This window comes from Prolixibacteraceae bacterium (assembly GCA_019856515.1).
GTDB classification, from domain to species: Bacteria; Bacteroidota; Bacteroidia; order Bacteroidales; family Prolixibacteraceae; genus Halosquirtibacter; species Halosquirtibacter xylanolyticus.
Genome location: CP082230.1, coordinates 346,029 through 403,699, shown reverse-complemented (window position 1 = coordinate 403,699; position 57,671 = coordinate 346,029). Strand labels below are relative to the sequence as shown.

Annotated in this window: 49 protein-coding genes (2 of these 49 cut by a window edge); 23 read left to right on the top strand and 26 right to left on the bottom strand. The window is 34.0% G+C overall.

What is annotated here, in order from left to right; translation table 11 throughout:
* The 4 genes from K5X82_01400 to K5X82_01385 form a co-directional block, all read right to left on the bottom strand.
* On the bottom strand, positions 1 to 293 hold the start of the coding sequence (locus K5X82_01400) for a sulfatase (protein QZT37559.1). 1,336 nt of this gene lie to the left of the window's left edge; 293 of the gene's 1,629 nt are visible here — the first part of the coding sequence; its start codon is at positions 291 to 293; the stop codon falls past the left edge of the window.
* A gap of 741 nt (positions 294 to 1,034) precedes the next feature.
* Positions 1,035 to 4,937: a helix-turn-helix domain-containing protein gene (locus K5X82_01395; GenBank protein ID QZT37558.1), complete on the bottom strand. Its 3,903-nt coding sequence runs from the start codon at positions 4,935 to 4,937 to the stop codon at positions 1,035 to 1,037.
* Positions 4,938 to 5,054: 117 nt separating this feature from the next.
* Positions 5,055 to 6,575: an alpha-L-fucosidase gene (locus K5X82_01390; GenBank protein QZT37557.1), complete on the bottom strand. Its 1,521-nt coding sequence runs from the start codon at positions 6,573 to 6,575 to the stop codon at positions 5,055 to 5,057.
* A 123-nt stretch (positions 6,576 to 6,698) separates the two neighbouring features.
* The gene (locus K5X82_01385; protein QZT37556.1) at positions 6,699 to 8,711 is read right to left on the bottom strand and encodes a glycoside hydrolase family 127 protein; all 2,013 of its coding nucleotides are present in this window, start codon (positions 8,709 to 8,711) and stop codon (positions 6,699 to 6,701) included.
* Positions 8,712 to 8,892: 181 nt separating this feature from the next.
* On the opposite strand from K5X82_01385, the gene K5X82_01380 reads away from it, so the two are divergent.
* Together K5X82_01380 and K5X82_01375 are read left to right on the top strand one after the other, a co-directional pair.
* Complete coding sequence (locus tag K5X82_01380; protein QZT37555.1) at positions 8,893 to 10,098, top strand: hypothetical protein; 1,206 nt, start codon at positions 8,893 to 8,895, stop codon at positions 10,096 to 10,098.
* Positions 10,099 to 10,160: 62 nt separating this feature from the next.
* On the top strand, positions 10,161 to 11,378 hold the full coding sequence (locus K5X82_01375) for a hypothetical protein (protein ID QZT37554.1): 1,218 nt from the start codon (positions 10,161 to 10,163) through the stop codon (positions 11,376 to 11,378).
* Between the two features lie 82 nt (positions 11,379 to 11,460).
* Here K5X82_01375 and K5X82_01370 read toward each other — a convergent pair whose 3' ends face one another.
* Positions 11,461 to 12,102: a class I SAM-dependent methyltransferase gene (locus K5X82_01370; protein QZT37553.1), complete on the bottom strand. Its 642-nt coding sequence runs from the start codon at positions 12,100 to 12,102 to the stop codon at positions 11,461 to 11,463.
* Between the two features lie 187 nt (positions 12,103 to 12,289).
* On the opposite strand from K5X82_01370, the gene K5X82_01365 reads away from it, so the two are divergent.
* Positions 12,290 to 15,415, top strand: a complete 3,126-nt coding sequence (locus K5X82_01365; GenBank protein ID QZT37552.1) for a DUF4981 domain-containing protein — start codon at positions 12,290 to 12,292, stop codon at positions 15,413 to 15,415.
* A gap of 621 nt (positions 15,416 to 16,036) precedes the next feature.
* Here K5X82_01365 and K5X82_01360 read toward each other — a convergent pair.
* The 4 genes from K5X82_01360 to K5X82_01345 form a co-directional block, all read right to left on the bottom strand.
* Positions 16,037 to 16,864 (bottom strand): nitroreductase family protein, encoded by an 828-nt coding sequence (locus K5X82_01360; GenBank protein ID QZT37551.1) that lies wholly within the window; start codon positions 16,862 to 16,864, stop codon positions 16,037 to 16,039.
* A 71-nt stretch (positions 16,865 to 16,935) separates the two neighbouring features.
* Positions 16,936 to 17,217: a cysteine-rich small domain-containing protein gene (locus K5X82_01355; protein QZT37550.1), complete on the bottom strand. Its 282-nt coding sequence runs from the start codon at positions 17,215 to 17,217 to the stop codon at positions 16,936 to 16,938.
* An 81-nt stretch (positions 17,218 to 17,298) separates the two neighbouring features.
* On the bottom strand, positions 17,299 to 17,745 hold the full coding sequence (locus K5X82_01350; GenBank protein QZT37549.1) for a hypothetical protein: 447 nt from the start codon (positions 17,743 to 17,745) through the stop codon (positions 17,299 to 17,301).
* 29 nt (positions 17,746 to 17,774) lie between these two features.
* The gene (locus K5X82_01345; GenBank protein ID QZT37548.1) at positions 17,775 to 18,410 is read right to left on the bottom strand and encodes an NAD(P)H-binding protein; all 636 of its coding nucleotides are present in this window, start codon (positions 18,408 to 18,410) and stop codon (positions 17,775 to 17,777) included.
* A 175-nt stretch (positions 18,411 to 18,585) separates the two neighbouring features.
* Here K5X82_01345 and K5X82_01340 point away from each other — a divergent pair, with 175 nt between their 5' ends.
* Positions 18,586 to 19,242, top strand: coding sequence for a hypothetical protein (locus K5X82_01340; GenBank protein QZT37547.1), 657 nt, complete (start codon positions 18,586 to 18,588; stop codon positions 19,240 to 19,242).
* Between the two features lie 100 nt (positions 19,243 to 19,342).
* Here the strand turns inward: K5X82_01340 and K5X82_01335 are convergent, their stop codons facing one another.
* From K5X82_01335 to K5X82_01325, 3 genes are all read right to left on the bottom strand, one after another.
* On the bottom strand, positions 19,343 to 19,984 hold the full coding sequence (locus K5X82_01335; GenBank protein ID QZT37546.1) for an isochorismatase family protein: 642 nt from the start codon (positions 19,982 to 19,984) through the stop codon (positions 19,343 to 19,345).
* A 195-nt stretch (positions 19,985 to 20,179) separates the two neighbouring features.
* Positions 20,180 to 20,698 (bottom strand): TlpA family protein disulfide reductase, encoded by a 519-nt coding sequence (locus K5X82_01330; protein ID QZT37545.1) that lies wholly within the window; start codon positions 20,696 to 20,698, stop codon positions 20,180 to 20,182.
* Between the two features lie 366 nt (positions 20,699 to 21,064).
* Positions 21,065 to 21,256, bottom strand: coding sequence for a cold shock domain-containing protein (locus K5X82_01325; GenBank protein ID QZT37544.1), 192 nt, complete (start codon positions 21,254 to 21,256; stop codon positions 21,065 to 21,067).
* A 1,106-nt stretch (positions 21,257 to 22,362) separates the two neighbouring features.
* Here K5X82_01325 and K5X82_01320 point away from each other — a divergent pair.
* The 14 genes from K5X82_01320 to K5X82_01255 all read left to right on the top strand — a co-directional run bounded on the left by K5X82_01320 (position 22,363) and on the right by K5X82_01255 (position 40,616).
* Entirely contained in the window at positions 22,363 to 23,253 is an 891-nt protein-coding gene (locus K5X82_01320) for a hypothetical protein (GenBank protein QZT37543.1), read from the top strand.
* Positions 23,254 to 23,727: 474 nt separating this feature from the next.
* Positions 23,728 to 24,723 (top strand): AAA family ATPase, encoded by a 996-nt coding sequence (locus K5X82_01315; GenBank protein QZT37542.1) that lies wholly within the window; start codon positions 23,728 to 23,730, stop codon positions 24,721 to 24,723.
* Positions 24,724 to 24,830: 107 nt separating this feature from the next.
* Positions 24,831 to 25,703: a DUF58 domain-containing protein gene (locus K5X82_01310; GenBank protein QZT37541.1), complete on the top strand. Its 873-nt coding sequence runs from the start codon at positions 24,831 to 24,833 to the stop codon at positions 25,701 to 25,703.
* A 61-nt stretch (positions 25,704 to 25,764) separates the two neighbouring features.
* A complete protein-coding gene (locus K5X82_01305; GenBank protein ID QZT37540.1) occupies positions 25,765 to 26,838 on the top strand; it encodes a hypothetical protein in 1,074 nt (357 codons plus the stop codon).
* A gap of 3 nt (positions 26,839 to 26,841) precedes the next feature.
* Complete coding sequence (locus K5X82_01300) at positions 26,842 to 27,834, top strand: VWA domain-containing protein (GenBank protein ID QZT39071.1); 993 nt, start codon at positions 26,842 to 26,844, stop codon at positions 27,832 to 27,834.
* Positions 27,835 to 27,858: 24 nt separating this feature from the next.
* Positions 27,859 to 28,908 (top strand): VWA domain-containing protein, encoded by a 1,050-nt coding sequence (locus K5X82_01295; GenBank protein QZT37539.1) that lies wholly within the window; start codon positions 27,859 to 27,861, stop codon positions 28,906 to 28,908.
* Positions 28,909 to 28,921: 13 nt separating this feature from the next.
* Positions 28,922 to 29,749 carry a tetratricopeptide repeat protein gene (locus K5X82_01290; GenBank protein ID QZT37538.1) on the top strand — a complete coding sequence of 276 codons (828 nt, stop codon included), beginning with the start codon at positions 28,922 to 28,924 and terminating at the stop codon, positions 29,747 to 29,749.
* 55 nt (positions 29,750 to 29,804) lie between these two features.
* A complete protein-coding gene (locus K5X82_01285; GenBank protein QZT37537.1) occupies positions 29,805 to 31,592 on the top strand; it encodes a BatD family protein in 1,788 nt (595 codons plus the stop codon).
* Positions 31,593 to 31,596: 4 nt separating this feature from the next.
* Positions 31,597 to 32,358 (top strand): tetratricopeptide repeat protein, encoded by a 762-nt coding sequence (locus K5X82_01280; GenBank protein QZT37536.1) that lies wholly within the window; start codon positions 31,597 to 31,599, stop codon positions 32,356 to 32,358.
* A 211-nt stretch (positions 32,359 to 32,569) separates the two neighbouring features.
* Positions 32,570 to 34,582, top strand: coding sequence for a S9 family peptidase (locus tag K5X82_01275; GenBank protein ID QZT37535.1), 2,013 nt, complete (start codon positions 32,570 to 32,572; stop codon positions 34,580 to 34,582).
* Between the two features lie 218 nt (positions 34,583 to 34,800).
* On the top strand, positions 34,801 to 35,862 hold the full coding sequence (locus tag K5X82_01270) for a histidine kinase (protein QZT37534.1): 1,062 nt from the start codon (positions 34,801 to 34,803) through the stop codon (positions 35,860 to 35,862).
* A 10-nt stretch (positions 35,863 to 35,872) separates the two neighbouring features.
* Positions 35,873 to 36,628, top strand: a complete 756-nt coding sequence (locus K5X82_01265; protein ID QZT37533.1) for a LytTR family DNA-binding domain-containing protein — start codon at positions 35,873 to 35,875, stop codon at positions 36,626 to 36,628.
* Positions 36,629 to 36,764: 136 nt separating this feature from the next.
* The gene (locus K5X82_01260; protein QZT37532.1) at positions 36,765 to 37,865 is read left to right on the top strand and encodes an efflux RND transporter periplasmic adaptor subunit; all 1,101 of its coding nucleotides are present in this window, start codon (positions 36,765 to 36,767) and stop codon (positions 37,863 to 37,865) included.
* 3 nt (positions 37,866 to 37,868) lie between these two features.
* Positions 37,869 to 40,616 (top strand): efflux RND transporter permease subunit, encoded by a 2,748-nt coding sequence (locus tag K5X82_01255; protein QZT37531.1) that lies wholly within the window; start codon positions 37,869 to 37,871, stop codon positions 40,614 to 40,616.
* Between the two features lie 7 nt (positions 40,617 to 40,623).
* Here the strand turns inward: K5X82_01255 and K5X82_01250 are convergent, their stop codons facing one another.
* Positions 40,624 to 41,658: an IS630 family transposase gene (locus K5X82_01250; GenBank protein ID QZT37530.1), complete on the bottom strand. Its 1,035-nt coding sequence runs from the start codon at positions 41,656 to 41,658 to the stop codon at positions 40,624 to 40,626.
* Positions 41,659 to 41,752: 94 nt separating this feature from the next.
* On the opposite strand from K5X82_01250, the gene K5X82_01245 reads away from it, so the two are divergent.
* Together K5X82_01245 and K5X82_01240 are read left to right on the top strand one after the other, a co-directional pair.
* A complete protein-coding gene (locus K5X82_01245; GenBank protein QZT39070.1) occupies positions 41,753 to 42,118 on the top strand; it encodes an efflux RND transporter permease subunit in 366 nt (121 codons plus the stop codon).
* A 12-nt stretch (positions 42,119 to 42,130) separates the two neighbouring features.
* Positions 42,131 to 43,483, top strand: coding sequence for an efflux transporter outer membrane subunit (locus K5X82_01240; protein ID QZT37529.1), 1,353 nt, complete (start codon positions 42,131 to 42,133; stop codon positions 43,481 to 43,483).
* Positions 43,484 to 43,602: 119 nt separating this feature from the next.
* Here the strand turns inward: K5X82_01240 and K5X82_01235 are convergent, their stop codons facing one another.
* From K5X82_01235 to K5X82_01225, 3 genes are all read right to left on the bottom strand, one after another.
* Complete coding sequence (locus tag K5X82_01235; protein ID QZT37528.1) at positions 43,603 to 43,845, bottom strand: hypothetical protein; 243 nt, start codon at positions 43,843 to 43,845, stop codon at positions 43,603 to 43,605.
* Positions 43,803 to 44,015: a hypothetical protein gene (locus K5X82_01230; protein ID QZT37527.1), complete on the bottom strand. Its 213-nt coding sequence runs from the start codon at positions 44,013 to 44,015 to the stop codon at positions 43,803 to 43,805. Before K5X82_01230 ends, K5X82_01235 begins: the two co-directional genes overlap by 43 nt.
* A 775-nt stretch (positions 44,016 to 44,790) precedes the next feature.
* The gene (locus K5X82_01225) at positions 44,791 to 45,123 is read right to left on the bottom strand and encodes a GntR family transcriptional regulator (GenBank protein QZT37526.1); all 333 of its coding nucleotides are present in this window, start codon (positions 45,121 to 45,123) and stop codon (positions 44,791 to 44,793) included.
* Between the two features lie 285 nt (positions 45,124 to 45,408).
* Here K5X82_01225 and K5X82_01220 point away from each other — a divergent pair, with 285 nt between their 5' ends.
* Entirely contained in the window at positions 45,409 to 46,611 is a 1,203-nt protein-coding gene (locus tag K5X82_01220) for an undecaprenyl/decaprenyl-phosphate alpha-N-acetylglucosaminyl 1-phosphate transferase (protein QZT37525.1), read from the top strand.
* A 442-nt stretch (positions 46,612 to 47,053) separates the two neighbouring features.
* On the opposite strand, the gene K5X82_01215 is transcribed toward K5X82_01220, so the two are convergent.
* The 8 genes from K5X82_01215 to K5X82_01180 form a co-directional block, all read right to left on the bottom strand.
* Positions 47,054 to 47,440, bottom strand: coding sequence for a transposase (locus tag K5X82_01215; protein ID QZT39069.1), 387 nt, complete (start codon positions 47,438 to 47,440; stop codon positions 47,054 to 47,056).
* Between the two features lie 53 nt (positions 47,441 to 47,493).
* Positions 47,494 to 47,622, bottom strand: a complete 129-nt coding sequence (locus K5X82_01210; GenBank protein QZT37524.1) for a transposase — start codon at positions 47,620 to 47,622, stop codon at positions 47,494 to 47,496.
* A 264-nt stretch (positions 47,623 to 47,886) separates the two neighbouring features.
* On the bottom strand, positions 47,887 to 49,059 hold the full coding sequence (locus tag K5X82_01205; GenBank protein ID QZT37523.1) for an ABC transporter permease: 1,173 nt from the start codon (positions 49,057 to 49,059) through the stop codon (positions 47,887 to 47,889).
* 12 nt (positions 49,060 to 49,071) lie between these two features.
* Complete coding sequence (locus tag K5X82_01200) at positions 49,072 to 50,259, bottom strand: ABC transporter permease (protein QZT37522.1); 1,188 nt, start codon at positions 50,257 to 50,259, stop codon at positions 49,072 to 49,074.
* 2 nt (positions 50,260 to 50,261) lie between these two features.
* On the bottom strand, positions 50,262 to 51,245 hold the full coding sequence (locus K5X82_01195; protein ID QZT37521.1) for an efflux RND transporter periplasmic adaptor subunit: 984 nt from the start codon (positions 51,243 to 51,245) through the stop codon (positions 50,262 to 50,264).
* Positions 51,246 to 51,271: 26 nt separating this feature from the next.
* Positions 51,272 to 52,762, bottom strand: coding sequence for a TolC family protein (locus K5X82_01190; GenBank protein QZT37520.1), 1,491 nt, complete (start codon positions 52,760 to 52,762; stop codon positions 51,272 to 51,274).
* 569 nt (positions 52,763 to 53,331) lie between these two features.
* On the bottom strand, positions 53,332 to 53,487 hold the full coding sequence (locus K5X82_01185; GenBank protein QZT37519.1) for a hypothetical protein: 156 nt from the start codon (positions 53,485 to 53,487) through the stop codon (positions 53,332 to 53,334).
* Positions 53,474 to 54,091 (bottom strand): IS3 family transposase, encoded by a 618-nt coding sequence (locus K5X82_01180; GenBank protein QZT39068.1) that lies wholly within the window; start codon positions 54,089 to 54,091, stop codon positions 53,474 to 53,476. The genes K5X82_01185 and K5X82_01180 overlap by 14 nt, the downstream gene beginning before the upstream one ends.
* Positions 54,092 to 54,416: 325 nt before the next feature.
* On the opposite strand from K5X82_01180, the gene K5X82_01175 reads away from it, so the two are divergent.
* The gene (locus tag K5X82_01175) at positions 54,417 to 54,566 is read left to right on the top strand and encodes a hypothetical protein (GenBank protein QZT37518.1); all 150 of its coding nucleotides are present in this window, start codon (positions 54,417 to 54,419) and stop codon (positions 54,564 to 54,566) included.
* Positions 54,567 to 54,718: 152 nt separating this feature from the next.
* On the top strand, positions 54,719 to 54,820 hold the full coding sequence (locus K5X82_01170; protein ID QZT39067.1) for a hypothetical protein: 102 nt from the start codon (positions 54,719 to 54,721) through the stop codon (positions 54,818 to 54,820).
* Positions 54,821 to 54,992: 172 nt separating this feature from the next.
* On the opposite strand, the gene K5X82_01165 is transcribed toward K5X82_01170, so the two are convergent.
* Complete coding sequence (locus K5X82_01165) at positions 54,993 to 56,639, bottom strand: SusD/RagB family nutrient-binding outer membrane lipoprotein (GenBank protein ID QZT37517.1); 1,647 nt, start codon at positions 56,637 to 56,639, stop codon at positions 54,993 to 54,995.
* A 49-nt stretch (positions 56,640 to 56,688) separates the two neighbouring features.
* Positions 56,689 to 57,671 carry the final stretch of a SusC/RagA family TonB-linked outer membrane protein gene (locus tag K5X82_01160; GenBank protein ID QZT37516.1) on the bottom strand. 2,245 nt of this gene lie beyond the right edge of the window, so the window shows 983 of its 3,228 coding nt (coding positions 2,246-3,228); the start codon falls outside the window, past its right edge — the gene reads right to left on this strand; its stop codon occupies positions 56,689 to 56,691.

The following is a 57,671-nucleotide window of genomic DNA, read 5'->3' as shown; positions in this document are numbered from 1 at the left end:
ACTCCATTTGTTTGACTATACTGCCCCGTCATTATAGAAGCTCTTGAAGGTGAGCAAATAGAATTAGTACAAAAAGCATTTTCAAAAACAATCCCTTCCTCTCCAATCCGATCAATATTTGGCGTTGGGTTTAACGAAGCAAGTCTACCTCCATAAATACCGATCGCTTGACTGGTATGGTCATCTGACATGATAAAAAGAATATTCGGTTTTCGCTCTTTCTTCTTTGCATTAACTGTAAAAAAGCTTCCTAACAATACTGACGAAATAAACAGTAAACTTTTCTTGTCCATAGTTAGTTGTTTTAGTTTTTCATATTCTTGAAAATAGACGATAACCCTAAGGTAACACAGAGTCTAACACCTTAATAACATTAATAACGATATAATTAACACTAATAAGAATTAGGACATTTCTTTGTACTGAATCGTAGAAAGTTTAAATCCATCTAATTATAACACATTAATTTCAACGACCTGAGACAATTTGAACTCCAAGATCTGATCATTATTAGTTTATATTTCCAATGGATCAAACTCGACTTATCTTCTATCAATTTCAATCATCATAAAACTACAAGGATCGGAATAGCTTTCTGTTATTAGTAATTCTGCAATTGTTCTATAATGTCCAATTTTACCAGATATGTATAATTTAGTCTCAATGTCAATAATCATCCAAAACACTACTAACTAGCATTATACTAGCAGAAGTACGTTATTTGGTCTCAAATACATCTATTGTATGATATATTGACTTCAAATTCAATGATGTAATTATCATCTATATAATATGCATATAAACATATTCGGTCATGACTCGAATTGTATTATAAACAATCAATAAGTTGTAACAAATACTTGTTGTTGTAAAAAAGCTATGAAGGGAAGAGTATACTTTTATCATGATCATTAATCATGCTATAAAATGACATAGGGATATCAAGATCTAATTTTCGTTACTAAAACAGGTAAATTCTCAGAATATGAAAACATTATAGGTAATACAGACGATACGAATCTTTAAAGGTAATTTTAGGATTTTAGTAATCTATATTTACTCGGAGTACATCCTACTTGCTCTTTAAAAACGGTACTAAAATATCTTTGGTTTTCAAACCCTACTTTCGATGATATTTCCCTAACAGTTTGATCTGTATACCTTAAGAGAGATGATGCTTGTGTAATTCTTTGATTACGAATAAACTCACTCACCCCTTTACCTGTAACAGACTTAAACTTAACGTAAAGAGAGGATCGACTCATTTTAAGTTCTGACTGAATAAAAGATGCATCTAAATATGGGTTGTGTAAATTGTTTTGAATGATCATTGTAATCTTTTCTTGAAATTCAACATCATTCGATTTATTATAATCTAAACTTTCACTTGTTTCATTTACTATACCTAAATCCTTTTTCATATAATTACGATTTCTCAACAACGACTGAACCATTGCTTTGATTTCTCTACCATCAAATGGTTTTGAAAGATATAAATCTGCACCATTTTCGAACCCTAGGACCTTACTCTGATAATCTACCTTTGCGGATAAGATTAAAACAGGGATATGGCTATATCTAGAATTTGATTTTATTTTAAGACATAAATCTGAATCATTCATCAATGACATTTCAATATCTGTAATCACTAAATCGACATAATTATTTACGATATGATGCCATCCTTCATTTCCATTTGATACTATAATTAACTTGTAAGTATTCCCAAGAATATTCTGAATATATTCAATCATATTACGGTCCTCCTCAACCAATAAGATTATAGATGATCCGAGAACATCTTCAGCATCTTGGTTCTTACTCACAACAACACAATCTTTTTCCTCTTCGACCTCAACGTAAGGGACAGCTACTTCAAATTTTGCACCAATTGGACTCGTATTCAGAACACTTATCGTTCCATTCATCAATCCAATTAATCGTTTTGCATACGAAAGACCTACACCATAACCAGATTGTGAATTCTCACCTTGATAGAAAGGTTTAAAAATATGCACAAGATGATTTGGATCTATTCCAGGACCATTATCTTTCACATAAAAATATATTTTTTGATCTTTAAATAAAACAGCAAGATCAATAGTATCTCTCTCTGGCGAATACTTTATTGCATTAACAATCAGATTACTTATAACGACCTCTAGCTTATCAAAATCTAGTTCAATTTTTTTATTTTCAGGAAAATCAACATGAAAAGACAAATTCTTTGTTTTTATAAGATCCTCGAATTGATCTAGTAAACACTCTAACCAAAAATGAATATGAAGCGTAGAGAATGATAAAACTTCTCCTTTCGAATCTAGCCGTTGAAATTCAATCACATTGTCTACCATATTCTTCATTTTTGTAGCCTGATAATCCATTTTTTTTAAATGTTCAACAAAATTCACAGGTGTGACCTCTACTTCTCTCAACATTCTTCTTATAGGTCCATAAATTAATGTCAACGGGGTTCTTAATTCATGAGAAACATTGGTTAAAAAAGCATCCTTCTGCTTAATCATTTTTGTTACATCTTCTTTTCTCTTTTTCTCAAGATCTAGCTCCATCAAGAGTCTATTCTTCTCTTTATTACGACGAATAATTATAGTCACAACGAAACAGACACTACAGCCGAGTATCAAAATAAAAAGCCAATGATTCCACCAAGGTTTATTCACATTTAATTTTATCTTGAGAGCAGATTCCCGCCAGCTTCCATCAGGCAAATCACACCATATTGACAATATATACTTTCCTGGAGGTAAATGACCAAGCATTAAGTTTGTTTGATCAAATGGGATTTTATCATCGGTATAACCATCAATCGAATACATAAATCTACGCCGTCTAAAGAAACTTCTTTCATTAACGGAAAAACTTAACTTCACACTTTTATTATCCCATGGTAGTTCAACGAGATTACTATCAAAGGATTTAAACTTCACACCATCGACAACTATACGATTTACGAAAGGTGTTGCATTTGCTCTTTCTTTACACCAAGAATGGTCTTGCTTTTTAATTATAACTAGCCCATTACCTGCCCCCATATAAATATTTCCATCTCTACTGCAACATGTACCTCTAAGGGAGTAACTATAACAAGAAGCTCCTTCTGATGCTCCACAATAACGAACATTTTTTGTTTTCAAATCGACGTGATATAAAACAGTTGAAGTTCCAACCCATAATGTATTATTATCACCTTTTTCAACTGATCGAATAGACTCCCAATCAACACCATTTATATCAAAACGGCTTAAGGTATTGTTTTCATAAAATAATAATCCATAATTTGATGACATCCAAAATCTTTCCCCTTGCTTTATCACACGACTAATGTTTATACTCTTGCCTTTATACAAAGCAATATTTTTAAGTACAGGTGAAATTCGCTTATTCTTGAAATTTATATGGTAAGCCCCTCCGAAACCAACACCAAGGTATAGATAATCATTGACTCTCATTACGTTGTATAATCTCACATCAACTCGACCTTTCCATCCATTAGCTCGAGATAAAGATGAAACATGACCATTTTTATCTAAGACATCGACACCTCTACCTAACTTCCAGACACGTTGCTTGTTGTCTCTAATATAAACAATCGTTGATGTAGGATTACCTCTCATCTTCCTCAACCAAGGGTAGAGATTATTATTATCGAATTTCATTTCCTTAATATCAAACACCCTTGAACTTTTTCGATACATTCGAACGAGTAACTTCCCTGGCTTTAACTCACAAATCGAACCAATCTTTTCATCTTTGAGTTCTGGAACATGAATAAACTTATTTTCGGTAGGATTGAAGACATTCAAGCCTCCACCATCCGTACCGATCCAAATATTACGATAACGACTATCTTCAATAACCGCAAGGATTGCACTATTAGATAGTCCAGCATTATCACCATTCACAACCTCTTTATAACTAACTAAATTACTTTTATTTACAACAGAAATCCCTGACTTAACACTCCCCACAAATAGATTATCATATCGATCTACAAAAAGATCTTGTATTGAGTTTGAAACCAAACTTTGGCTATTTCCAGGGGTATGCTTTAGAGATGATAGTTTTTTACTATATAGATCATAGACTAAAATTCCATCACCATCAGTAGCAATCCAAACCTTTTTTTTACTTCTTGTCATATCCAATACTAATGGGTAATGTGAAGTTGTAAAACTAGAACACTCGATAGGTAACAAGCGTCCATCATTATGAAGTTGAAACAACCCTTTAGATCTTGTAGAAATTAGATACTCGTTGTTAGGCAAAGATACTATTCGATTTGGCACATACCTTTTAAACTTTTTCTGACCTATTAGAGATCGAATACTTTTTCTTTTAAAATCTAACTGTTGAACTCCTTTTCTTGAAGCAATTACAATATTCGAACTCTGAGTAAAGCTCATACCATACATAGAGTGTAATACTTGCTTATTTGGAAAAGGAACAAATCGAGGTTTTCGATTAACACTTTTATTATATACAAAAACCCCATTAGTACACCCGAAGCAAATAAGGCTATCATTCACACAAAATGATTTCAACACCCCATGTTGATTCGTTAGAGATATCACTTTAAATGAGTTATCTCCTTTATTTAAAAATAATAAATGTTTCTTTAAACCGACCCACAAAGTACTATCTCTCGATTCTGAGACAAACTTAACAGATGATAATTTTGGGAAAATATCATCCAACTCTTTCAAACGGACATAGTTAATTTGATCTCCATTATAGCAACATAAACCATTATCCGTACCTATCCATAAAAGTCCTTTATAATCTCTTAAGAGGGAAGTTACCTTATTACTTGGCAATCCATCTTTGACTGTTATTGGCACATAATTATAGGTGGAATTAGCAACACAATTAAGTACAAAAAATAAATTTATTATTAAAAAAGAGAATGTTATTTTCATAGAAAGATTAGGTGCAAATTTAAAGCAATCGAATTAGAATATAAAAACCAAGAACAGAAACATCTCAGTACATTAAACCTCTACTTATCATATACTGAGATTAATCACACTACATCACTACTCTTGTATATTTTCAATCTTTATAACGTAAGCATATTCAACTAAATTCCCATTAGGATTATATGGAGGTAAAGAAACAATGACTCCTCCATTAGATTCTTTAAAAGCTAAAGGCCCTTCATGTCCTAACAAAGTAATGATAGAATTATTTGAAACCTTAACATTACGAACAATCAACTTATCTCCAGGCCATATAGGAGAAATTGCATATAAATCATCTCCTTTTTTTGTAAAAAACAACTCTTTGACGGCCTTTCCTTTTGAAGACCGAACTGTTTGTTTTAATATATAATCACCTCCAACATAAGAGACTTTCTTCTTAGATGTATAATCTCGATCACCTTCTGACCATTGGAAAGAACGATGCCATTTTCTCGTTCCATAAATAGCTTCACCATTTACATCCAACCACTTACCTATTTGCAATAGTCGTTCTTGCATAATAACAGGAATAGTTCCATCTGCTCTAGGTCCAACATTTAACAAAAGATTTCCTCCCATACTAACTAGGTCACATAGCATTAGCACTAGAGCCTTCGCTGAAGTATAATTCTCTATATTTTCTGCCCTATTATATCCAAACGAAAAACCCATACCACGATTTTCTTCCCATGGTTTGTCTCCTTCCATTCCCTTCACCTCATACTCCGTTGTTCTGTATCCTCCGTGTTTATGCCTACAACCCTTGAACCAGCGATCATTTATCACCACATACTCCTTACAAGGAGACTCTTCATATAACCAAGTTAATAATTCACCACTACGCCAATAACGATCATCATGATCCCATGCCCCATCTGCAAAAATCAAATCTGGTACATATCGATTCACTAAATCTTTAAATTGAGGATGATAATGTTTGGTAACAAAACGTGGATCAGAATCAACATACCAAGGGTGATACCATTCATATAAACTATAATAAAGGCCAGCTTTTAATCCTTCTTCTCTCATCGCAGACATATATGGAGCAATAAGATCCTTTTTTGCTCCGACTTCGCCTGAATTCCATTTAAACTGCCTCATATCCTGAGCCTCTCGGTTCGGCCATAATGTAAACCCATCATGATGCTTAGATGTTAAAACAACATACTTAGCCCCCGAACGTCGAAAGAGTTTTGCCCACAAGTTAGGATTATACAATTCTGCTTTGAACATCTTACCAAAGTCATAATATGATGAGGACTCTCCGTATACACGATCTTGAAAATTAGGAATCGCTTTAGGGTCTGGATTATTATTACCAAAAATATTTCGACTCACAAGCCATTTCTGATACCATTCGGTATAAGTCCCTACAGGCGACCACGAAGGTACGGAATAAGGTCCCCAATGGATGAAAATTCCGAATTTTGCATCTTGATACCAAGATGGTATCATTCTTTGATCAATCTTTTTCCACAATTGCGCTGAGATTTTCTTCGAATATGGAGGTAGATTAGCATTACCTTCCTGTGCTATAGCAATAGTGTTTCTAAGAAAAAACACTATCAATATTATGGATATAGTTAGTTTCATAATAGTGTGGGGTTATTCTAGTTAGCTCCACTAATTTACATCTTTTTAAAATATAATCCAATCATTTACTACCTGTTTTAAAATCAAAGTCAGAAGCTATTAAAACAACCTTATTTATGGGAATCAGTTCTTTTTATTCACATAAGGAATCATAGATATCCGAAAAGTAGCTGAACCATATGGTATAAGTTCATATTCAAAAACACGACTCTTATCATAATCAATCGGCATCGCAGGTAATTTAGGATGAAATTCATCTAAATTCCAATCACTTATTTGGAAAAGAGCCTTAATTGAAACCATTGGTTTGTCCCAAGATACTCCACAACAATTTTCATTAACAATTGCACTCAACTTATTAGGAACCACCAAAGACATATTATAGTTCGTAGAATCTTTTAAAGGAAGCGCAAATAACAGTGGACCTCTAGTAACAGTTGCATAAGATGCTCCATGATCAAAAGATGACAACTTCTTATTACTACCAATTGATTTGGGGGCAATATAAAGTTCTTTTCCATCAATATTCATAATCTTCTCCTCGGAACGATTAACAACCACATCCATCGGCAAATGAAGATCAACATCATCACCTTTCATCCAATTTCTTTTGATAGAGATATAACCAGAAACTTTTTGCACAACCTTTACTTGCCTACCATTAACCTCAATATTAGGCGATTTACACCAAGACGGGATTCTAAAATAAATCGTCTGAGACCTTTTTGCCACTTCATTTATATGTATATTAATGTTTTCAGTCATTGGATAATTTGATTTAATATCCATAGAAATATTTGGACTATTGATCTTACAAGGACCATAAAGAAGTAGTGCTAAAGAACCACTTTTAGTTCTCATAGCCATATGCATAATATAATTTGGTAAAATACGGCACAAATTAGCAGTACAACAGACAGGTTTATGAAATGCTTTAAATTCAGTTCCTTTATCTCGATGTTCGATATGTACTCCTTTTATTCTGTTGGGAGTTTGAACATATACATGTTTGGAATAATCGTGTGAGATCGCCTGATGTCCAGCATTGAAAAAAACCTTCTCTATTCGATCTGCATACTTCACATCCCCGGTCAATTTCAACAGCCATAGATTGGACCACATATAGTCAGACACATTACATGTTTCAGATGCTTCAAATCCACCTATTCCTCGCAAATATTCATTTGAACTATTTACCCCATTAGGTAAAACGTGATATTTCTCAAGGTGTTCAAAGGCATTTACGGAAGCTCTTAGATACTGTTTATTACCACTCACTGCATAGCCAACACCATAGAGTTTTGCCATCTCATTGTATGTAACTCCATGACATAAATCAGTGTAACTCCAGTGCTGGAAATCATCAATAGATGTATTACGGCTCCCCCATGATTTTAACATCCCAGATTCATTTGCTTTTAAAATCGAAATAATCTTTTGTTTTAATGACTTCTCTTTCGTAATTAGGTACAGTGAGATCATCACTTCTAAATTTACAAGCCTTCGATTCCAGTGCATTTCCATTCCGCTCATAGGCATATGATTATCATCTCGCTTCCAAATCTGAAAAGATTTATAATTTTCTTGGAGCATATCAAGTATTCGATCGTCTTTTGTTCCATCATAATATGCTAATGCACCTCTTGAAAATGCAGCCATTCCCCATAAAAATGCATCAATCTTCTTATTCCATAAAACTTCATCTTTTGTACCATTCTCAACAGTAGCCCAAGAATTCTTATCCGACTTCATCCCTGAAATAAAAAAGCCATCGTTATCTTGTCTCTTCAAACATGCATTGTAGTAACGAGATACTTTCTTTTTTAATTTCTGGTTATTCGTAATATAAGCAAGTCGTGTTACACCATCCAAGTAATACCCCATTTGTTCATACCCAAAAGCACCACTTTTATGATTCTCCATTAGAAATGGGTGTAATGAAAAAGGTTTGATTGTTGACAAGTCTAAATTCCCAGGAATTCCAGTTATTGCAAATTCAGCTTCTTTATTTAGCCAGCTTCTTGGAGTTATTGTGCCAATAGTCAATGGGGACAATTCTAAATAATTCTTCTTTTTTGACCACCCATACAAAACAGTAAATTGAAATAATAAAAACAATATAAATATCCGCATCATATCTTTTTTGTGTTCAATTTACAACACAACGGGATAATACCATGACACATAATTCACATTTACTAACAATTATAATGACATAAAGTAATGGGGACATATCTCATAATTTATCCTAAAATAAAAAAAATCGAAAACAAACATAAATAACTAATGTTTCTTCTAACAACGACTCCTTAACAACATGAAAATAAAAATCTACTATATATTATTTTTTGTATTCACTTTAGGGTGTACCACAAGTTCTGAGCACACCTCTATAAGAGAAGAAGTTTCTGTTGTCATGAATTTCAGACCCAACAATTCATTATCCTTAGTATTAAAATCAAATAATACGATTCAATACGATTATGAATACACCGGATATACAATTAGGGTATATGGTGATTTAATTGAAAATGACATCATTTATGAAGATGTAGATCTACTCACAGATGAAATTCAGATTGATGTTATTCAAAACAGTACACAGACTTTCTATATTGACGTTTACAATCCCAAGGTAGCATTTAATCCTACTGACGCAACCTTAAAGGCCCATTATGGATTAACAGGATATCGGTGCTTATACGGAGACAAAAAAAACTCAATCACGATACCTCTAGAACTTATCCAAGGAGCATTTACAGTAACCGATCAAGGAGAGGCCAATAAATTGACTCAAAAGATTTTTCTTTACAATCAAGAAATAGAATATAATCAAACTCTTTACATTAAAGAATCAATATATAATGAATATAATATTGTCCCTGCTGTTGTACAATCGATTCATGGAAATAATATCGCAATGGTAGCAGAAGTAATTGCTGGCAAAAGCATTTTATATATAGTTCAATCCTATGACACCAAAATTCAATTTAACTTACCGTCATATAATCAAGAACAACCGGGATATCCTATTCCTCCGGCAACATCATCTATAATTGGGAAAGGCACATATAACGTGAATATAATAGATATCATTGGGGGTAGTGCTATTTTAACTAAACATTCAACCAATAATGAATCAAATGTTTTTGTTTTAAAAGAAGATATCCCTAAAAATAAAAAATTGAGAGATTTTGAAATTGACATTCTAGCAGAATCATTACAAGGGGATAAGATCATTTACGTAAAAATTTATCTTCAACATAAAGGTCATATAAATAATTCAAATGATCTTCTATTATATTACATTATGGGACCGAATGCAGGAAAATATGCAATTGAATCGAGCCCATTAAGTTTCTACAACTTTAATGATTTACCGAAGCATATTAAAGATGCGAAAGTTGAATACTATAAGCAAGATATTAAAACAGGTAATTTCTTCTTGACTTTTGCAAGTGATGAAACCGACCCCCAAACCATAGTTGCGATAAAAAAATTCTCAATCTCAACGAACAAATAATACTCCAAAACATTTATGTACCGAAGCATGTTTTATATTAATATTAACAAAAATAAAATACCATGAAAAAAATACTAGTCATCTATCTAACTATTTTTGCCATGATCTCTTGTAATGATGATGATAATGGCGAAAATGAAATTGGCACACCTGTCAATGTTAATCTTAGTTTTAGAACAGATCAATCTTTAGGATTGAGTCTTAAATCAACTAAAGCCACAGAAAGTGAGTCCACTATAACTTACGAATATGAAACCTCTGGATATACGTTAAGAGTGTATGGTGATATGATCGCTGAAGATATTTTTATCGAAGATATAGATCTTACTGAAGAGGAAATTACATTCCAAGTCATCCAAAATAGCACCTTGACATTTTATGTTGACATCTATCATCCTGACGTTAATACAACACCAACAGAAGCAACAGATAAAGCACATTATGGTCTTACTAGTTACAGATGTGATTATACGCTGCAAAATCCTTCTATCTTAATTCCAATGGAGTTGATTCAAGGTGCCAACACAGTAACTCATCAAGGTGATGTTTCAAACTTGACTGATAAAGTTTATCTCTATGATCAAGAAGTAGAGTACAATCAAACTTTGTATATTAAAGATACAAAATATCAAAACTATGACGTTATTGCAGCTGCCATCACCACGACATATGGTGAAACAGTAGCAATGGCCTCAGATGTATTACCTGGGCAAAGCGTTGTGTTTATCGTTAGAACCTCAGATGGAAAACTTCAGTTCCAACTACCTGAATATGGAGAGACAATTGAAGGATCACCAATACCTCCAGGCTCTTCAACAATTACAGGAAAAGGAACATTTAACTTACAAATATTAGATATTGTAGCAGGAAACTCTGTCGTATCAAACCATAATGAAAATGGTTATTTTTCTGTATTTGTAAAAGAAGAGGATATCCCAGAAAGCAAGAGTATTAGCCAAATAGACATGGATATTAATGCTGAAACGCTATATGGACAAGATGAATTATATGTGGAAATATATCTAAAAAATGAAGGTGGGATTAACTCCTTAAATGATCAACTTACATACTATATCTCGGGAGCGAATGCGGGAAAATATGAGAGCGAAGCTTACCCCAAAACATATTACACGATGTCAACCCTTCCTGTTACATTCAAGAATGCAAAACCTACTGTTTTTGAAAAAGATGGTTTCAATGGAAACTTCTTTATGATTTCAGGAAACAGCAACTCTAATGATAAACGTGTAGTTGCCATTCAAACATTCAATATTGAATAAATATAAAATGGAATGAAACTCATTGATTAAGACAATCATTCCAGATTAGACAACTCAACTATGGCGAATGAGGATTTATACCTTATTCGCTTTTTCGTGCCACCATTCGAAGAACTTTTGCAATCCCTTGATGAAACGTTCCTTCCTCTAAAACAATCTCCTTTTCTTTCAGCTCTAGAATATCTAACTCATTAAATTCACCTCTCAGAAAACCTTCACTATACAATAATTCTATATTATTGGGGCCACCTACTGATGGATTCTTATCTCGATATGAAAGATGTTCTTCACTAAAACATTCAAATATAACATATCCATTATTCTTTAAAAGGGAAATCATCTTTTGGAAATATGAAGTTCTTATTTCAGGTGGAAAGTGTGAATAAATCAAAACAATCGCATCAAAACCATCATGATTCCACTCTAGTTCCCTAAAATCGCCTACTTTATAATCAATAGTAACATCCATCTTCTCTGTTAATCTTAAAGCCTTAACTTTTGCCTGTGCACTAATATCAAATGCATAAACATTAAGACCCTTTTTTGCAACATAGACACCATTCCGCCCCTCACCTTCAGCAACCATCAGTATGTTTCCCTTAACACTATAGCGTTCTAAAGAATCTTTTAAAAAATTATTGGGAGATATCCCATAAATATATTCATCTTCAGAATAACGTTTATCCCACTCATTAACGGCTCGACTCATATTATTTAATTTCATAATTTAACTACTAAAAATAATATAATTATATCAATAAAGTAACTCTTTTAATGTATCAACATATCTAATTCCGAATAAATTAACTATTTTCACAAGATCTGTAACTAATAACATGCACAGACTGTTGCATCCATCCTAACATTAGAATCAGACACCTTGATTAACTAACATAATTAAACTGACTTTCATGAAACCACAACTATGGTCTGTTTTAGTCTTACTTACATTCATATGTAATATCACTATCGCACAAAACTATTGGGAAGACCCATCTTTTTTCCAGAAAAACAAAGAGAAGCCACATGCAACATTAAAACATGTCGAAAAGCCAGAAGACCTTTTCAATACTTCATTAAAAGAGCTTAAAAATTACCAATCTCTTAATGGAAAATGGTTCTTTCATCTTGCTAAAAACCCCAAAGATGCCCCCAAAGACTTTCACAAAAATGATTACAATACGGATAAATGGAACAAAATAACCGTACCATCTAATTGGGAACTTGAGGGATATTCTTTTCCTATTTACACCAATATTATCTACCCATTTAAAAAGAATCCTCCTCTTGTACCTCAAGAAAAAAATCCCACAGCATCATATAAAAGATCATTTACAGTCCCTAATTCATGGAGTGGACAGCAGATATATATACATTTTGGAGCTGTAAAATCCAATCTCAAACTTTGGATTAATGGAATGGAAGTTGGCTACAGTCAAGGATCCAAAACTCCAGCAGAATTTGATATAACTTCGTACATTAAAAAAGGCAAGAATACAGTAAGTGCGCGTATTATGAGATGGTGCGATGGGTCATATCTAGAAGATCAAGACTTTTGGAGATTAAGTGGCATTGAAAGAGACATCTATATCTATGCTGTAAACCCAGTTTATATCAGAGATATTTTTGTTACAAGTAATCTCGATAGAAACTACAAAGACGGACTACTTACAATTGAAGCCAACATTTCGGATCATCGACAAACTTATGATACTCCGTTTGAACTTACCATGCAACTTCTAGATTATCAAAACAATATTATTGCTGCAGATAAAACAGAAGTATCTATCTCTTCAAAACAAACCAAGGTCGATTTCTTCAAACGAATCTCCTCTCCTCTTAAATGGACAGCTGAAACACCAAACTTATATAAACTTGTTTTAACTTTAAAGCAAGGAGATAAAATATTAGATATAACAGGAAATAGAGTTGGATTCAGAAAAGTTGAGATAATTGACAAGCAGTTTTGCGTCAATGGAGTTCCTGTTTACATCAAAGGCGTTAATAGACACGAACACGATCAAATAACCGGACACGTTATTTCAGAAGAGCTAATGAGAAAAGACCTAGAGTTAATGAAGCGAAACAACATAAACGCAGTTCGTCTTGCTCATTATCCTAATGATCCTTTATTCTACGACCTTTGTGATGAATATGGTTTTTATGTCTGCGATGAAGCAAATATTGAATCTCACGGAATGGGCTACGGTAAAGAGTCATTAGCTAAAAACCCGCTATGGAAAAAGGCACATATGGATAGAATGGTTCGTATGGTTGAAAGAGACAAAAACCACCCTTCGATTGTATTTTGGTCCTTGGGTAACGAAGCTGGCGATGGTAAAACATTCGAAGCGATGTCAAGATGGTTACATCGTAGAGATCCATCTAGAGTTGTACAGTACGAACGTATTGAATTTAGACCTCATACAGATATTATATGTCCACAATACCCGTCTATCGAACGAATGAAGAAATATGCCGATGATCCTGCATCTTATCGACCATATATCATGTCAGAATATGCTCATGCTATGGGTAATTCAGTAGGAAACTTTGAAGATTATTGGGACCTAATCTATAGTAAAAAACTTTTACAAGGAGGTTTTATATGGGATTGGGTTGATCAAGGACTACTTGAGCATACAAAGGATGGTAGTCCTTATTGGACATACGGTGGAGACTATGAACCCAAGGGAATACATACTGATGGCAATTTCTGTATCAATGGTATTATTCAACCTGACAGAACCCCAAATCCATCACTTTATGAGGTAAAGAAAGTCCACCAATTTATTCGTTTTATTGCAGAAGATTTAAAGCAAGGTAAAGTTCAAATTATAAACCAATATGATTTTATTGATTTGACAAATATTAGGATACAGTGGGAACTTCTTGCAAATAATCAGGTCATCGATAAAGGAACACTTCATAACTTTAACCTTAACGCTCGAAAATCAAAAGTTGTAACTATCCCAACATCAGAAATCACAGATAAAAAGGGGGTAGAATACTTTCTGAACTTCAAAGCTTATTCCATCTCAGAAACACCACTTGTTCCTAAAGATTGGTTAATGGCTTACGAACAATTCCAACTAACATCAAATAAAAGAAACAAGACATACATAACGACCTCTCCAAAGCTAAAAGTAACGAAGTCGAAGAGTGGAATTAAGATATCAAATAAACAAATTACCATTAGCTTTAACCATTCTGAGGGAAGAATTGATTCATATAAAGTAAATGGCAAGAAAATTTTCAATCAAGGACCGACACCTGATTTCTGGAGAGCACCTAATGATAATGATTATGGAGCAAAACTTCATAAAAAACTAAAAGCATGGAAATTAGACACTGAAAACAACTCAATTGATCGTTATGAAGTAGAGGTAAAAGAGTCAGAAATATCTGTAACCTATCACTACAAACTCTCAAAGACAAAAAGTGATTTAATAATTGCATATCATGTCTATAATGATGGTGTCATTAAGGTAGATGAAAAAATAAATATTGGTGATAAAGCGCCAATGATGTTGCCAAGGTTTGGAATGAACCTACTACTTTCTGATAAATATTCAAACTTCACCTATTTTGGACGCGGCCCTTACGAGAATTATTGGGACAGACACGCTGCTTCAATTGTTGGAGAATATAGTAGTAAAGTAATAGAGCAATATCATGATTATGTAAGACCTCAAGAGAACGGTTATAAAACAGACATACGCTGGGCCACACTAACAGATCGAAATGGTAACGGTATCATATTTATTGCAGACAGTCTTATTTCGATGAGCACACTTCCATTCTTAAAAAGTGATTTCGATTCAGGAGAGAGAAGGACTGGACACTTATATGATCTACCAAAGCGTAAGACTATAAGTGTAAATATTGACTATAAACAGACTGGAGTTGGAGGATATGATAGCTGGTGGGCTCTACCTAGAAAAAGGTATCGCTTAAACAAAAAATCATATCACTACAGCTACTATATATGCCCATTCAATAAGAATGAAAACCCTTTTCAAAAAGCGTCCTTCTAACACTATTAGTTCATATAAGCGAGCAGTCGAACTTAATGTAAGGCATCAACTCTTTTGAACCGAAGAAGGAATTAAATATTGAGGTCACTGAAGAGGTGATTTAATTCAAAGCAGTAAACTGACAAATTATCATTCGTCAGTTTACTGCTTTTTCTCTTCACAATGATATAAAAAATCGGAACTCTTTTTAAGAGTGGAATCGTTCCATAAGTATCTTATCGAAGTGATAACAAAATAGACGTCCTCAATATAGATTCCATGAATATTGAAATGGTACATGTTCCAAATGGACATCTTTTTTAAAGAGCTGCGAAATCAATGTTATCAAGAGGGGAAAATAGAACTCAATCATAAATAAAGACGACTATTACTGAGTAGTACCACAGTATAATCAACACAAAAAGATCGAATAGTAGTAATAATTAGTATCGACCAACGAAACAACCATACAATATGCCATTCTCCCTAGAATAAAATATAATTTTCTGAAAACAAGAAAGGTTGTAGTTCAAACATCTCATTGAACTACAACCTCATATATTGTTTCTTCTACTTTAGATTACTCTAATTTCATCAGTAAACTCAAATGACTCGCATCATCATTGTTAACACCAAAAATTGTTATAGTGATAAAGTATTTATATTCTCGCCTTCATGCTGAATGGATCTCGCATATTTTCTCGCAGAATGACCAAAAATCATAACCATTCCAACCTTATTACCAGCAGGCACCCCAACTTTTTCTTTCAACTCTGGTGCTACATCTTCTAAGACATTTGCTGCGAATCCATCCCATAGAGTAGCGACGTTATTAGAATTTGCCAACAACTCAAAATAACTAAGTGCAATAGTACAATCCAAATCAGGAGAAGTACCATCTTCTGGTGCAGATGCAATTACAACATGAGGTGCATCTCTAAAAATCACATCAATACCTTTGGCAAACCACACTTTAGAAAAATTTGATAAATACTGAAATCTCGAAGAAATTTCTCCCGCTTCAAACTTATCTTGGATCGTTTGATAGATCAACTCTTTAAGTGGTTGCATCCCTGTTTTCTTATCAACAACACTCAAATGAACTGAATTTTCATTTTTTGCAGTAGGTGCATAAGAAGCAGAAGCAAGTAAACTATGAATTAATGATTTATCAATTTCATCCTGCTTGAATTTTCTTACAGAACGACGATTCTTCATTAAATTCTCTAATGCCTCAGAATTTGGTAAATCAACAGAAGTTGGAATACTATTCTTAGGATCCTTACCAAAAATTGATATTGCACCTTGTGAACAAATAGCCAAACAGTGTTGACATTTTAAACAATTCTTCTCTTTCCCCTCTTTTATGGTTGGAAATCCTGATTTACAATCAATAATAAGAACCGGGCAATCTTTACCACACATCCCACATTGATTACATTTTTCCTGATTAACAGTAAAGTTCATCATCTATGTTACCTCTTTTATTTTTCTCACACCCAGCCTACCTCTGATTAGACTTCAGTTGTAATGTTTATAATCTACTCTTCACTCTTTTCACTTCCGATTCGAATCACATCGCCCATCTTACTCATTACATGCTCATAGGCCTTAGTTGAATGTGGAATCAAACAATCACTACAGTCTTTCACTCCATTGGTATATTTGAAGTTACCACCGCACTTATCCTTCAACATATAGAGTGGACAATAACAAAATAGACAATTAAAATCAGCCTCATCTTTTACTTTATGGCATGGAAAGAATTCACATTGCCTATGTTGCGAGAATTTATAATTCTCTGTTTCATGTTTTGTTCTCATCAATCAACATTATTTATTTCTAAAAATAAAACACAAAACTACTGCATGGTCATTCACCAAACAAAAAAGAGCCCCTTATATTCATTTTAGATTAGCAATTAAAACCACATCATCTACGAAGAAAGATGATCCATAATAACATAAAATACCCCACAAAAATGAGATAAAAATCATACTGATAGTGATTCTCTTTATCGAAATCTTTGCTTCCAATGCTATAATCACATAGGTTGGAATACCGATAAGAATAGGGGATAATATTAGCGTTAACATGGCACCATTTCGACGCCAAAACTCTATTGCTTTCTGATAACTACGATGCGTACGAAAACGATTAAAAAAGGGCCATTTATCACCTTGCTTCCATAGTAGATATGTAAAAAAGACTGATACAGCCACAGCACTTAAATTCAACAAACATGCATAAATGAGAGAATACCCCTGTATTGCGAGATATGCAAATCCGAGATAGATCTTCCATAAGCTTAATACAAAAACAGCTAAGCTCTCCAATGCTAATACAGCCATAATCCACAAAATATTGTTATTCAAACAACCTATTGCATTTGGTCGCTTTCGTATATATATATTGAGTCCTTGCCCTTTAATAATCTTGAAACCATAAAAGAGGCCACTCTTTCCACAGTGATTGGTTGATATTTTTTCATTTTCCCTCCCATGTGTGAAAGTAGTTTCATAAAAGGAACTGACAGTTTCTCTGCAAAACGGGAATCACCCTCACGTTCTGCAACAAGTACCGAAGGGCGGTAAATATGAACCTCATCAAAACCGATTCTACTTATTTGCTCTTCCATCTCCGATTTGGTCTTTAAATATACTCCTTTGGCATTTTTATCGGCACCAATTGAACTGATCACGTGTACAGACTTAATCCCTTGAGAAAATCCCCATTTCGCAATTCGAATTACCAAATCACGATCAACTGCAACAAATGCCTCTCTTGAACCCGCTTTTTTCATTGTAGTACCGATGGCTATATATAAAGAATCCGCTTCTATTCTCAAAGATTCAATATTATTATAATCAACCACGACCTCCTCTGTATCTACACCTGTGTTAGTATCTTTTGACGGTTTCCGAATAATATTTACTAGAGATATATCTTGTGACTCGAAATCTCTTTTCAAGTGCTGCCCTACTGCACCTGTAGAACCAAATAAAACAACTTTCATATTATTAATATTAAAGTACAAAACTACCAGTGAATGAATATTCACTTACTACAAGTATACACCAAACAAAAGAGAATTCCATACGAAAACATAAATATTTTACAGCAAAAACACAAAACATAAATGTTAGTATTTAACTATTTTAGCTGCACTAAATCAATTAATCACACGACCAATGAAAATCAAACACTGGCTATTACTTTTCGCAGTTCTACTTTTAACACGATTCACAGAGGCACAAGAGGTCATTATTGACGGAAAGATCAACAAAAAAGAGTGGAGTAAAGCCACCAATATTGGTGGGCTATATGCACCATGGGAAGACCAAATCAAGAAAGACCACACTACAATCCAATATTTTATCAAAGATGGCTGGCTATTCTTTTACTTTATAGTGAAAGATACTACAATGCAATACGAGCCTTACATCAATGAAAGATCTGTTGCTAAATCTGATCGAGTAGAATTGTTCTTCTCCAAGAACAAAGATTTAAAAAAGTATTACTGCTTTGAAATCGATATTAAAGGTAACAAACTTGACTATAGAGCATCATACCACCGCATCTTTGATCGAAGTTGGGATTACACTAAAATAAGAACAGCTTCAACCATTATAGAAGATCAATACATTGTAGAAGGCGCAATATACATTAACGACCTAGACATATTTAGATCGAATAACAAAAGTTTCTATATGGCAATCTTTAGAGCTGATTATGGACCTCAAAAACAACAAATTTGGTATTCTGCAAAAAAGATACGAAATAAACAGCCAGACTTCCATATCCCACAACCATTCTTTAAAGTTAAAACATCTAAGTTTAAACTTTAGATATATAGAACTTTACCAACCTCACTCATAGATTTAATCCATAAAGTACCAAAACGCTTTATGGATTAAATACAAGCAACTTCACTTTAAAGCAATGGAATTAAACACGAGAGATCTCAGACTTCACCTCACCCCAACTCTTGAGCTCAATATTTAACTCTCGCCACATCTCATAGGGAGTTACTAATCCAGGAATACCGCGAACAGCATCAGATATCACAGTTACACTAAACCCATTTTTTGCGAGGGCTATAGCAGCTTGACTTACGCACACATTTTCAGCCACTCCCATAACATACATATGTTTCTCTTTCAAAATAGATAAGAGGTGCTTACTATTCGGATTCCCTTCATAAAAATCGAATTTATCCTTCAAAACAGTAATAGGGCTACCTTTTTCGTAAATCCCCACCAAATGATCTTTAGTCATCATAACATCCCAATCTAATTCTAAGCTCTCCTCTTCGATGCCAGACAAAACACTTCTCTCTCCTTTTTCAAAAGCAATACAATGAGGTGGAAAAGTTCTTATAAAATCAGGATTATCAGAAAGTTCACTAGAATCAAGAAAATGATGATCTTTCGTAGATATCAATCGAATATTATGAGCCCTAACATAATTCAATATCTCCTCCCATAGATCGATTAAATTCTCGGCACCCTCAACATATAAATCTCCTTGAGGATCAACAAAGTCATATTGCGTATCAATATTCCAAAATATAACTGATTTATTATTCATACATATCGCTATTAATGATAAAACCGTCACATGGTCATTAATCGAAAATTTATTATTATTCAAAGAAATCTAAGACAAAAATACCACATACTCAAAGTTAATCAATTAACTAAACCACTACAATAATTCTTTTTAAAATAAAAAAGCTATCTCCTTCAATAAGAGATAGCTTTTTTGTCAATAGTAGAATAAAAACTATTTTAATGCTTTATCAATATGCTCCATCAACTCTTTGAATTCATTCAAATTAAATCCTTGAGATTGATAAACAACTTTTCCATCCTTACCAATCAAATAATTTCTTGGAATTTGACGTTCAGCATATTTATTAAACACTTTGCTATCCATGTCTGGCACAAAGTTCATATCATACTCATATTTCTTTTTAAAATCTAACAAAGCTTCCCAACTATGATCTCGACCCAAAAGAATCAATTCGAAGTTTGGATTATCTTTGTACTTAGGCCAAAGCTCTCTTGAAAATTGAGGAATCTCTTTACGACAAGGAGGACACCAAATAGCAAAGAAAGTAAGTAGTACTACTTTTCCTTTATAACTGTTTAAATATTTTGGTGTATTAGGTGCTATTTCAAAACGGAAATCAGGAGCTTTAGCTCCAATCTTCACTTTTGATCCAGCGACATTTCCCTCATTACCTGCAATAGATGAGAATGCCATTACTAAAGCGACAATACACAGAGTTAATCTTTTCATAAAAAAGTAATTAAATAATCAGACATTATTAGACAGAGAGACAATTTTGTCTCATGCAATTTAAAATTACATAATATTTTTGATTGCATTGTAATCACATAATTAAATTTTATGTAAGTACAACTACAAATCTAAAAACGTTTCGTTAAAAATTAAGCGAATTGCGAAAATAATTAGCAGAAAAAATGATTATTTTTTGTGAAAAGGAAGAAATTGATAAATCACACAAAAACGTCATGTAAATTATCAAATTAAAAAATCACCCCCACCTTGGAATATTTAACATGAGAAACATTTACAACAAAAAAAAGAATACCCTATCCTCCAAAGGAGAATAGGGTATAAAATCTTCATGAACTATTTTAATTATGCTAGTTTCACGTCAACTGCATTTAGTCCTTTGCGACCTTCACTAAGTTCAAAAGTAACTTGATCATCTTCTTTAATTTCGTCAACTATACCAGTTACGTGTACGAAATACTCTTTGTTTGTCTCGTCTTCTTTAATGAAACCATAACCTTTTGATTCATTAAAAAACTTTACAATTCCTTTGTTCATTTTAAAAAATGTTGCGCCTTCTTTAAATATTCATTTCAAACCTTAAAGACGGCAATTACTTAATTTTAATAATAATGTTTTAACAAAAAACGAATGCAGAAATCTAGATATCTTAAATCAACTTAGTACGAGTATTCTCTCTTCATATAAAACAAAAGAATTGTCAAAAACGAGTTTCACTCATAATCATACTATAGACATCCAAACCCAGCTATACGCAATGCTAATTACGTCGAACCATCCTATTTGTATAACTTTACCGAAGTAATATCATCAAAAAAGAATGATCTAAAATCACAAACTCACTAGTCCTTTGCGATTTACTATACTGCAAGGTAGGAATAATAATTGATTAAAGCATAAACCTCTAATATATTTTTATTTAAAAAATCCACACCCCCTAAAAATACCAATAAACAACTAAATATCAATAGTATAAATACATTAAAAAACCATTAACCCCTTCATCTTTTTTGACAATAGATCAAAAAAGATGACAATTTGAAACATCAACGGATTTGATCTATTGCTTTTGCGTTTATCTCATTGAAATCAACCCATTCCATCTCTACTTTTTTAAAAAAATGACGGAATATAATTATACTGAATTAATTTCACACCACCTCTTTACCCCCTCCACGCTATGATAAAATCACACTATGTAGTAGATCGTTTCACTTGACCTCCTTCGACCCTACTCCGTACCTTAGCCGTACCTTCTCCTACCTTTGTCCATGGTTCAGCCATGTTTCGTCCATGGTTTGTCCATCGATTTCGGGGGTTTCGGTGGCTGAACCATGGACGAAACATGGCTGAACCATGGACTAAGGTAGGAGGAGACACCTGTCATCCCCTTAGCAGGTAGGTAGGAGGTACTGAGGAACGAGGAGGAAAGTATAATTAAGGTAGAGGGTAATTCACACTACCTCACACCTACCCACACGTCATTTCCCATGTAACAACCAAATCCCTCCTCTTCATTATATTTTCCATGTCACTTTTTGCAAGAAAAGAACTTTACCACTAATTTGGCCTCGCATTTAATTCTAAGACACAGATACACCAAATGTATTGGTCTTCGTTTTACTAAACATAAGCGATAAATCATGCTCGAAATAATACAACAAGATTTTGACTGTTCCATATACCAAACAACGAAGTCGTCACAACTCAACACTTATTTAATTTCAACACCAGAAACACGACACATTTGTTGTGATCCAACCTTTATGGGGGATCAAGTGACTCATGGTTTAAAACAGGCTCTATCAAGAACCATAGCTCAATTAAAATTCTACGATCTTTTTGACATAAAGCAGACAGCATCCTCTCTTCTTCTTCCTAGCAAAGCGTCTTTAGCATTTCCTGTTAGAGAAGCTTTACAAGAAAGCTTAGGATGGAATCGTTTTAACACATTTTTTTCTTCAGAAGATCTACATTCTTGTCAAACAACAAATGTAATTTTGGCTGAACAAGGACTATCGACAAACACCACTGAGAAATGGTTCAACCAAATATTATCGAATGAGTATGACCAAGTAGAGAATATTTTCTTTTTTGCATTTGCATCACATCAGTATTTAGAGATAGTCAAAAACTATCTTGAAAAGAGCAATAAACTAAAAGAACGAAATACAAACATTACAGTATTTGTGTTTGAAGGGATATTCGAAGAGATAAGTATTGATGGAGATTCTAAACATATCTTTAGTAAAAAAGATGCCAATTTAGCACCTGAATTGGTCGACAACCATTACCACAATCCTGTTTTTAGTATAATTAGATGTCCACTAAATGATCTTTCAAATCGTGTTTTTGCACCGTTGAAATATATCTCATTGCAAACCAAATATTGGAATGACATCATCAACATGGCTGAATTAGGGAGAACATATATTGATCTTTCAAATGAGAAGTACCCCTTTATAGACGCAGATGCTTTTGGAAATATCTCTTTAAAAGATGAAGCATTAAAAATCCTCGACAAACTCTCCTAAACAGGGTGACACCAATACGAAGTATATTAAACTTCGCTCAAGACAAATGCTTCGTATTGGCATATACCATAAAAAAACGTCATTAAATTAAGATAACACCCATAAAATTTGATGATCAAACCATTTTTTTGGATGTAATGCGATGTTCTTTTTTATTTATTTAACAATTACATGTCAATTGTCATAAGATCATTTTTCATCTTTTCTATAGTTTGAGTCCACTAAAATCATAGCACCACAAGGTATCAAGACCAAACACAAAGCTTAAGTTTACCATTAATAATCAACACAATAAGATACAACCACTACTTTCTTCTATTTCATCGATCCATTTCATACAGATCAAAAAATCCCCATCTTTCGGCAACTGTTAACATCGTGTTAATCCAAATTCATGCTTTGTATCCTGTAAAAACAATTGTTAAATTTGTGTGGAAACAATCATAAATGAATACTTATTAAAATATATATCATATGAGTCAAGCTGTAGACATTAAGGAACTAAATGAAAGAATTCAAAAGGAGAGCTCTTTTGTAGATGTAATCTCCAGTGAGATGAACAAGGTGATCGTTGGGCAGGAACATTTAGTAGAATCCTTATTGATTGGGTTACTTTCTGATGGACACATTCTTCTAGAAGGGGTACCTGGTTTGGCAAAAACTCTCGCGATTAATACACTTGCAGAAATTGTAGATGCAGACTTTGCTAGAATTCAGTTTACACCAGATTTACTACCAGCCGACCTTCTTGGTACGATGATATACAGTCAAAAGAATGAAGAATTTGTAATTAAAAAAGGACCAATCTTCACGAACTTTGTGTTGGCCGATGAGATCAACCGTGCTCCAGCAAAAGTGCAATCAGCACTTCTTGAAGCGATGCAAGAGCGTCAGGTGACAATTGGGGATGAGACATATTCGTTAGACAAGCCATTCTTGGTTATGGCGACACAGAACCCTGTGGAGCAAGAAGGAACTTATCCTCTTCCAGAAGCACAAGTTGACCGTTTTATGCTTAAGGTTGTCATTAGTTACCCTAAAAAGGAAGAAGAGAGAGCAATTATTCAAGCAAACCTACTTAAACAGTTCCCTAAAGCATCTAAGAAACTAACAACTCAAGATATTCTTTCAGCAAGAGAAGTCGTAAAGGATGTTTATCTAGATGAAAAAGTTCAACGTTATATTGTTGATATTGTATATGCCACTCGTGAGCCAGAACTACATGGTCTTGAGAAATATAAAGACATGATTAGCTTCGGGGCATCTCCTCGTGCAAGTATTAGTTTGGCAAAAGCTGCAAGAGCTTACGCATTTATTAAGCGAAGAGGATATGTAATTCCAGAAGATATTCGTGCTGTATGTCCAGATGTGCTTCGCCACCGTATTGGACTAAGCTATGAAGCAGAGGCAAATAATATTACTAGTGAAGAGATTGTATCAGAAATCTTGAACGCCGTTAAAGTGCCTTAATTGACCCAAATAATATATTAAAAGGGTGAGAGCAATTGTCACTCACCCTTATATTTGGAGAAAGACATTTAAATAAAAGAGGGTTTTAAAGATAATGATACGTAAATATGGAGACTAGCGAGCTACTAAAAAAAGTACGTAAGATAGAGATAAAATCTAGAGGGCTTTCAAAAAACATCTTTGCTGGGGAATATCATAGCGCATTTAAAGGTCGAGGTATGGCTTTTAGTGAGGTGCGAGAATATCAATTCGGAGACGATGTTAGAAGCATTGACTGGAATGTAACAGCAAGGTATAACAAGCCATTTATTAAGATTTTTGAAGAAGAGAGGGAACTCACAGTGATGCTGTTAATTGATGTCAGTGGGTCTCGTAATTTTGGAACGCTAGAGAAGTGGAAGAAGAATGTTATGACAGAAGTTGCAGCCGTTCTTTCTTTTTCAGCAATTGCCAACAATGATAAAATGGGTGTGATTTTCTTTTCGGATAAGATCGAAAAATTTATACCCCCACAAAAAGGTAAAAGTCACACTTTACGTATCATTAGAGAGTTGATAGACTTTGAACCTGAAAGTGAAAAGACTGATATTAGTTTGGCAGTACAGTATTTAAGCAATGTCATCAAACGACGATGTAGTGCCTTTATCATTTCGGACTTCATTGATGATAACAAATCATTAGAGAAAGCGTTGATGATCGCTAACAAGAAACACGATATCGCAGCATTACGTATCTATGACAAGAGGGAAACAGAACTACCATCGATGGGTTTTGTTAAGTTTAAAGATGTAGAGACTGGAGAATACGTCTTTGCAGACACTTCAAGTCGCAGAACACGTGATTATTATAAACAGATGTGGAAAGAGCACTCTTTTCGCACAGATCAGATGTTCGCAAAATCTGGAATCGACTCTGTAGCAATTGACACAGAAGAAGATTTTGTAAAAGCCTTAATTTCACTATTTCGAAAGAGAGCATAATCACAGGATTGTGATACAAAAGTAATAGAGCAAACAGTTTACATTTAGATTTTGGAAATCTATGAAGAATATAAATACTAAAATATGGACACTCGTACTTTTACTCTTCACTTCATGGAGTGTAAAAGCACAGACCCCCAACAATATTCGTGCTAAAATTGATAGTACGAACATTCTGTTAGGAGATCAAATACATCTAACTTATGATATTGATCAAAAGGAAGGTACTACATTTGTTTTTCCTAACTTCACGGATACGATCATGTCTAAAGTGGAAATTTTGGATGGCCCTAAAATGGATACGCTTCAACAAGATGACAAAACGATTCTTCGTGCAACATACCTTATCACATCTTTTGATTCAGGACAATATAAGATTCCAAGATATCCTATTCTACTACAAAAAGGGAATGTTACAGATACACTTCTTACACCATCTGTGATGCTTCAAGTTCACTCGATGAAGCTGAAGAAGCAAGACGGTATTGTTGATATTAAAAAGCCATATGAAGCACCTATTACTTTAGAAGAAGTTACACCATGGATTTTAGGATTTTTATTAGTGATTTCAATTTTCCTAATTATTCTATATGCGATATACAGATATAAAAATAAGAAGCCATTCTTTTCAGGTCCAATAGAACCAGAAGAACCATATGAGATAAAGGCTGTAAGACTTCTTGAGGAGTTGAAACAACAATATCCAAATACAAAAGAAGAGGTAAAACCATTCTATGTTAGCCTCACAGATATTGTTCGTGAATATTTATCACATCGTTTTGGGGTTTCAACACTTGAGCTTACAACAGATGAAATTGTAGACTCTTTACGTAATGTAAAAGAGACGAAAGAGTATCGCCAAGAGCTAAGAACATTAGAAGAGGTGCTTCGTTTGGCTGACATGGTTAAATTTGCCAAGTATATCCCAGAAGAGAGTGAACATCCACGACAATTGAATATATGTTTGGCTTTTGTTGATAAAACAAAAGTTGTCAATGAAGAAAAGACAGATGATGATGACCAACCTCATGAGACAGCAACTGTTGTCGATACTGAAATTAATAAGGAAACATCGACATTAAGTGATGAGGAAGAGAATTTATTAAAATATGGACCTAAAAACAACCAAGAATAGATGATGGAATCCGTTACATTTGCACATCCAAAAGTTTTCTTTGGAGCATTGCTTCTGATACCATACGTTGCCTGGTATATATGGAAGCGTAATCAGATGTCTGCAAGTTTAGGTTTATCTTCGACTAAAAGACTTTCTGAACTACCGAAATCATGGAAATACTATGGAAGACATTTCATTCCAATTCTCAATATAGGTGTGATATTACTTCTTATAACATGCTTGGCTCGACCACAATCATTCAGAAGTTGGGAGGACTCTCAAACAAAGGGTATAGATATTGTTATGGCCATTGATGTCTCGAGTAGTATGTTAGCTCAAGATTTTACTCCAAACCGATTGGAAGCGGCCAAAGAAGTGGCACAGAAATTTATTGCAGGTCGAACTAACGATCGTATTGGGTTAGTTGTTTTTAGTGGTGAAAGTTTCACGCAGTGTCCTTTGACTACCGACCACGCCACTCTTCAGAATCTATTTCACAATATTAAGAGTGGAATGATTGAGGATGGAACAGCTATTGGTTCAGGTTTAGCTACTGCCATATCAAGATTGAAAGGGAGTAATGCCAAAAGTAAAGTAATCATACTACTTACTGATGGTGCGAACAATCGAGGAGAGATATCTCCTCTTACAGCAGCTGATATTGCACAGACTTTTGGTATTCGTGTCTACACTATCGGTGTAGGTACACATGGAACGGCCCCCTACCCTTTTGACACTCCATTTGGACGCCAAGTACAACAAGTTCCAGTAAAAATTGATGAGGAAACTCTTGAGAAGATATCTGATAAGACGGATGCTAGTTATTTTAGAGCAACAGATAACAACAGCTTAAAAGAGGTATATCAAGAGATCGATAAATTAGAAAAATCGAAGATTGAGGTTAAGAAGTATAGTAAGAAAAATGAAGAGTTTGGCAAATATGCAATTCTAGCATTCATACTACTGTTGTCTTCTATACTACTTAGGAATACAATCTTCCGTAATATACCTTAATTAAGAAACGATAATAATATACAGATGAACTCATTTCGTTTTGCACATCCCGAATATTTATATCTACTAATCCTAATACCACTACTAGTTTTAGGGTATTGGATATTGATTGGCTATAATAAAAGAAGAGTTGAAAAATTTGGTAATTACCAGTTCATTCAAGCTCTTATGCCAAATAAGTCATCCTTTCGAAAAGGATTAATATTTGCGTTATCACTGCTTGCTGCGGTTTTCTTAATCTTTGCCATTGCCCAACCTCAATTTGGGTCAAAAATGAGAAAGATTAAGAAAAAAGGCATTCAGATAATGGTTGCCCTCGATGTTTCAAACAGTATGTTGGCAGAAGACATTAAACCAAGTCGACTTGAAAGAGCGAAGATGGCAGTAAGTAAGCTAACGGACAAACTCAATAATGATCAAATTGGATTAATTGTTTTTGGAGGTCAAGCTTATACACAGATTCCAATTACAAGTGATTATGCGTCTGCAAAGATGTTTTTATCCTCGGTAAACACACAGATGGTTCCTGTTCAAGGTACAGCTATTGGTTCAGCAATTGAATTAGCTACAAAATCTTTCAGTCCAGATTATACTGGAAGCAAAGCCATCATTGTCATCACAGATGGGGAGAACCACGAAGATGATGCGATTGGAGCAGCAACCACAGCAAAGGAACAAGGAATAAAAGTATTCACTTTAGGAATGGGGCTTCCACAAGGTGCTCCTGTACCTGTGATTAGGAATCAACAACGAACCTTTATTAAAGATAAAAGTGGAAAGACAGTCATCTCCAAGTTAAATGAGAACATGCTCAAGAAGATTGCACAAGCAGGATCGGGAAGTTATGTGAGAGCAAACAATACCAATATTGGGCTGAATGCTATTTTTTCGGAGATAAACAAAATGGATAAGAAAGCGATTTCGACACGTCAATATGCTGAATATGACGATCAATTTCCATATTTTATCGGAGCTTCACTCCTATTCTTTGCATTAAGTATGATGCTTATTGAGAGAAAGAACAAATGGTTAGCAAGGGTAAATATATTTGGGAAGGATAAAAAACATGCTTAAAGAAGCTTATATCATGAAAAAGATTACACTAATTATAATAATGATCTTTGTTGGGCTTCAATTTGCTTCTGCTCAACAAGAGAGACGACTGGTCAGAAAAGGAAATAAAGAGTTTCTTGAAGCATTAAAGGATAGCTCTAAAGTTGACTCAGTGAAGTATGCACAAGCAGAAACTTATTATCGAAAAGCTTTAGAAAAAGCACCTGATAATTTTAAATGGAAGTCGAACTTGGCATCTGCGATTCTTAAACAAGGACATCCCAAAGAAGCAATAGAGATGTTTGAAGAGTTGTCTGAAACGGCAACAACAGAAGCCGACAAGGCTAAACTGTATTATAATCTTGGAAACAGCTATTTACAGTCGAATGAGTTTGAAAAAAGTATCGAAGCATATAAGAAATCTTTGAGAAGTAATCCTTCGGATCTCGCAACCAAATATAATTTGACCTATGCGATGAAAAAGAAGAAAGAGAAAGAAGAGCAAAAGAAGAATAAAGATCAGAATAAAGACAACAAGGATAAAAAGAATAAGGACAACAAAGACAATAAGGATAATAAAGATAAAAAGAACAAGGACCAGAAGAATAAAGATAAAAACAAGAAAGATCAGGATAAAAAAGATCAAGATAAGAACAAGAATCAAGACAAGAACAAACAAAAGAATAAAGATAAAAAGGATAAAGGATCTCAGAAGAAAAGTAAAAGTGGCTTAAGTAAAGCAAGAGCAAGTGCAATGCTTAAAGCAATGGAGGATAAAGAAAAGAAGACACAAAATAAAGTAAGAAAGGCTCAGGTTAAACAAGAAAAAGCAAAAGCCCAAAGCATAGAAAAGAAATGGTAAGGACTTTCAAAAACTTATACTTATTTTCGTAGTTGATAATATTAAGAATTATAATATGATTGCAAAAAAGATATCGTTTTTTCTTCTATTGATATTTACTTCATGGAACGTTTTTGCAGATAGAGTTAATGTAAAACTATCTACACCCAATGTTGCACGAGTAGGTCAGCAAATACGTCTAGCAATAGAATCAAATGAACAAGCAGAGAAAGTTAATCTTCCATCTATGAGTAATTTTGAAGTCATGATGGGACCAATGACTTCTTCCAGTAGCTCAGTACAGATAATTAATGGAAAATCGTCTCGTTCTAATTCGTATTCTTACACATATATTTTGAAACCGCTCAATTCTGGAACATTTGTTTTTCCAGCTATTGATGTTGTCATTGATGGTAGACATTATAAAACAAAGCAGAAGAAAATTCAGATTGTAAAAGGAAATGCGAATACAAATACGACATCTTCTGGAGCTGAAATATCAAAGAAAGATATGTTCGTTAAGGTATTGCTTTCTCGTACAAATGTGAAAGAAGGAGAAGCAATTCTGGCGACGACGAAATTATATACAAGACTTCCAATCTCAGGAGTATCCAATATCGAGATTCCTAGTTTTACGAATTTTTACACCAAATCAGTAGGTGAAATTAGGCGTCTGTCGTTGAACCAAGAGGCTTACGATGGAGATATCTATAATACAGCTATTCTTAACAAAACATTGCTTTTTCCACAAAAAGATGGAACGTTAAGAATTGATCCTGCTAAAATTACCGTACAGGTAAGACAGCGCATACAGAATTCTCAAGCATTCTTTGATGATTTTTTCAACTCGACAAGAACAGTAAGTGTAGATGTTGCAAGTGCACCTCGTACAGTACGTGTAAACGCATTGCCTAGTCCACCTGATAGTTATTCCGGAGCTGTAGGACGCTTTAATATTAAAGCATCTATATCAGAAACAAAAGTTAAAGCCAATGATGCAATTACGCTTCGTCTAACCATAAAAGGAAAAGGGAATCTATCGCTAGTTACAGCGCCTAAATTAGATTTCCCACAGGATTTCGAAACATATGATCCTCAAAGCAAGAATAATATAAAGGTGACTGAAAGTGGTGAACAAGGTAGTAAAACCTTAGAATACCTTATTCAACCTAGATTTGCTGGTGATTATACAATCCCATCAGTTTCATTTGCCTATTATGATCCATTAAAAGATAGATATGTTACGCAACAAACTACGCCGTTTAATATTCATGTTACACCAGGCGAAGGTAAAAATGCAACTTCAGCACAGGTAAGTAGTTTCAGTAAAGAAGATGTCAAGACCGTTGGTAAAGACATTCGATTTATTTCGACAGACAAGATAACTTTCAAAAAGCACCACCGCTTATATGGTACTGTGACTTTCTATATGTTATTTATTGGAGGGTTCTTTATCTTTATCGTTATTTATCTGATGAACTTGAAGAAGATTAAAGAACGAGAAGATATTTGGGGGACTAAAAATAAGAAAGCAAACAGTCTTGCACTAAAGAGATTAAAGAAAGCATCTCAGCATCTTAAAAATGATGAAAACGAACTGTTTTATGAGGCTGTTTTAGAAGCATTAATGGGTTATTTAGAAGACAAACTAACACTTCCGAAATCCGAATTAACTAAAGAGACGATTAAGACTAAATTGGCAGAAAAAAGGATGGACAATGTTTCAATTGATGCATTATTATCACTTATAGATACATGTGAGTTTGCAAGATATGCTCCATCTCAAGATCATAGTGCTCAAGAGGAATTATACAAAAAAGCGATTGAGGTATTAAGTTTAGTGGAAAAGAAAATTAAAAAATAGATAGATGATGAAAAAATTAATCGTATTGACATTAGCGATCCTATTCTCACTATCGCTTTCAGCAGAAACTCTAGAGGTGCAATTTGAGAATGCCAACGTTTTATATAAAAAAGGAGACTTTAAAGAGGCACTTGTTGAATATCAAAGAATTAAAAATGAAGGCTATCAGCAGCCTGATCTATTTTTCAATATAGGAAACTCATATTATAAGCTTTCGGATTTCACACATGCTATTCTATATTATGAGAAAGCACTAATGCTTGATCCATCAAATAAGAATATATCTTATAATCTAAAGATGGCAAATCAGTATATTGTTGATAAGGTTGAACCACTTCCGACGGTATTGGTCGTGAAAATTAAGAATAACATCAAACAGTTGCTTAACTCAACAGAATGGAGTTATCTATCGATTCTATTATTTCTTATATTCTTATTGGGTTTATCTTTATTGCTGATATATGGAGAGAGTGTCAAGACAAAAAAATTAGGACTTACGATTGCTATTTTTAGTCTAATTTTATGTATAACGAGTATTGTTATTGCAAGAGATCAATATCTACATGAAACCCGTCATCTTGGTGCAATAATCACAAAACCTAGTGTTACGGTAAAAGGTGCTCCAAGTGAAACTGGTACGGAACTTTTTATTATTCATGAAGGAATTAAGGTACAGATAACGGATAGTATTGAAGGATGGAAAGAGGTGAAGATTCCTGACGGAAACACTGGATGGGTCCCCAATAAATCGATGGAAAGAATCTAAAATCATATAAAAAAAGAGCGATTAATAACTTAGTCGCTTTTTTTATGAACATACATCTATAATATTTGTACTAAAGAACAAAAACACCATATTTCTGTTCATTTTTTAATGGTTTATTGTAACTATTTTCACTATTAAACGTCTTATTAATAGTGAAAAGCTTTGGAATAAGTTTTTCATTGCAAGTTTAACTTAACAAATAGCCCATTACATGAAGACTTGTCGAATATTGAAGCTGAGCAGTCTGTTGGTTCTAATTTTCTTACTAATAACACCTGCAATGACAAATGCTCAAGAAAAAAAATCACCTGGAGATCCTTCTCTTCCATCTAGTAAATCTGAATTGGAAAAGTTAATGGATTATGAAAAGGGAAACTATTCTTATAGCGTTACGGACTATTTTGCGAAACCGAAAGTAAGTAGCCTTAAATTCTCTCCTAATGGAAAGTATTTCTCCTATCGAGAAAAAGACCAAGATGGTAAAAGCCATGTTTTTGTAAAGGATCTATCCACGGATAAAGTCACAAAAGTCCTTGAAGAAGGAAAAGAGCTAATTAGAGGCTATGGCTGGATCAATGATCAACGTATCATTTATGTTCAAGATCAAGGAGGAGATGAAAATTACCAGATTTTTGCAGTTGATCTTGATGGTAAGAACAAAAAAGCACTTACCCCATTTGAAAATGTTCGTGTTAGTATCTTGAATAGCCTAAAAGAGCAACCAAACCATATCATCGTTCAAATGAACAAAGATAACCCACAAGTTTTTGAACCATATAAGCTAGATGTGGTGACAGGTGAAATGGTGAAATTATACGAGAACAACGACACACAGCGTCCAGTAATGGGATATGACTTCGATAAAGATGGAGTATTGAGAGCAATCACACGTCAAGTAGATGGAACAGACTATGAACTTCTTTATAGATCAACTCCTGAAGATGACTTTAAACTAGTTATTAAAACAGATTGGAAGCAAGAATTTGGTATTCTTGGTTTTGATTATAGCACTAAAGACTCAAACTTAGCATACGTTAAAAGCAATCTTGAGAGGGACAAAAGTGCAATTGTACTTTATGACTTAGATGCATGTAAAGAAGTGGAATTACTATACACCAATGACACTTATGACGTAGGTGGAATGAGTCGATCGAGGTTACGTAATTATGAAATAGACTTCTTCTATTACAATGGTGAAAAATCTGAAGTATCACCTCAAAGTAAAACATTTAAGAAGTTGTATAAAAAATTCAACAAGAAGTTCAAAGGTCAAGAGTTCAACATTGTAGATAAAACAGATGATGAGACGAAAATGTTAATCGTTACTGGAAGTGATAAATTATATGGTGTTTATTATTCATATGATGCAAAAGAAGATAAGTTCGAAAAATTATTAGATCTTATGCCTCAATTAGATCCTAAGGATATGGCTACCATGCACCCAATAACCTTCAAATCAAGAGATGGCTTTACAGTACACGGCTTCATTACTCTACCCAAAGTTGCAGAAGATGGACAAAAAGTTCCATTAATTGTTAATCCACATGGAGGTCCTTATGGTATCAGAGATTCTTGGGGATTTAATCCAGAGACACAACTCTTTGCTAGCCGAGGATACGCAACTCTTCAAGTTAACTATCGTGGTTCAGGGGGCTATGGTAAAGAATTCTACCTTGCTGGGAGCAAACAAATTGGAAGAAACATGTTAAATGATTTAGAAGATGGAGTTGCTTATGTGATAGATAAAGGATGGATAGATAAAGGTCGAGTTGCTATTTATGGTGCTAGTTATGGTGGATTGGCAACCTTAGGGAGCTTAATTAAGACACCTGATCTTTATCGTTGTGGTATAGATTATGTTGGTGTATCAAATCTATTTACATTTGTTGACTCCTTCCCTGCCTACTGGAAACCTTTTATGAAACAGTTCTACCAACAGTGGTATGATCCTGAAAATCCTAAAGAGAAAGAGATAATGAAAGAAGTATCTCCAGCACTCAATGCAAATAAGATCACGAAACCTCTTTTTGTTGTTCAAGGAGCAAATGACCCAAGAGTAAATATCAATGAATCAGACCAAATTGTAAAAACTCTTAGAAGTAAAGGAGAAAAGATTCCATACATGGTAAAATATAATGAAGGCCATGGCTTTGGTCACGAAGAGAATCGAATTGAATTATATAAATGCATGATCGGATTCTTCGCTGAACATCTTAAGAACTAGGTTGCAATAGAATTTATATTGAAAAAACCTTATAGATTATTTCTGAAGAGAAGGAGGTGTTTAATCATGAAGCACCTCCTTTTTAAATACATCTCAAACATCTCCATTTAGTATTTTAGCGCTTAAATATGTCGTTTAAGAGAAAAGCTTAGACATTTCAGTCAAAAAAAGTCATATAAGAATAAGATTCATTGTATTTTTGTATAAAATTTTTGACAATGAATTTTTCCTTAAACTCTATAAAGGGTAAAGCAACCATTACCATTATTGTTTTCATTCTAGGCTTTCTTACATTTAGCATTAATGAATTTAAAACTTTTGAAGAATTCATAAATCACTTCGAATCAGACAATTCTTTCATCGAATCATTAGTAAGCCTTTTGCTTAACTATATACAAGTAGAAGTCTCCATCTTTTACATAAAAATCATCAGTCGATTCAATTTTTTAGGTAACAACAAACAGTTGGAACTGTTATTTAAATCATTAATTCTTCTCTTATTTAATGTAATTACAACTTTTATTGTTATTCTACTATTTAAACCACTATGTGAACCTAAAGAAATATCTGAATATCATTTTCTATCGATTATGTACTCACAGATGGTGATCATTACGTTTATTACTTCAATCTATCACAATATTTTTTACTTAGAGCAACAGCTTAAATTGGAGAAGGAGAACGATGAGGTGATGATCAAGTCTCTAAAAGACAGAGAAATTGCCAACAATGCAGAACTTACAGCACTAAAGTTACAGATCGATCCTCACTTCATGTTTAACAATTTTAGCATTTTAACAGAACTGATTGAAACAAGAACATGTCTTGCTTCAGATTTCCTTGAGAAGCTCTCTGATGTCTACAGGTATATAATTCAAAACTATTCTCATAATTTCATACGTATTGAAGAGGAAATTGCTTTTCTGAAAGCGTACCTTTTTCTCATAAAGATAAGATATGAGGAGCGTATTAATATTGAAATTAGTAATACCGTTGAAGAAATTGAAGGCGAAATCCCTCCAGTTGTATTACAGTTATTAGTCGAAAACGCAATAAAGCATAATGTAGCTTCTCTCAAACATCCACTAACGATCAAAATATGGGTTGAAGATCAACTTCTTATTGTACAGAACAATTTGAACATTCGAAAGAGTAATTATAATTCAACTAAAGTTGGGCAGAAGAATATCTTTAGAAGATATGAGCTACTGAATATCCGTATTAAACCTCAAATAATAAAAAGCAAGACCTCTTACACTGTCAAACTTCCTATTGTATAAAACTAGAACTATGAACATACTTGTGATAGAGTATGAAAAACACAACCAAAACAGAATCATCCGTCTTCTAAAAGAAATCAATCATAACAATACCATCGTAGGTGTAACCCCAAGTGTTGAAGAATCTATCGAATTCCTAAATACAAATGTAGCAATTGATCTTATAATAGCAGACATATGCTTATCTGATGGTTTAAGCTTCGAAATATTTAATATTGTTAAAACGGATATCCCGATTATATTCACAACAGCATTCGACGAATATGCCATACAAGCATTTAATTTCAATAGTGTTGATTATCTATTAAAGCCAATTAAAAAGGATGATCTAGCCAATGCCGTTAATAAAGTAAAACAGAAAGAAAGACAATCTGCATCAAGTGAAATTCAAGCATTATTACACCATTTTAATCAGACTCAAAAGAACTACAGAAACAGGTTTCTACTCCCCTACAAAGATGGTTTTAGGACAATCAATACTAGAGATATACATCACATCCATATTGAAAACAAGATTACGAATTTATGCTTAAAAGATCAAAAAAATTATATCATAACTTATTCAATCGAAGAGCTTGAAGAACAGCTCAACCCACAGTATTTTTTTAGGGCTAATCGGCAATACATTATTCATATCGACAGTATTAAGCATATAGCTAATTACTATAATGGAAAACTAAAAATAATATTAACCGACATTGAAAAAACTGAAATTATTATTAGTAAAGATAAATCTAGGGTATTCAAAGACTGGCTAGACCAATAATTTCGACATAACATTCCGAAGTTCGGGGGTATATTTATGACGCTTCAGTAACTTATTTGATTTACGTATTTGATATCACAATATATTTATCGAATACATTACACTTAGTGTTAATTTTAAACCATCGAATAAGAATATGAATCGTTATTTTTTTGTAATTGTAATTAGTCTTATGGTACTAGCAAGTTGTGATTCGAAACGATCTCAACAAATGCAACAAGGCCCAGTGCCCTATGAAGTAATTACACTAAAGAATCAATCAAAAGATATTGAAAGTAGTTATACGACTTCTATTAGAGGGAAACAAGAGATTAAGATCTTTCCACAAATTTCAGGATATCTACAAAAAATATTTATAGATGAAGGAAGTTTTGTAAAGAAAGGTCAAATTCTCTTTATAATTCAACAAGCACCATTCATGGCAGCTTATAAAACATCCAGAGCCAATGTAGAAGTTGCAAAGGCTAATGTTGAAACAGCACAAATAACCTACGAGAGTAAAAAAACTCTTTATGATCAAAAGATCATATCAGAAGTAGAGTTTAAATTAAGTAAAGCAACACTATCAAGTGCAAAAGCACAACTTACATCCTCGAAAGCCGAAATGGATCGAGTGAAAACAAACCGTTCTTTTACGGAGTTAAGAAGTCCATGTGATGGTGTTGTTGGTAAGATTACTGTTCGTGAAGGGAATTTGGTTAGTCCTACGATGACACAAGCAATCACAGAAGTTGCAAGTACAAATGAGATGTTTGCATATTTTTCATTACCCCAGTCTGAGGTTGTAGGTTTAATATCAAAATATGGAGACCTTGAACAAACGATTAATTCTCTGCCCAAAGTTTCTCTGCGACTATCCAATGGTAAATTGTATAATGAGAAAGGAATAATCAAAACGATTAGTGGTATCGTAGATAAAAGAACGGGGGCCGTTTCAGTAAGAGCTAGCTTCCCAAATTCACAAAGAGTATTATTGAGTGGAAGTAATGGTAGGGTATTAATGAATCACCATTTTGAAAACATGATTATAATACCTCAAAGTGCCACTTATGAAATCCAAAATAAGACATATGTATACCGTGTAATCGATGGAGTAACAAAATCAACCATAGTTGAAGTTTCATCCATCAATGATGGTAGAAAGTACATTGTTACTAAAGGATTAAAAGTCGGAGAGAAAATCATTGCTAAAGGAGCAAGTCTCGTAAGAGAAGACACTCCTGTTCAAACATTGTAAAGAATGAAAACAAATACATTTATAAACCGTCCGATATTATCTGTCGTAATATCACTACTTATTTTACTTGCGGGTATCATTGGACTGAAAAGTATGTCTGTTGAACAATTTCCAGACATCGCCCCTCCAACAGTATTCGTTGAAACCTCATATCCAGGAGCTAGTGCTTCCGTATTAGAGAAGACTGTTGCTACCCAATTGGAGAATGCCATCAATGGTGTAGAGAACATGATATACATGACATCCGAATCATCTAATAATGGAACCGTTTTTGTCACAGTATACTTTAAACAAGGAACAGATCCAGACATGGCTACTGTCAATGTTCAAAATAGAGTAGCAACAGTTACAGGATTACTTCCAGCAGAAGTTACAAAGATTGGGGTGACAACTCAAAAGCAACAAAATAGTATTTTACGTTCAATCACATTATCTAGTCCCAATGGTACTTATGATGGATCATTCTTAGGCAACTACTTCTCGATCAATTTAAAACCTCAGATATTACGTATTAAAGGGGTTGGAAAAGTTCAGTCATACAGTCCTGATTATGCATTGAGAATTTGGCTAGATCCACTTAAAATGTCTCAATATAGGCTCCAACCATCTGACATACAAAATGCGCTTGACAATCAAAATATAGAGATTGCACTTGGTGATTTTGGAGGCCAATCTACCAATACGTTTCAGTATACTGTTAGATATAAAGGTCGACTTAATTCCATTGATAAATTTGAGAATATTATTATACAAACAAGTGAAACAGGAGAACAACTTCACCTTAAAGATGTTGCCCAAATCGAACTTGGCAAATCAGACTACAACTTCGACGGAGATGGTTACGGAGTCTATGGTGCTATCTATCAAGCAGCAGGATCAAATGCACTAGAGGTTAATAACCAAATTGATCAACTTATTGGTGAATTAAGAAAGACACTTCCAAAGGATGTAGAAATCACAACATTCACAAATTCAAATGATTTCCTTCAAAGTTCGATTAAGAAAGTTTTGAAAACCTTAATTGAAGCAATTATCCTTGTAATACTTGTTGTGTACTTTTTTCTTCAAGACATAAGAGCTACATTAATTCCGACACTTTCTATTTTTGTATCAATTATTGGAACATTCGCCATTATATATATGCTTGGGTTTACTCTAAACTTACTTACACTTTTTGCATTAGTTCTGGCCATTGGTACGGTAGTAGATGATGCTATCGTGGTAGTAGAAGCAGTTATGGCAAACTTCCAAAAAGGAGAGAGCAACTCTTATCTAGCGACAATTAAGTCCATGAAAGGTCTTACAACAGTTCTTAGTGTTAGTACACTAATCTTTATGGCAGTTTTTATTCCAATTTCATTTGTTTTAGGAACCAATGGGGTCTTTTATAAACAATTCGGGATAACGATGGCTGTTGCTGTTGGAATATCATTAATAAATTCATTGACTTTAAGTCCAGCATTAAGTGCTCTTATATTACGTCCCTACAATCCCAATACGACTTACAAAGCCAATATTGCAATAAAAAAAGCTTACAATGCGACCTTTAATGCAATCTATGGTAGATATCAAAATGCAATATCGAAGTTGATTAAGAGACAATGGCTCGGTTGGAGTATCTTTGCATTAACAATTGTTGGAACAGTTGTACTTATCAAAAACACCAATACTGGTTTTGTCCCAAATGAAGACATGGGCGTTGTATATGTCAATATGTCAACAGCAGAAGGCAATACAATTCACCAAACAAAAGAAATTACTGAGAGGGTTATTGATCGACTTAAAACAATCCCAGAGGTTGAAAATTATACACGGGTTATAGGCTTTAGTTTTGCTGGAGGAACAGGTTCGAATAATGCTTTTATTCCTGTCAAACTAAAACATTGGGATCAAAGAAGTGGAGATAGCTCTGACATCAACAGTGTAATAAATAAAATATACGGAATGACATCTGATATTACAGATGCATCTATAGTTTGTTTCGGAGACCCTGTTGTTCCAGGTTATGGAATGAACAATAGTATAGAATTACATATTCAAAATAAAAGTGGCGCAGATATAAACTCACTATATAGTGTAACTCAAGATTTTGTAGCAGCTTTAAATCAACATAAAGAAATTGGTGAAGCATTCTCAGGATATAAGATTAACTCGGCACAATATCTTGTAGATGTAGATGTAGCCCTTTGTCAACAAAAAGGGATACAACCTAGAGATGTCTTATCTGTTCTGAGTGGATATTATGGAGGAATTTATGCTTCAAATATTAATCGATATTCAAAAGTGTACAGAGTTATGGTACAAGCAGAAAACAAATACCGATTAAACTCTAAGTCTTTAGAAAACATTTTCATTTCAATAAAAGGAGAGATGGCTCCTATCAGTCAATTCATTTCGTTAAAGAAAATATATGGACCTACGATGCTATCTCATTTCAACTTATTCCCCTCTATTTCGGTGAATGCCATGACGGCAGAAGGATACAGTTCCGGTGATGCTATTGCAAAAATAAAGGAGCTTGCTGATGAGAAACTACCTAAAGGATACGGATATGAGTTTGGCGGAATGACTAGAGAGGAGAGTAATCAATCAAATGCTATATGGATAGTATTCGGAATATCTGCATTGTTTGTTTATTTAATCCTTGCGGGACTATACGAAAGTTTTTTTATTCCATTAGCTGTAATGTTTTCTGTTCCATTTGGCATACTCGGCAGTTTTATCTTTGCTATTAACCCGACGGTAATTTAACGTTATTTTAAGCTGCGTATTTAATGCTATCAGCTTTAAAGTATTTTTTCACTCTATAAGGTGATTCTTTAAGCATAGTCATATGATCTTTGACATTTTGGGTTAACTTCTCTTGTGTTCTAGGTGAGGGCTTCATAGATAAACCTTGTTTCAAATCGCAATTCAGAAATTCATCTGGATTTCTATCAGGAGAGTATGATGGTAAGAAAAAGAGTTCTATTTTATTCTTATTGTCAGATACCCATTCTTTTACGATCTTACTATGGTGTACTTTAAGATTGTCTAATATCAAAAATATTTTCTTTTTAGAAGTCTTTATAAGTTGTGTCATAAATTCAATTAATCGGTCTGAATTCATCGAACCAGAGTAGATCATAAATTGAACTTTACCTTGATTTGTTACTGTAGAAATCAGGTTAATAGAGAATTTTTTAGACATACTCTTTTTTACAGGAGTTCTCCCTTTTAGGGAATAACTACGTCCATGGTTGCAGTTGTTTTTGACCCCCGTTTCATCTCCCCAATGTATTTCGGCATTTTCAGCTTTTGCTTTTCTTGCGATAGAGGGATAGTCTTCATCTAGCCACTTTTGAACAGCTACAGAGTTTTGCTCATAAGCTCTCTTTTTTGGCTTTTGTGGGGTAAATCCCCAACGACGTAGATAGTCGCCAGTAGTAGTTATTGCTATAACTATACCAAATTGATCTAGAATAAGTTCCTGTACAGCCTTTCTTGTCCATAAAGCAAAGTTTAGCTTTAACTGGTCGGGCATCTTATCAAGAATTAGACTCTGTATTAGTTTTTCTTGTTCTAGGGTAAGCAACTTTAAATCTTCTGATTTTACACCTTTCTTCTTTGATTGTAATCCTGAAAGACCATTAGCTTTGTTTTTCTTTACCCAAGAAGATATTGTAGTGGCTCGAACTCCAAGAAGTTTTGCTACATCTTGCTTCTTTTTACCCATTTTTATTAAACGAATCGCATTCTTTCTTTGAATGAGGCGTTCCGATTCAGGTAGCGTTCGATAGTCTATTTTTTCCATGGAATAAAGATAGTAAATATTATCGATATAATACCGTCGGGTTAATAAGATATTCCATGTCGACAATAATATCTACCTACAAACAGGATTAATAATGCTGATGGGACTACTTATTAAAACGGCCATCTTAATTACAGAACTTGCAAGTTCGAAAAGAGACAATGAGGGAAAATCCATATCAGAAGCTGCATATGAAGCAGCGAAAGAACGTCTTCGTCCAATTCTTATGACCTCTATGACCATGGTTATTGGAATGATACCTCTCGCACTTGCAACAGGTGTAGGTTCAAATGGAAATAAATCTTTAGGGTTAGGTATTGTTGGAGGAATGTCAATTGGAATTATAGGACTTCTATTTATGGTTCCTGTTTTCTTTATCCTATTCAAAAAAATCGAAGAATATTTCAAGGCATTAAGACCAAGCAATTCGATTGACAAACTAGAGGATGTTGAATCTTAATACAAAATATTAATGCAAAAATTCACACTAATTATCACAGCTGTTATTTTATTCAGCAGCTGTGGGTTATACACAAAATATCAAACACCACATCTTGATAAAGAGCAGTGGTTAAATCAAGATATTGTCTCTATAAATAAAGGCTTCATAATGCCTTCATGGGATGATTTTTTTGAAGATCAAGAACTTATTAAACTAATCGAAGAAGGATTGTCTAATAATGTAGACCTTAAAGTTGCAGAATTGAATATTGAAAAGAATAAAGCTCTATTAACAAATGCTAAGCTTTCGGTATTACCCTCATTCATACTTTCACCGAATGCAACCATTTCAAGTATTGGAGGAAACAAAGCAAGTCAATCTTACCAACTTCCTTTAACTGCAAGTTGGGAAGTCGGAGTTACAGGAAAGGTCAGAAATAACAAGCTTAAAGCAAAAGCATCATTAGAACAAACCGAGATATACGTACAAAAAGTCAAGACAGACTTAATTGCAATGATTGCTAATAATTATTTCACGATTAAGATGTTTGATATGCAATTAGAGTCATCAAGAGCTTCTGCAATAAATTTAAAGAGCAATATCCGGGTAATGAAAAGTTTAAAACAAGCGGGTTTACAAACAGATGCAGCAGTTCAACAAGCGATATCAAACTTTCATCGAATAGAAATATCGATTAAAGACCTTGAAAAACAAATATTACAAACAGAACATGCATTATCTATCCTACTTTTTCGTACACCAGGGATAATTGAAAGAAGTACAGAAAAAGGTCAAATAGAACTTAAAAACATCGAGAATGGAATCTGTTTTCTGAACCTTTCCAATAGGCCTGATGTTCGCTTTAATGAATTAGAACTTGCAAAACTGTATTACGATACCAATATAGCAAGAGGAGCTTTCTACCCATCTATAACTTTAAAAGGTAGCATCGGTTGGTCATGGAATGGTTCTATTACGAGTAATCCTGCTGATCTTCTAATCAGCACGGTTGGATCTATTGCACAGCCAATATTTATGCAAGGACGCAACCGAGCGAACCTTAAAGTTGCAAAAGCATCTTATGATCAAGCACGATTGAACTATCAGCAAACATTATTAAAGGCAGGAAATGAAGTTAATGATGCACTTATCATCTATGACACAGCAGTTCGAAAACTAAAAATCAGAGATGAACAAATAAAAGCTCTAAAAAAAGCGGTGTCTGAAACTGAATTATTAATGATAGGAGGTAAAAATACATACCTCGAAGTTCTGACAGCTCAAGACTCATACTTAAGAGCAAAAATTGAGAATAGCTCAGAATGGTTTGAAGCGCTACAAGGAAAAATTAATCTCTTTAAATCATTAGGTGGATATAAATAACATGATTTATTTGTCATTAAATATGGCACAATAATCACTAATTACATCAATCGAGTAGGTAGGGGGGATTACTCCACCTACCTCTCACACCACCGTACGTACACTCGTATACTGCAGTTTCAATTAACTTTAAACGTTTCGTAGTTATCGACATATTGTATATCCCCAATTCGTCGAACCATTGCAAATTCATTGCTTGATGAGCTTAAGGATAACTTGACTTGCGCCACCAACTCCTTCTCGATAGTACTAGAATCCAACTCTGCCATGAGGGAACCCCTAGATGCTTCAGAAAACGTTTTACTGCGATCGTTTTCTTTCATTGCTTCAAACGATAACACCTTAACTTTCTTCGAATCCATGCGTCAAGTTCTCGCAAGAGACGTTTGCAATTCGCCCTTCTAAAGTAATGAAACCATCCGTGTAAAATAGGATTAAGTTCTTCAACAACTTGATTCAAACTGCAACCTCGTTTACGTTGGGTAACCATTCTCACCTGCGATTCGAGATTCTCCAATGGTAAGCATGCCATTGTTAAGGATAGTGTACCCTAATAGTTGCGTTCTATAACTCTCGCAACAGACACTCTTTCCTTCATTGACTTTTAGTTTAAGTTGAGCAGTGAGAAAGTGGCTTATCGATTCCTTTACACTCTCGCTGGCTGCGAATAAAAATGCTGAAATCGTAGGTATACCTTACAAAACAATGACCTTTGGATTCTAATTCTTTGATTCGCTCTTTTTACTTGCTTCACCAATGATGAATTCGCTCCCACTACGTGTTCATGACTTCCACATTGGTGTATAGAATCCAACCGCTGTTCTATTAACAGATCTAATTGGTACGCTATCTCTTGCTGATGCTCCAAAAAATAAACGTTCTACGGACTTCTCACTCTTATAAATACCTACAATCAGTTTGTCGAGGTTGTAACAGATGGAGAGATCTCTCGGGATAAGATAATAAACTTTCCTTGCGTATCACTTGATTTACTGTATGGAGTTACGGTTGATTTTTGGGCGTTCCCGATACAAATCAGCCTTATATCAGGTTTCTGTAGGTCAATACCTCAAGTTTGCGAATGGCTTCCTTCAGATTTGGAGTCACCTCCAACACCTTTGCCAATAGCTAATGTTACCTATCAACTCGGCACATATAGAGGCTTGTTCTATACGAGCTTATTAATATGCCCGACATACTAAAAAAAAGAGGCTATCATAAATTGATCGCCTCTGCCATTTTGATCACCTATAAAAAGCAATTTTCAAATAACCAGAATAACATCTCTGAATTTAGACCTTTAGAACTCATATAATCATTCGTTGATTCTCTTTTTTCATTTTAAATATCTGATATCTCTTTTCAACTTCATCAAAAGGAATCTCACATAAATATAAACATTCAAAGATATCAGGAAGCTTCGATGTAAAGAAGTCATACTTAATCTTTTCTGTGATGATTTTTAATGCATCATAAGAAACACTGAACCCACCATTGTTACTCTTGTATATGATTTTGCGTAATATTAATTCATTAATTGCTTTTTTAATTGTATTGGGATTCAGCTCTAACTCAAGTGATAAACTTCTTATCGAAGGAATTTTATCTTCCTCTAACCACTCTCCCTTTAATATTTTCACTTCAATTAATTCACATACTTGTAAATATATTGACAAATCCTCTTTAAACACCATCGACTATTTCATTGAATACAAACTATTGATAATTTATCTTTATAAAGATATATAAAACCCAATTGATTTATTGATTCAACTAAGGTCTAAATGTTACTAAATCTAGTCTTTTTATGAATCTAATGGTAATAGTCTCTTCAATATTAGCATAATTTTTATACTTTTACCGCCGAAATCGTATTTTTATGGTAGTATATTATGAAAGTATGAAGTTTAATATAATCTATATCTATGAGTGTTGTGTTAATTAATATTATTGCCATAGTAACATCTTTATTTGTCACAATGGCTTGTGTTCCTACACTAGTACATGTATCTAAAGAAAAAAAGTTATTTGATGAACCCAATGGACGTTCTGCTACCAAAATAATAGTTCCGACTTTAGGTGGATTAGCAGTGTATCTTGGCTTTATCACAAGTTTGACAATGGTACATTCATGGCTAATTCTCCCAAATCTATCTTTAATAATGGGATGCTTAACAATTATGCTTTTTTTGGGATTAAAGGATGATATTCTCGTTCTATCACCAAAAAAGAAATTGGTCATTCAATTGTTTGTCGCTTCATTACTGGTAGTTGCAGGAGACTTTAGATTCACATCACTACATGGTTGTTTTGGAATTGAGTCGATTCCATATTTCATAAGTTACATCATCTCTGTCTTTGCTTGCATCGTTATTATTAATGCATTCAATCTTATTGATGGAATTGATGGATTAGCATCAGGACTATCTATTCTCATCTCTACATTTTTTGGGATTTGGTTTTCTATTAACAATAATCCAGAATTTTCAATCTACTGCTTTTGCTTATCAAGTGGATTAGCCGGTTTTTTCTACTACAACTTTAAAGGAGGTAAAAACAAGATATTTATGGGAGATACAGGTTCGATGTTAATTGGAACATTAATGTATATTTTTGTCGTCAATTTCAACGAATTAAATCTACACCCAAACACCCTAAATTTCCCAATAGATTCTGCTCCTGCTGTATCATTTGGTTTACTTATCTATCCGCTATATGATGTTTTAAGAGTATTTACAATTCGTATTTTACAGAAAAAATCTCCAATGAGTCCAGATAAAAACCATATCCATCATAGAATGCTTGCATTAGGTTTGTCACATCATTATTCTACAATGATTATTATTGGATTTAACTTTGTATTTGTAGTGTCTGTCATTTTACTTCAATCAGTCGGTAATGACCTTTTATTTGCATATATATTAATTGCTTTTGGTAGCATATCAACAATCCCTTCAATTATCATTGCAAGACAAGAGCTTATTTGTAAAAATGATCCTTATCAAAAAGTTTTTATTCCTCGCTTCTTTAGAAAAACAGGGATTTCAGAAAACAAGATACTCCCTGAAAGCAATATAAGAGCAAATAATACACAAGCTTCAAATAAATCTCATGAAGAACTGATCTAAATATCACGATTTAAACAATAAATAGAAATTACGTTATACGACATAATAAGTTCTATTTATGAGACATAAGTACATATATCAATTGCTTTTGATATTATTTTAACATCAAAGACAGAAAGAGATTATCAATAATATCTCATCTATACACAACAAAAAATTGGACTAATTATTAAATTGATTAGTTCAACTCCAATAATCAAAGAATGAATATTACCTGTGTTTATTTTAACACATTACAATAACACCAATGGTATTCATCTTAGATTACTAATATTTATATTAAACAGCTTCAGGCTTTCTTTTTAAAATCAGAAATATATACTACACTTATTTAACAATCCTTATATCAAGTATTATATTAGGGGGCTATGCATATATCTTAGTTTAACGACAAGAGGACGAATTGTATATCAGCTCACTCTTCGTGTAGCTCTAAAAGCCTTTACTTTGACATTAAATGATTCTCTTGCAAAGCAATTGTACTTTTATTCTCAAAGAAGTTTAATATATCTGAATAGTGGCTGAAAATGATGTTTGATATTTTACTAAAATTATCAAAACAATCATTAAACCATCTTGCTAGTTTCGTGTAGGCAACTTTCGTGTCTTCTGTATGAGAGAAGGTCATACTCAATTTATGGGTTAAGTTATATGTCTTCTCTAGATCAGGATATAATTCAAACAGGATAGAAGCTCTTTGCTTCTGCTTCTCTTTCCATTGATCCCTTGATTGAAATAAAAGGTAACCACTTCTTGCAGGAAGTGGTTTTGGTGTATCTCCATTGGTTAGGAGTTTTGAAGGATATTTCCCCCTTTCTCGTTGGAAAATTGGAGTGCTTTATTTTCATTGTCAACCGCTGTCCAGCGATGTTTAATCCTCACCTATTGTAATGCATCATAAGCAAGTTTTTGGACATGAAAATGACCCATAACTTTGCTCGCTTGAGGAAAACACTTGCTTACAACCTTTTCCGTTACACCAGTCAGATCTAAAGTAACCTTGTTATGCACCTACTGGTATCTATCTGACAACTTTCAGAATATTATCAACTTGACTCCCATGGCTATGGCAAGATCACTTCTTTTTTGTCCTATAGGATAAAACGAGAAATAATATTACAACCAAGAACAACACAACCCCTAATATATTACCTGATCCGAAAAAGGTTGTAGATCAATAAAACAATTGAACTACAACCTTGTTCTTAAGACTTTAAATTACTAATAATAATCAGCAATCATTTTGGTACTAATAGACTTGTATTTAAGACAGGATTATAAATTAAACTTCCTCCTAAGTTGAATCACTCTTAAGAGTGTAATACAGAAAAACAGTACTGCTAATTCCCATAATTTAAACCATTGGTCTTGACATACCTCAAGACCAGAATGCATCAATTGCATCTTATAAATCCCGATTATAGCCTGTGTACTTGGGATAAATGAGCCTATTGACTTCCAAAATCCAGGCATATTTTGATATGGCCACGATATACCTGACAAAAAAAGCAAAGGTATAGATGTAAAAAGCAAAAATATCATAGAACTCGTTCTTTCTTTGAAGAAAGTACTTAACAAAAGAGCTAAGCTTATTGTTGCCACTAAGAATGGAAACGCGAACAATAATAAGTCAGTTACACTTGCCCAAGCTGGGTATCCTAAGAACCAGAAACTATTTATCAACAAATGAATAGCAATAGGAATATACAAAACAAAAAATGCTGAACCTCTTCCAATCAACTGTATCAATATTGACTTAACATCTAGCCCCTCTTTTAAAAACCAACTTGTTTTCTCAGCATATGCAGTCCCCGCAAATAGCCCCATACCCATTAGAAGCGTTTGATGTAGAATTAATATGAGAACTCCTGGCATCAAATAACTAGCATAGCCTCCTGATGGATTAAAAAGTGGACGAGAATCCAATTTAATATTTAATGCTTTATCTACAGCATCATTCATCATCTTTCCTTTTAGCAACTGTTTCTTTATTCGAATACCAGCATTCATAGTTCCCACCACGTAATTTGCCCCAGTTAACACCTGCTTGTAGTACATAAAAAAACTAGCATCTGCAAAAACCGAGATATCAACATGTTCACTTCGAAGGATCTTACGTTCAACCCCTTTAGGTATAACGATTATACCTTTAACTTCACCATCCATCAAGAACGACTTAGCTTGAGCAAAATCCACACACACTCGTTCATTAGATATTTGTTGGGTCGCATCAAAATAACGGCACAACTGTCTACTCAACGAACTTCCATCCTGATCGACAATAGCTATCGGAACATCATTAACAACCTCTTTTTTGTACACCCATCCATAAAGAATAGGATAAACAACACTTGCACCGATAATGATAAACAGAACACCAACATCTGAAAATATTTGTGTCAATTGTTCCTTAAATACACTATACAATGTTTCTCTCTGTGCTTTCATGATCATTTTGATTTATAATCTCCCCCAAAACTTCTCGTTTAAACAGATTGTTTTCAATCGTTTTTGCATCAAAAGAGGGATGAATAGAAAAAGTAACATCAGACCTATTGGCAAACATGTACTATAAAGTGGTAAACCTCGAAACACTTGCCCCATTAGCAAATCTAAATAAGAAGTAAATGGCCACAATTTTGACATATAACTCGCTAAAATTGGCATACTATGAAAAGGAAATGTCAATCCCGAAAAACTAAATGCAACGGCACCATAGAAGGAGCTAAAACTCATAGCCATTCTTAAACTTGGGTTTAAACATAAAAACAAAACCCCCATAGATAGACCTGCCAAAATCATTACAAATAACCCGATATTTAATACCATTAAAGAACCCGCAACTGGAACCTTGAAATAATTAAACAATAAGCTATTCATAAAAAGACCAATCACTGTAAACACCACAATATATGGTGTCAACTTTCCCATTAATGCCACAAACATATTACCATCTGCTTGTTCTAACCAAGCCACAGATGTTCTATCACGAAATTCTGTACCTATAGCATAAACAGAACACATCACTACAAAAATTTGCAACATCACAGGTAACAAAGCAGTAACCAAATAATAAAAGTAATTCGTTGTAGGATTCACTAAAATATGGGTATCTAAAGATAGTGGTACTGTTGCAACAAGAGCCTGATCTTCTGACATTCCCTTTTTCATTTTACTCTGAATAGATAAACCCGCAGCAAATGTTTTTACAACTGTCGCAAAACCTTTATTTACCAATCCTCCCGGTAATAAAAAAGAGTTGTTATAGTAAGCTACTACTTTTGGAGCAACACCTTGATAAATATCCTTAGAGAAGGTCTCATCAACATATAAAATACCATAAGCATTACCCTCATATAAATGTTTTTTTGCATCAAGTAATGTCGTCTCTCTATAGGCAACATGCATGCTTTGTGTCTGATCAACCATTTTCATCATTTTCCTAGATAAAGTTGAACCATCTCTATCGACAACAACAACAGGTAATTCCGTTGCAACTCCTTGATAAAAAAGAGTCGCAAAGAAAAAGAAAGAGATTAATGGTAGAAATACAGAAAGCCACAACAATAAATTCTTTTGGCGAATCATGTCAATTTCTCTAAGAACAATTCCCCAAAAGCCTTTTTTTATTGGATTATTATTCTTCATAGTTAAATATTATTCCAATCTAGTAATGCTGTCATACCAGGACGCAAACCTTCAACTTTCACAACAGGTACTGCTCTCACCTCAAATGTCTTCATATCAAATCCACCCATAGTCTGAGTAGCTCTATATGTTGCATATGCTCCTTCGGCTTTGATATAAGTAACTTTCACTCGGACCTTCTTCATATCCATCGCAGGAAGCAAAACATCAATTTCAGTTCCTTTTTTAAACTTACTTAATAAATCCTCTTTCACATTAAACGTAAACCAAACATCAGAAAGGTCTGTTATTGTGACCACTGGATATCCAGGAGTTATCAACTCTCCTCGCTTAGCAATAATACTTGAAATTTCGCCATCCATTGGCGCAACAAGCTTCTTTTCTGACATATAAGATGCAACCTCATTTACCGCACCATTAGCTCGTGCAACAAGTGCTTTTGCAGCTTGCTTATCTTCATAACGAGCTCCCTTCTTCGCCATCTCATACTGAGATAACGCTGCATCTGCAGTCAACTTAGCTGCCTGATAACGAGTCTTTGCCTCATCAAGTTTCTGCTGAGGAACGACACCTTCCTTATACAAATTATCAACTCTAACATAAGTTGTTTGCATTAAGTCTGCAGCAGATTTTGCTTTCAAATATAGGTTGTGGGCAGCACGTATTTGCTCTTTTCTTGCACCATTCTGAGCTTTATGACTTTGAGCAACAGCAGCCATCTTTGCAGCCTCAGCTTGTTCCATCTTTGCAGACACCTCAGGACTTTCAAGCGTAAGCAATAAAGTTCCTTGTTTTACTTCATCTCCTTCACGCACAGTTAATGAATCAATTCTTCCAACAAGTTTCGTTGCAACCTTAATTTCTGTCGCTTCGACTTCACCTTGAAGAATAACCTTTTTAGGCTTCAACATTATCGATCCACCAATAGTTAATACAGAAAGAATGATTAAGACTACAACTCCGATACCAAAACTTCTATTTTTCATCTATATATAATATTTTCGATTTTCCACTATTTTTTATTCACTGTATAGGAAACAAAACTCTCACTCATACCACACCACTCCAGTAATTTTGCAAATGCCATATCATATTGATACATTGACTGAAGTCTCTCAATTTTTGTCTTTGACAAATTCATTTGGGCATCCACCACTTGTGTCGATGTTGCAAAACCTTCTTTAAAAGCTTTATTTCTTACCCTATAATATTCTTCTGCAAACTCCATTGTACTATCTAAAGTGGTCGCAGATTCAGATGCTTTTTCAATTTCATGATATGTTTTTAACACCACTGTGTTAATGTCATGTGAAGCTTTATCTTTATATACAGCAACCTGAGATCTTTTAGCCTTCGCAGCCTTTATTTTATTTTCACGAGCAAAACCATCAAAAATATTGATCTTAACACCAATTCCCACGAACCAATTTGGAACCAAATCAGTTACCTGATATTCATAGATATTTCCAGAACCAATAAGTGCTATCTCTGGTAAATATTCTGACCTCTCTTTTTTCACAAGTTGTTCAACCATTATCTGTTTTTGATCAACTTGAAGCAACTTAGGATTATTCTTTTGAGCGTATTCCTGATAATAAGCCACATCATTCAATGACCCCATAATTCCCAATTCGGTTGTTGGCTCTACCCAATAACCTATTCCAAGAGTATTCTGCAATCCAATCTGAACTAGCTCCATATCTTTTACCGCTGCTTTATGCTTTTGAACAGCATCCATATATGCAACATTCGCATGAAGTCTTTCCGCTTTCGAAATCATTCCCTGTTTTTCAAGATGTTTCGAATCCTCTAGATGCTTCTTAAAACCATCCACGACCTCTCTTCTGACTTTAACTAACTTTGTGGCCAATTGCAATCCATAATAGCGTGCTGCCAATTCTGTGATCTGTTGATTGGTCACATTAATCAACTCTAAATCCGACACTTTATACTTAGCCTTAGCAGCTCTATTAGCCGCATTAATCTTACCTCCCATATAGATCGGCTGAACTAAGTTTCCTGTAATAAGCCCTAGCTGTTGGTCTTGTATCTTTAAGCTCAATGAATTTGGAAGACCTTTGAAAGATGGAGCTGGCACTTTTGACATCGCTCCTCCTATTGCTGCTTGCATTGAAGGCGGTAACTGTCCTACAACTGCTCCCATATAGTCTTTCATCCCATTTAACATTTTGGCACCCACCTTCTTTGCATCCGTTAAATCCACATGCATTTCAATATCATCACTCAATACAGTATAGGTCCCTGTAACAGACAGCTTAGGCATATAAAGTCCTTTTATTGCCTTCGTCTCGTACTTTACACTCTCATGTTCTTTTTCTGTAGCTCTAATACTGTAGTTGTGTTCCCGCAAAACTGCAATGGCTTCCTCAAACGACATAGCAACAGTCTGATCTTTTTTTTCTGTTTGTCCCGCAGCACATATTAATGGTGCTATGAACAAAAAAAATACAACCAAATAAGAATGTCGCATTCTTATCTTCATTCGATTTTTCATTTGAAAATTATATAGTTCTTAAATATTCTTGCTGTAATAATAAAATTATGTCACAAATATATACAGTTTTTTCAAATACTCGACCATATCATATATTAAGTCGATAATAATTCCATAAAACGATATAAACATGATCATATTTAATAAAACTAGGCTTCATAATTAAGAACACATAACACTTATAATAAGACATGTAACTAACAAATAAAGATACACAGATCCATATGTTAATTTAATAAAAATAATAATTTCAACAAGTAGCTAAAGCATATAAAATACTTCCATACATCTTTGATACAAATTCACGTATGACGATAAGTTCCTAAATTATGTATTCGTCTTAACTATGTAAAAATACAAAATCGTAACAATGTCGAATTACTATCTTTATCAGGCTTTTTGTTAAGCATTTATCTTTACGACAAAAATAAGGTAGTCGGTCAACATTTGTTTAAGTAGAAAAACTGTCAAATATGTAGTAGATGATATGGGGTTAGAGAATCAAAATATTCTAAGTACATGACAAATAGACATGTAACAAAATATAGGACATTTAATTAAGCTACGTTTAAATAGTTTATTTTTCCGAATTCAATAGGCGTCAGATACCCCAGTGTTGCATGTCTTCTTGGTCTATTACACCACACTTCAATAAATTCCACAATGTCCACTTTTGCCTGAAAATGTGAGTAATAGTATTTATGATCTATCATTCCAGGATCTGGTTATTTTAAAGAAACTTTCAGCTACCGCATTATCCCAGCAATTACCTTTACGGCTCATGCTTTGAATTATTCCATTCTTAACTAACTTTTCTCTAAACTCCTTCGCTGTATATTGTACGCCTCTATCAGAGTGAAATATCATACCTGGCCTACTTTCACGATTTGTGTTAGCCATTTGCCAAGCTTTAATAATGGTGCATTCTGTAGTCATATTACTGGACAGAGACCAACCTATTACTTTACGATCAAAAAGATCAATAACAGTAGTCAAATAAAGCCATCCTTGATCAGTTGGTATATAGGTAATATCAGAAACCCAAACTTCCGATGGTCTAATGGGGTTAAAAGCTCTATTCAGATGGTTCTCGGATATCGAATTGGAATGATTTGAATCTGTCGTTTGGACTTTATATCTCTTATTTACAATGCTTTTGATAGACTCCATCTTCATTATTCGCGCTACTCTATTTCTAGAAGTAACGACACCTAGGGCTTTTAATTCCGTCGCAATCATGTGACTACCATAGCGAGCCTTTGATTCAGTATATATTTTACGTATACGAATCGTATCCTCTTTTAAAGCAACAGTTATTGGGCTATCATCCCGTGATAACCAGCTACAAAAACCACTTCAGCTTACTTTTAAAATACCACACATATCCTCGACAGTAAATTCAGTCCTATACTTTTTTATAAACTTAAATTTGTATTGTCGCTCTTGGAGAATATGCTCACTGCCTTTTTTAATATATCACGTTCTATTTGTGTCTGGCGTAGCTCTGCTTTTAGTTTTGCGATTTCTTCTTGTTCTACAGTCCGAACAGGATTGCCATTCAAGTGTAGCACATCCACAATGCTATACTTGGTTACGGGCAAATTAGATTTTAGAAAGATGAATAAACATTGTGCTATTTAATATGGCTACCCATCAAATCTCGGAAATAGCCAAAGAAGATATTAAGCTGGAAAAAGTACTAGATCTAAATCCCTCTTTGTTTTATGCATATTATTTGAAGGAGGAACTAAGAGAGTTATGGAATCAAAAGAATATGTATGATACAACTTAAATTATTAGATCAATGGGGAAAAGATGTAAATGAGGCTAAAACACCACAGCTACAGAAGGTTGCTGACTTAGTGGAAGAACATAAAACAGGAATATTAAACTAGTATAAATGTGGAATATCAACAGGACCTTTAGAAGGGGGTAAACAACAAGATAAGAACAATAAAAAGACATGCTCAGGGCTATCGAGACTTAGATTATTTTATGCTAAGAATAAAAGGAATGCATCAGGATATATACGCAATTCATGGATGAACCCAAAAGTTTAAATCACCTCTTTATATTCATTGATTCTGATTACCTAAACAGTAAAAGAAGCAGCAAGCCAAAGAATCGTGATTCTTTCATTTACTGCTTCTAATATGATTATTCGTGTTAGTGTTCAAAAAATAACACCTACTTTATATTATAAAACACCAAGCTGGTTTTAATCTTTTTCCCACCACAACTTTGTGCTCATGCGGTCAGAACCAGAACCTCCTAAAGCCTGTAGTCCAGCATTATACCCTACGGAATTCAATAAAGGCTCCAAGTTAGAATACTTCACTCGATTAGGAAGATCACTCTGAACATCACTAACAAGAGAGATAAAATAGTACTCTTTCCCTTTTTCATCTTCATCAATTACTCCTTCGGTATCAACAAAAGTTACCTCATTGGGTTTTACTAATATCGTTGGATATCCAGTACGACGATACTCAGCCCAAGTATTATAAGGTTGCATATAAAGTGCAATATATTTCTGGGTTAACACAGTTTCCATTGATGCCGCTGGCATTAGATCAATATATTCTTTGATATACTTCTCATCAACACCCCACCTCAACATAGAGGCCCTCACACCGTTTTCATATTCTGTTTGATCCCAACCCTTATATTCTGATAACAGTAAACAGACCTCTGCATAATCCATAAATGGATTCCCAAATGTAGACTGCATTGGAGAATTTGGTAATGAAACATTCTCTAAACCAACGGCCCCAGTTTCATCACTAGTTAAACCATAAGGCATTCCATCATAATTAGATACCTGATAATCACCAACACCCAACTCATCACCTTCCTTAGGAAGATACTCTCCTTTAGAAATTGACTTCGCACCTGATTTACCTGTAACCTTCGCACCTTTAGGTGCAGCATAATAGTAAAGGCGAGGATCTACAATATTAAAAGGTCCAGACTCTCCTTTTAATAAATCAATCAACGGTTTTGCCATTACAAAGTCAGTCCTATTTCCCACTGCAAATGCTTTATAAAATGGGGAACCATTCTTAGCATTATCTTCACTTCTAAACAATGCATTATCATCAACACTTTTCATAACGCCACTTTTTATTGCCTCCTCAATAGCCTTGTTTGCAAAATCAGGCTCTTTGGCACGAATTCTCATTGCAGCACGTAAAACAAGTGAATTGGCGAACTTTTTCCATTTAGAAGCATCTCCATTGAAAATATTGTCTCCTTGAGTAAATGCAACTGCTGATTCATCAATCATTTTAGCAGAAGCACTTAACTCATTTATAATATCAAAATATACTATTTTAGGATCTGCATAAAGTGGAGTTATAACATTCTCTTTAGCTTGCAGAGCTTGGAAGGTCTCGTCTTTATTTCCATAAGATTCATAAGGGATGGGGCCATATGTCTCAGTTAACAACAAAAATGTCCACGACTTTAAGATACGAGCTACAGCAATTTGGTTGTCATTTTTACCATAAGCAGACATAGCACCTTTTGTATCTTCACTAACATTCAGGTCAATAATAGTTTTCAAATCCATAAGATCTGAATATATCAACTTCCAAGCATTTGAATTAGAATTCTCTCTATAAAGATATCTATCTTCATCGGTATAGTTTGATTGGGTCCAATATTCAACCCATAATAGAGCCATACGACCTGAAAACCATTCATCCCGAATATCTTGAACCAATCGATACTGCGCATTGACAAGTAAAGTTGGAGTAGGAACTGTTTCCGGTGAATTCGGGTTCTGATTCCTTTCCGTAAGTTCATTAGAACATCCTAATAAAACGAACAATAGGACAAAGGTTATGTATTTAATGTTTTTCATAATCATTACGAAATTTAAATTACTATTCATTCCATTTGACACATTCAAACTAGAATCCAAACTTAATATTCAAACCATAGGTTGCAGTTGATGGAAGTGCTCCCCCTTCGATACCTTGCACATTTCCAGAAGAAGTAACTGATGCTTCAGGATCAAAATCTCTATTATCCAATCCCCAAGTAATCAAATTTCGCCCATAAAGCCCGACATGAAGATTTTTTACTAATCCGGTCATTTTATTAGGGAAAGTATATCCGAAAGTCACTTCTCTCAACTTAATATATGATGCATCGAAAATATTCTGTGCATCCACCAATGCATAATGGTCAGAAGAATAACGTCGACCAGAAATATTCGAAGTATTTTTAACTGGAGTTGAACTTACATTTCCATTCTTATCAGTATAGACTAACTCACCTTTCGAGTCAAATTTACCATAGACTCCATCTAAAACAACCCCTTTTTCACGAATATCAACACCATTCTGATATACAGAACCTTCTAACATTCCAGAATACATTCCCCACATATTTGAAGTAGAAAAATAACTTCCTCCATGTTGCATATCAATCAAAGCTGTTAATGTAAAATTCTTATACTTGAATGAATTGGTTAAGCCAATATTATAATCAGGAAGGACTGTTCCCAACACCTCAGGACCTTGAGATGCAAGAAAACGTCCACTAGTCGAAATTACTTTATTACCATTCTGGTCATAAACATAGTTAGTCCCCATTATTGCACCATATGACTCACCTACTGAAGCATTCACAGTAACTCTAAAAGGAGCATTTGCCATTTGATAGTTGGTAATACCATCCGAGAGAGAAACAAGCTCGTTGGTGTTTTTTGCAAAATTAAGAGAAAGATCCCAAGAGAAATCATTTGTCAAAATAGGTGTTGCTGAAAACATTAACTCAACTCCTTTGTTAGACATCTCACCCGCATTCATTGTCTTGTAGAGATAACCTGTAGAGCCCGAAATTGCCACCTGTGTAATCAAATCTTTAGTCTTATTAGAATAATAAGTAA

Bases quoted from the DNA above. Each gene is read 5' to 3' on its own strand.
- K5X82_01395 (QZT37558.1), bottom strand. From the start codon at position 4,937: ATGAAAATAACATTCTCTTTTTTAATAATAAATTTATTTTTTGTACTT.
- K5X82_01390 (QZT37557.1), bottom strand. From the start codon at position 6,575: ATGAAACTAACTATATCCATAATATTGATAGTGTTTTTTCTTAGAAAC.
- K5X82_01385 (QZT37556.1), bottom strand. From the start codon at position 8,711: ATGATGCGGATATTTATATTGTTTTTATTATTTCAATTTACTGTTTTG.
- K5X82_01380 (QZT37555.1), top strand. From the start codon at position 8,893: ATGAAAATAAAAATCTACTATATATTATTTTTTGTATTCACTTTAGGG.
- K5X82_01375 (QZT37554.1), top strand. From the start codon at position 10,161: ATGAAAAAAATACTAGTCATCTATCTAACTATTTTTGCCATGATCTCT.
- K5X82_01370 (QZT37553.1), bottom strand. From the start codon at position 12,102: ATGAAATTAAATAATATGAGTCGAGCCGTTAATGAGTGGGATAAACGT.
- K5X82_01365 (QZT37552.1), top strand. From the start codon at position 12,290: ATGAAACCACAACTATGGTCTGTTTTAGTCTTACTTACATTCATATGT.
- K5X82_01360 (QZT37551.1), bottom strand. From the start codon at position 16,864: ATGATGAACTTTACTGTTAATCAGGAAAAATGTAATCAATGTGGGATG.
- K5X82_01355 (QZT37550.1), bottom strand. From the start codon at position 17,217: ATGAGAACAAAACATGAAACAGAGAATTATAAATTCTCGCAACATAGG.
- K5X82_01350 (QZT37549.1), bottom strand. From the start codon at position 17,745: ATGGCTGTATTAGCATTGGAGAGCTTAGCTGTTTTTGTATTAAGCTTA.
- K5X82_01345 (QZT37548.1), bottom strand. From the start codon at position 18,410: ATGAAAGTTGTTTTATTTGGTTCTACAGGTGCAGTAGGGCAGCACTTG.
- K5X82_01340 (QZT37547.1), top strand. From the start codon at position 18,586: ATGAAAATCAAACACTGGCTATTACTTTTCGCAGTTCTACTTTTAACA.
- K5X82_01335 (QZT37546.1), bottom strand. From the start codon at position 19,984: ATGAATAATAAATCAGTTATATTTTGGAATATTGATACGCAATATGAC.
- K5X82_01330 (QZT37545.1), bottom strand. From the start codon at position 20,698: ATGAAAAGATTAACTCTGTGTATTGTCGCTTTAGTAATGGCATTCTCA.
- K5X82_01325 (QZT37544.1), bottom strand. From the start codon at position 21,256: ATGAACAAAGGAATTGTAAAGTTTTTTAATGAATCAAAAGGTTATGGT.
- K5X82_01320 (QZT37543.1), top strand. From the start codon at position 22,363: ATGCTCGAAATAATACAACAAGATTTTGACTGTTCCATATACCAAACA.
- K5X82_01315 (QZT37542.1), top strand. From the start codon at position 23,728: ATGAGTCAAGCTGTAGACATTAAGGAACTAAATGAAAGAATTCAAAAG.
- K5X82_01310 (QZT37541.1), top strand. From the start codon at position 24,831: ATGGAGACTAGCGAGCTACTAAAAAAAGTACGTAAGATAGAGATAAAA.
- K5X82_01305 (QZT37540.1), top strand. From the start codon at position 25,765: ATGAAGAATATAAATACTAAAATATGGACACTCGTACTTTTACTCTTC.
- K5X82_01300 (QZT39071.1), top strand. From the start codon at position 26,842: ATGGAATCCGTTACATTTGCACATCCAAAAGTTTTCTTTGGAGCATTG.
- K5X82_01295 (QZT37539.1), top strand. From the start codon at position 27,859: ATGAACTCATTTCGTTTTGCACATCCCGAATATTTATATCTACTAATC.
- K5X82_01290 (QZT37538.1), top strand. From the start codon at position 28,922: ATGAAAAAGATTACACTAATTATAATAATGATCTTTGTTGGGCTTCAA.
- K5X82_01285 (QZT37537.1), top strand. From the start codon at position 29,805: ATGATTGCAAAAAAGATATCGTTTTTTCTTCTATTGATATTTACTTCA.
- K5X82_01280 (QZT37536.1), top strand. From the start codon at position 31,597: ATGATGAAAAAATTAATCGTATTGACATTAGCGATCCTATTCTCACTA.
- K5X82_01275 (QZT37535.1), top strand. From the start codon at position 32,570: ATGAAGACTTGTCGAATATTGAAGCTGAGCAGTCTGTTGGTTCTAATT.
- K5X82_01270 (QZT37534.1), top strand. From the start codon at position 34,801: ATGAATTTTTCCTTAAACTCTATAAAGGGTAAAGCAACCATTACCATT.
- K5X82_01265 (QZT37533.1), top strand. From the start codon at position 35,873: ATGAACATACTTGTGATAGAGTATGAAAAACACAACCAAAACAGAATC.
- K5X82_01260 (QZT37532.1), top strand. From the start codon at position 36,765: ATGAATCGTTATTTTTTTGTAATTGTAATTAGTCTTATGGTACTAGCA.
- K5X82_01255 (QZT37531.1), top strand. From the start codon at position 37,869: ATGAAAACAAATACATTTATAAACCGTCCGATATTATCTGTCGTAATA.
- K5X82_01250 (QZT37530.1), bottom strand. From the start codon at position 41,658: ATGGAAAAAATAGACTATCGAACGCTACCTGAATCGGAACGCCTCATT.
- K5X82_01245 (QZT39070.1), top strand. From the start codon at position 41,753: ATGCTGATGGGACTACTTATTAAAACGGCCATCTTAATTACAGAACTT.
- K5X82_01240 (QZT37529.1), top strand. From the start codon at position 42,131: ATGCAAAAATTCACACTAATTATCACAGCTGTTATTTTATTCAGCAGC.
- K5X82_01235 (QZT37528.1), bottom strand. From the start codon at position 43,845: ATGGATTCGAAGAAAGTTAAGGTGTTATCGTTTGAAGCAATGAAAGAA.
- K5X82_01230 (QZT37527.1), bottom strand. From the start codon at position 44,015: ATGGCATGCTTACCATTGGAGAATCTCGAATCGCAGGTGAGAATGGTT.
- K5X82_01220 (QZT37525.1), top strand. From the start codon at position 45,409: ATGAGTGTTGTGTTAATTAATATTATTGCCATAGTAACATCTTTATTT.
- K5X82_01205 (QZT37523.1), bottom strand. From the start codon at position 49,059: ATGAAAGCACAGAGAGAAACATTGTATAGTGTATTTAAGGAACAATTG.
- K5X82_01200 (QZT37522.1), bottom strand. From the start codon at position 50,259: ATGAAGAATAATAATCCAATAAAAAAAGGCTTTTGGGGAATTGTTCTT.
- K5X82_01195 (QZT37521.1), bottom strand. From the start codon at position 51,245: ATGAAAAATAGAAGTTTTGGTATCGGAGTTGTAGTCTTAATCATTCTT.
- K5X82_01190 (QZT37520.1), bottom strand. From the start codon at position 52,762: ATGAAGATAAGAATGCGACATTCTTATTTGGTTGTATTTTTTTTGTTC.
- K5X82_01185 (QZT37519.1), bottom strand. From the start codon at position 53,487: ATGATAGATCATAAATACTATTACTCACATTTTCAGGCAAAAGTGGAC.
- K5X82_01175 (QZT37518.1), top strand. From the start codon at position 54,417: ATGGCTACCCATCAAATCTCGGAAATAGCCAAAGAAGATATTAAGCTG.
- K5X82_01165 (QZT37517.1), bottom strand. From the start codon at position 56,639: ATGAAAAACATTAAATACATAACCTTTGTCCTATTGTTCGTTTTATTA.